This window comes from Anaerovibrio lipolyticus DSM 3074, assembly GCF_900141865.1.
GTDB classification, from domain to species: Bacteria; Bacillota; Negativicutes; order Selenomonadales; family Selenomonadaceae; genus Anaerovibrio; species Anaerovibrio lipolyticus.
Window position 1 is genome coordinate 1 of the sequence record NZ_FQYW01000013.1, and the last position, 57,671, is coordinate 57,671.

The 57,671-nt window shown below is 46.1% G+C and carries 55 protein-coding genes and 1 pseudogene (1 of these 56 running past the window's edge); 53 read left to right on the plus strand and 3 right to left on the minus strand.

The features are described from left to right. Positions 1 to 303 precede the first annotated feature (303 nt). From B6K08_RS08070 to pyrE, 20 genes and pseudogenes are all read left to right on the plus strand, one after another. On the plus strand, positions 304 to 684 hold the full coding sequence (locus tag B6K08_RS08070) for a hypothetical protein (protein ID WP_039209222.1): 381 nt from the start codon (positions 304 to 306) through the stop codon (positions 682 to 684). Between the two features lie 465 nt (positions 685 to 1,149). After that, entirely contained in the window at positions 1,150 to 1,767 is a 618-nt protein-coding gene (locus B6K08_RS08075) for a phosphoribosylanthranilate isomerase (protein WP_039209218.1), read from the plus strand. Then, on the plus strand, positions 1,764 to 2,534 hold the full coding sequence (gene trpC, locus B6K08_RS08080) for an indole-3-glycerol phosphate synthase TrpC (protein ID WP_039209215.1): 771 nt from the start codon (positions 1,764 to 1,766) through the stop codon (positions 2,532 to 2,534). The genes B6K08_RS08075 and trpC overlap by 4 nt, the downstream gene beginning before the upstream one ends. 60 nt (positions 2,535 to 2,594) lie before the next feature. Then, on the plus strand, positions 2,595 to 3,782 hold the full coding sequence (trpB, locus tag B6K08_RS08085; RefSeq protein ID WP_143254877.1) for a tryptophan synthase subunit beta: 1,188 nt from the start codon (positions 2,595 to 2,597) through the stop codon (positions 3,780 to 3,782). Then, positions 3,782 to 4,576: a tryptophan synthase subunit alpha gene (gene trpA / locus B6K08_RS08090; protein WP_143254881.1), complete on the plus strand. Its 795-nt coding sequence runs from the start codon at positions 3,782 to 3,784 to the stop codon at positions 4,574 to 4,576. The genes trpB and trpA overlap by 1 nt, the downstream gene beginning before the upstream one ends. 105 nt (positions 4,577 to 4,681) lie before the next feature. Beyond that, a pseudogene (locus B6K08_RS08095) lies at positions 4,682 to 6,072 on the plus strand (anthranilate synthase component I family protein). After that, entirely contained in the window at positions 6,053 to 6,628 is a 576-nt protein-coding gene (locus tag B6K08_RS08100; RefSeq protein ID WP_080325886.1) for an anthranilate synthase component II, read from the plus strand. Before B6K08_RS08095 ends, B6K08_RS08100 begins: the two are co-directional and overlap by 20 nt. Before the next feature lie 257 nt (positions 6,629 to 6,885). Beyond that, positions 6,886 to 7,929, plus strand: coding sequence for a helix-turn-helix transcriptional regulator (locus tag B6K08_RS08105; protein ID WP_080325887.1), 1,044 nt, complete (start codon positions 6,886 to 6,888; stop codon positions 7,927 to 7,929). 251 nt (positions 7,930 to 8,180) lie between these two features. Then, positions 8,181 to 9,779 carry a ribonuclease J gene (locus B6K08_RS08110; protein WP_234985313.1) on the plus strand — a complete coding sequence of 533 codons (1,599 nt, stop codon included), beginning with the start codon at positions 8,181 to 8,183 and terminating at the stop codon, positions 9,777 to 9,779. Positions 9,780 to 9,925: 146 nt separating this feature from the next. Continuing rightward, the gene (locus B6K08_RS08115) at positions 9,926 to 10,663 is read left to right on the plus strand and encodes a hypothetical protein (RefSeq protein ID WP_080325888.1); all 738 of its coding nucleotides are present in this window, start codon (positions 9,926 to 9,928) and stop codon (positions 10,661 to 10,663) included. A gap of 529 nt (positions 10,664 to 11,192) precedes the next feature. After that, positions 11,193 to 13,175, plus strand: coding sequence for a tetratricopeptide repeat protein (locus B6K08_RS08120; RefSeq protein WP_080325889.1), 1,983 nt, complete (start codon positions 11,193 to 11,195; stop codon positions 13,173 to 13,175). Between the two features lie 390 nt (positions 13,176 to 13,565). Beyond that, positions 13,566 to 13,871: a hypothetical protein gene (locus B6K08_RS08125; RefSeq protein WP_159446736.1), complete on the plus strand. Its 306-nt coding sequence runs from the start codon at positions 13,566 to 13,568 to the stop codon at positions 13,869 to 13,871. Continuing rightward, on the plus strand, positions 13,852 to 14,646 hold the full coding sequence (locus tag B6K08_RS08130; RefSeq protein WP_080325891.1) for a hypothetical protein: 795 nt from the start codon (positions 13,852 to 13,854) through the stop codon (positions 14,644 to 14,646). Before B6K08_RS08125 ends, B6K08_RS08130 begins: the two co-directional genes overlap by 20 nt. Before the next feature lie 271 nt (positions 14,647 to 14,917). Continuing rightward, positions 14,918 to 15,472 (plus strand): Uma2 family endonuclease, encoded by a 555-nt coding sequence (locus tag B6K08_RS08135; protein ID WP_039209170.1) that lies wholly within the window; start codon positions 14,918 to 14,920, stop codon positions 15,470 to 15,472. Positions 15,473 to 15,739: 267 nt separating this feature from the next. Continuing rightward, the gene (locus B6K08_RS08140; RefSeq protein WP_143254878.1) at positions 15,740 to 16,687 is read left to right on the plus strand and encodes an aspartate carbamoyltransferase catalytic subunit; all 948 of its coding nucleotides are present in this window, start codon (positions 15,740 to 15,742) and stop codon (positions 16,685 to 16,687) included. Beyond that, positions 16,684 to 17,976 (plus strand): dihydroorotase, encoded by a 1,293-nt coding sequence (locus B6K08_RS08145; RefSeq protein ID WP_039209162.1) that lies wholly within the window; start codon positions 16,684 to 16,686, stop codon positions 17,974 to 17,976. The genes B6K08_RS08140 and B6K08_RS08145 overlap by 4 nt, the downstream gene beginning before the upstream one ends. Before the next feature lie 2 nt (positions 17,977 to 17,978). Then, entirely contained in the window at positions 17,979 to 19,052 is a 1,074-nt protein-coding gene (carA, locus tag B6K08_RS08150; protein WP_039209160.1) for a glutamine-hydrolyzing carbamoyl-phosphate synthase small subunit, read from the plus strand. A gap of 3 nt (positions 19,053 to 19,055) precedes the next feature. Continuing rightward, positions 19,056 to 22,292 (plus strand): carbamoyl-phosphate synthase large subunit, encoded by a 3,237-nt coding sequence (carB, locus tag B6K08_RS08155; RefSeq protein WP_080325894.1) that lies wholly within the window; start codon positions 19,056 to 19,058, stop codon positions 22,290 to 22,292. Between the two features lie 9 nt (positions 22,293 to 22,301). Continuing rightward, on the plus strand, positions 22,302 to 23,018 hold the full coding sequence (gene pyrF, locus B6K08_RS08160) for an orotidine-5'-phosphate decarboxylase (protein WP_039209807.1): 717 nt from the start codon (positions 22,302 to 22,304) through the stop codon (positions 23,016 to 23,018). Continuing rightward, the gene (gene pyrE / locus B6K08_RS08165; protein WP_039209805.1) at positions 23,018 to 23,620 is read left to right on the plus strand and encodes an orotate phosphoribosyltransferase; all 603 of its coding nucleotides are present in this window, start codon (positions 23,018 to 23,020) and stop codon (positions 23,618 to 23,620) included. The genes pyrF and pyrE overlap by 1 nt, the downstream gene beginning before the upstream one ends. Before the next feature lie 85 nt (positions 23,621 to 23,705). Here pyrE and B6K08_RS08170 read toward each other — a convergent pair whose 3' ends face one another. The 3 genes from B6K08_RS08170 to B6K08_RS08180 all read right to left on the minus strand — a co-directional run bounded on the left by B6K08_RS08170 (position 23,706) and on the right by B6K08_RS08180 (position 27,176). Beyond that, the gene (locus B6K08_RS08170) at positions 23,706 to 25,091 is read right to left on the minus strand and encodes a recombinase family protein (RefSeq protein WP_039209801.1); all 1,386 of its coding nucleotides are present in this window, start codon (positions 25,089 to 25,091) and stop codon (positions 23,706 to 23,708) included. Between the two features lie 132 nt (positions 25,092 to 25,223). Beyond that, positions 25,224 to 25,898 (minus strand): NYN domain-containing protein, encoded by a 675-nt coding sequence (locus tag B6K08_RS08175; RefSeq protein ID WP_039209797.1) that lies wholly within the window; start codon positions 25,896 to 25,898, stop codon positions 25,224 to 25,226. A 441-nt stretch (positions 25,899 to 26,339) separates the two neighbouring features. Then, positions 26,340 to 27,176 (minus strand): helix-turn-helix transcriptional regulator, encoded by an 837-nt coding sequence (locus B6K08_RS08180; protein ID WP_080325895.1) that lies wholly within the window; start codon positions 27,174 to 27,176, stop codon positions 26,340 to 26,342. A gap of 205 nt (positions 27,177 to 27,381) precedes the next feature. Here B6K08_RS08180 and B6K08_RS08185 point away from each other — a divergent pair, with 205 nt between their 5' ends. The 33 genes from B6K08_RS08185 to B6K08_RS08335 form a co-directional block, all read left to right on the plus strand. Further along, the gene (locus B6K08_RS08185; protein ID WP_052212324.1) at positions 27,382 to 27,603 is read left to right on the plus strand and encodes a hypothetical protein; all 222 of its coding nucleotides are present in this window, start codon (positions 27,382 to 27,384) and stop codon (positions 27,601 to 27,603) included. A gap of 24 nt (positions 27,604 to 27,627) precedes the next feature. Further along, positions 27,628 to 27,789 (plus strand): hypothetical protein, encoded by a 162-nt coding sequence (locus B6K08_RS13765; RefSeq protein WP_159446737.1) that lies wholly within the window; start codon positions 27,628 to 27,630, stop codon positions 27,787 to 27,789. A gap of 187 nt (positions 27,790 to 27,976) precedes the next feature. Beyond that, entirely contained in the window at positions 27,977 to 28,144 is a 168-nt protein-coding gene (locus tag B6K08_RS13770) for a hypothetical protein (RefSeq protein ID WP_159446738.1), read from the plus strand. A 12-nt stretch (positions 28,145 to 28,156) separates the two neighbouring features. After that, positions 28,157 to 28,642: a class I SAM-dependent methyltransferase gene (locus B6K08_RS08195; protein WP_039209787.1), complete on the plus strand. Its 486-nt coding sequence runs from the start codon at positions 28,157 to 28,159 to the stop codon at positions 28,640 to 28,642. Continuing rightward, positions 28,642 to 28,806 (plus strand): hypothetical protein, encoded by a 165-nt coding sequence (locus B6K08_RS13775; RefSeq protein ID WP_159446739.1) that lies wholly within the window; start codon positions 28,642 to 28,644, stop codon positions 28,804 to 28,806. Before B6K08_RS08195 ends, B6K08_RS13775 begins: the two co-directional genes overlap by 1 nt. 66 nt (positions 28,807 to 28,872) lie before the next feature. Further along, the gene (locus B6K08_RS08200; RefSeq protein ID WP_039209784.1) at positions 28,873 to 29,301 is read left to right on the plus strand and encodes a hypothetical protein; all 429 of its coding nucleotides are present in this window, start codon (positions 28,873 to 28,875) and stop codon (positions 29,299 to 29,301) included. Beyond that, positions 29,294 to 30,442, plus strand: coding sequence for a DUF2800 domain-containing protein (locus tag B6K08_RS08205; RefSeq protein ID WP_039209780.1), 1,149 nt, complete (start codon positions 29,294 to 29,296; stop codon positions 30,440 to 30,442). The genes B6K08_RS08200 and B6K08_RS08205 overlap by 8 nt, the downstream gene beginning before the upstream one ends. A gap of 20 nt (positions 30,443 to 30,462) precedes the next feature. Beyond that, positions 30,463 to 31,002, plus strand: a complete 540-nt coding sequence (locus tag B6K08_RS08210; protein WP_039209777.1) for a DUF2815 family protein — start codon at positions 30,463 to 30,465, stop codon at positions 31,000 to 31,002. Between the two features lie 12 nt (positions 31,003 to 31,014). Then, positions 31,015 to 32,979 (plus strand): DNA polymerase, encoded by a 1,965-nt coding sequence (locus tag B6K08_RS08215; RefSeq protein ID WP_039209774.1) that lies wholly within the window; start codon positions 31,015 to 31,017, stop codon positions 32,977 to 32,979. Positions 32,980 to 33,056: 77 nt separating this feature from the next. Further along, a complete protein-coding gene (locus B6K08_RS08220) occupies positions 33,057 to 35,516 on the plus strand; it encodes a virulence-associated E family protein (RefSeq protein ID WP_152605369.1) in 2,460 nt (819 codons plus the stop codon). Positions 35,517 to 35,782: 266 nt separating this feature from the next. After that, positions 35,783 to 36,076: a VRR-NUC domain-containing protein gene (locus B6K08_RS08225; RefSeq protein ID WP_234985305.1), complete on the plus strand. Its 294-nt coding sequence runs from the start codon at positions 35,783 to 35,785 to the stop codon at positions 36,074 to 36,076. Then, on the plus strand, positions 36,073 to 37,443 hold the full coding sequence (locus B6K08_RS08230; protein ID WP_039209768.1) for an SNF2-related protein: 1,371 nt from the start codon (positions 36,073 to 36,075) through the stop codon (positions 37,441 to 37,443). The genes B6K08_RS08225 and B6K08_RS08230 overlap by 4 nt, the downstream gene beginning before the upstream one ends. Next, positions 37,424 to 37,630, plus strand: a complete 207-nt coding sequence (locus B6K08_RS08235) for a hypothetical protein (RefSeq protein ID WP_039209766.1) — start codon at positions 37,424 to 37,426, stop codon at positions 37,628 to 37,630. The genes B6K08_RS08230 and B6K08_RS08235 overlap by 20 nt, the downstream gene beginning before the upstream one ends. Before the next feature lie 80 nt (positions 37,631 to 37,710). Continuing rightward, positions 37,711 to 38,406 carry a DUF3310 domain-containing protein gene (locus B6K08_RS13990; protein ID WP_052212318.1) on the plus strand — a complete coding sequence of 232 codons (696 nt, stop codon included), beginning with the start codon at positions 37,711 to 37,713 and terminating at the stop codon, positions 38,404 to 38,406. Then, positions 38,403 to 38,696 carry a hypothetical protein gene (locus tag B6K08_RS08245; protein WP_039209763.1) on the plus strand — a complete coding sequence of 98 codons (294 nt, stop codon included), beginning with the start codon at positions 38,403 to 38,405 and terminating at the stop codon, positions 38,694 to 38,696. Before B6K08_RS13990 ends, B6K08_RS08245 begins: the two co-directional genes overlap by 4 nt. Before the next feature lies 1 nt (position 38,697). Further along, entirely contained in the window at positions 38,698 to 38,907 is a 210-nt protein-coding gene (locus B6K08_RS08250; protein ID WP_039209760.1) for a hypothetical protein, read from the plus strand. A gap of 97 nt (positions 38,908 to 39,004) precedes the next feature. Continuing rightward, positions 39,005 to 39,487: a sigma factor-like helix-turn-helix DNA-binding protein gene (locus B6K08_RS08255; protein ID WP_039209758.1), complete on the plus strand. Its 483-nt coding sequence runs from the start codon at positions 39,005 to 39,007 to the stop codon at positions 39,485 to 39,487. Positions 39,488 to 39,672: 185 nt separating this feature from the next. Further along, positions 39,673 to 40,260 (plus strand): DUF7338 family protein, encoded by a 588-nt coding sequence (locus B6K08_RS08260; RefSeq protein ID WP_039209756.1) that lies wholly within the window; start codon positions 39,673 to 39,675, stop codon positions 40,258 to 40,260. 94 nt (positions 40,261 to 40,354) lie between these two features. Continuing rightward, entirely contained in the window at positions 40,355 to 40,795 is a 441-nt protein-coding gene (locus B6K08_RS08265; RefSeq protein ID WP_052212315.1) for a terminase small subunit, read from the plus strand. Beyond that, a complete protein-coding gene (locus B6K08_RS08270; RefSeq protein ID WP_039209753.1) occupies positions 40,782 to 42,233 on the plus strand; it encodes a hypothetical protein in 1,452 nt (483 codons plus the stop codon). The genes B6K08_RS08265 and B6K08_RS08270 overlap by 14 nt, the downstream gene beginning before the upstream one ends. Positions 42,234 to 42,236: 3 nt before the next feature. After that, a complete protein-coding gene (locus B6K08_RS08275; RefSeq protein ID WP_039209751.1) occupies positions 42,237 to 42,575 on the plus strand; it encodes a hypothetical protein in 339 nt (112 codons plus the stop codon). Between the two features lie 4 nt (positions 42,576 to 42,579). Beyond that, positions 42,580 to 44,265: a portal protein gene (locus B6K08_RS08280; protein ID WP_039209748.1), complete on the plus strand. Its 1,686-nt coding sequence runs from the start codon at positions 42,580 to 42,582 to the stop codon at positions 44,263 to 44,265. Then, positions 44,252 to 44,611: a Bbp19 family protein gene (locus B6K08_RS08285; protein ID WP_039209744.1), complete on the plus strand. Its 360-nt coding sequence runs from the start codon at positions 44,252 to 44,254 to the stop codon at positions 44,609 to 44,611. Before B6K08_RS08280 ends, B6K08_RS08285 begins: the two co-directional genes overlap by 14 nt. After that, a complete protein-coding gene (locus tag B6K08_RS08290; RefSeq protein WP_039209742.1) occupies positions 44,604 to 45,269 on the plus strand; it encodes a hypothetical protein in 666 nt (221 codons plus the stop codon). Before B6K08_RS08285 ends, B6K08_RS08290 begins: the two co-directional genes overlap by 8 nt. A 20-nt stretch (positions 45,270 to 45,289) precedes the next feature. Beyond that, positions 45,290 to 46,291, plus strand: coding sequence for a major capsid protein (locus tag B6K08_RS08295; RefSeq protein ID WP_039209739.1), 1,002 nt, complete (start codon positions 45,290 to 45,292; stop codon positions 46,289 to 46,291). A gap of 17 nt (positions 46,292 to 46,308) precedes the next feature. After that, a complete protein-coding gene (locus B6K08_RS08300) occupies positions 46,309 to 46,698 on the plus strand; it encodes a Bbp16 family capsid cement protein (RefSeq protein WP_039209736.1) in 390 nt (129 codons plus the stop codon). Further along, positions 46,691 to 47,077 (plus strand): hypothetical protein, encoded by a 387-nt coding sequence (locus B6K08_RS13995; RefSeq protein ID WP_052212312.1) that lies wholly within the window; start codon positions 46,691 to 46,693, stop codon positions 47,075 to 47,077. The genes B6K08_RS08300 and B6K08_RS13995 overlap by 8 nt, the downstream gene beginning before the upstream one ends. Positions 47,078 to 47,095: 18 nt before the next feature. Further along, positions 47,096 to 47,707 carry a phage connector family protein gene (locus B6K08_RS08310; RefSeq protein ID WP_039209734.1) on the plus strand — a complete coding sequence of 204 codons (612 nt, stop codon included), beginning with the start codon at positions 47,096 to 47,098 and terminating at the stop codon, positions 47,705 to 47,707. A gap of 5 nt (positions 47,708 to 47,712) precedes the next feature. Continuing rightward, a complete protein-coding gene (locus B6K08_RS08315) occupies positions 47,713 to 50,016 on the plus strand; it encodes a phage nozzle protein (RefSeq protein ID WP_039209731.1) in 2,304 nt (767 codons plus the stop codon). Next, positions 50,009 to 50,476 carry a hypothetical protein gene (locus B6K08_RS08320; protein ID WP_039209728.1) on the plus strand — a complete coding sequence of 156 codons (468 nt, stop codon included), beginning with the start codon at positions 50,009 to 50,011 and terminating at the stop codon, positions 50,474 to 50,476. Before B6K08_RS08315 ends, B6K08_RS08320 begins: the two co-directional genes overlap by 8 nt. Before the next feature lie 5 nt (positions 50,477 to 50,481). Next, the gene (locus B6K08_RS08325; RefSeq protein ID WP_039209724.1) at positions 50,482 to 51,114 is read left to right on the plus strand and encodes a hypothetical protein; all 633 of its coding nucleotides are present in this window, start codon (positions 50,482 to 50,484) and stop codon (positions 51,112 to 51,114) included. Continuing rightward, positions 51,108 to 53,675, plus strand: coding sequence for a transglycosylase SLT domain-containing protein (locus B6K08_RS14335; protein ID WP_080325896.1), 2,568 nt, complete (start codon positions 51,108 to 51,110; stop codon positions 53,673 to 53,675). The genes B6K08_RS08325 and B6K08_RS14335 overlap by 7 nt, the downstream gene beginning before the upstream one ends. 15 nt (positions 53,676 to 53,690) lie before the next feature. Beyond that, a protein-coding gene (locus B6K08_RS08335) for a hypothetical protein (RefSeq protein ID WP_080325897.1) crosses the window boundary here: on the plus strand, positions 53,691 to 57,671 show its 5' portion. Its footprint extends 2,859 nt past the window's final position; only the first 3,981 of its 6,840 coding nucleotides appear in the window; its start codon is at positions 53,691 to 53,693; the stop codon falls past the right edge of the window.

Genomic DNA, 57,671 nt, shown 5'->3' on the forward strand with positions numbered 1-57,671 from the left:
CTGCACCCTCGCTAATTAGCAGTCACCTATGAGAGGTGTACTTGCTGGTAGTTCTCTCGCCTAGGGCTGCAACACCTGTGTAAGCAGATTTTGACGATTAAGGCAGGCGTCAAGCTATTTAAGCAGTCATCTGTTGATGCTGCTGGAGGGATAAGACGTAACCTTGCCACATAATCTCTGTGATTATTGTAGCATCAGGAAATCCAGTTTAGTAAATAATATTCAGTTGTAAAAGAAAAATAAGCTTTGTAGACAAGGCGGATATCTTGCTTACAAAACTTATTATACGAGGAGGGAATAGTTATGATTTGTCAGAAGTGTGGCAGCCAGCTTAATATGGATGGTACCTGCCCTAATTGTGGGCAGGGTAATGTGCGTATTATGGAAAAGTCTGAGATTAACGCTTACGACGGCATAACTATTGAAGAAAACAGCTATGGGCAGGAAAGCGCCCAGACTGGAAAAAATGATAACTCTTTTGGCGGATTTGGTGGTTTTGGGGGCTCCGATAGGGGGCCTCGCATCCTCCGTTTTTCCTCTGGAAGCGGTACACTCACCAAGGTTTTGTTTGCCATTGCCATAGCTCTGTTGGTGGCTGGCCTTGTTTTTGTTGCCTTGCCGCTGATGGTGTTGGCTGTACTTGTGGGGCTGGCAGTCTATATGATTTACAGTTTTTTAACATAAAATTAATAAAAATACAAAAGTTTACATTTTTTGTTGACAGCCAGTGAAATTTATATTATTATAGCGGTGTTGATAATTGAATATCCAAATCATTGATTGGGAAATAGTAGCTATTCCAACTTTTGCCAGCGAGCAGGTGTCGGATTTATCCGGAGGTGGAATGACCTGTGAAAAGCGTTTAGTGAATGGTCCCAAGAGAGTCCACCAAAAGCATTTTTTGTGATTAGGCTGGAACGGTTGCCACCGTTATTGGGCTGCGGTATCGGACATTGTTCCTGTACTTAAGAGGGTGATATTACCAGTGGCATAGACATTTTATCTCGGTAAGGGATAAAATGTTTTTTTATTACACGGTGTTATATCACTGAAAATGGGTGGCACAGCGGAACCATTTCGCCCCATGTATAACCATAAAGGGTTGTACTTGGAGCGAAGTGGTTTTTTTAGTTGGAAAAGGTGAGAAGCATGGCAAGAGTAAAGATATGTGGCATACGGGATATGGAAGCGGCCAGAGCTGCCAGATCAGCGGATTTTATGGGCTTTATTATGAGTGACAGGTTCAGACGCTACTGTCCACCGGATATAGTAAAGCATATCTGCAGCACGGTGCAGGGGCCAAGAAAAGTGGGTGTCTTTGTGGATCAGCCTATAAATGAGGTTAATGAAATCGCTGAATATTGTGGCTTTGATATGGTACAACTTCACGGACATGAAAGCGTCGAGTACGCTGAAAAAATAGAGAGGACTATTATCAAAGCATTCCGTTATGGAGAGGATTTCTCGCTGGAAGGGGCTGAGGCCTATCCTGCAGAGTATATCCTTATAGACAGCTATAGCAAAGCTACTGTGGGGGGCAGCGGTATCAGCTTCAAATGGCGGGAGGCCGCCAGTACCATAAAGCAATTGAAAAAGCCCTATATAATAGCTGGAGGAATATCTGCTGAAACATTACAGGAAGCAATAAAAATATTTGACCCCTATGGTATAGATGCCTCCGGGTCCATGGAAATAGAGGGAAGGAAGTCACCGGAGCTGATTAGGAAATTTTTGTCAGCGGCAGGAAAGAAAGTGGTGGAAACATGAGAGATTACTTAGCAGAAATTGTTACTAAAAAACGGGATATTGTGGAAGCCGCAAAGGCTCAGCTTCCCTTGAGGGAGTTAAAGGAACAAGTGGAAAAGGGCACCTTCGCCATGTGCTCCCAGTTCCAGAAAAGAGAGTGGAACCTCATAGCCGAGTGCAAGCTGCAGTCCCCTTCCAAGGGAAAATTCAATCATCCCTATTCAGTTTTGGACTTGGCCAGGATGTATGAAAAAAATGGAGCCAGCATGCTGTCGGTGCATACGGATCCACACTTTTTAGGAAAGAATGAGGATTTGGTGGAGGTAAGAAAGGCAGTGAAAATTCCTCTCTTGCGTAAGGATTTCATTATAGATGAATATCAGATTTACGAAGCCAGAATGCTGGGTGCTGATGCGGTTTTGCTTATAGCAAGAATACTTGAACAAAAGCAGCTGGAGGATTATCTGAATCTGACATGGAGCCTGGGAATGGATGCTCTTGTGGAGGTACATGACAGGGAGGATATGGAAAAGGCCATGAAAACACCAGCCAAGTTTATAGGTATCAACAACCGAAACTTGAAGCTGTTTAAAACCACCATTGAGAACACTTTGGAGCTTCTGCCGTTGGTGGAAGATAATCGAACCGTTATCAGTGAAAGTGGTATACATACCCTGGATGAGGTAAGGATGCTTCATGAAGCTGGAGTAGACGGCATATTGGTGGGTGAGGGCCTGTCCACAGCAGAGGATGTGGAAAAAGCCACCCGGGAATTTGCCCTATTATGATAAAAAGAAAATTTAAACAATGAAGTTATAGAATGTGAAAGTGATTGGTAGGAGGAAGAAATTATGTCAAAGGGAAGATTTGGAAAATATGGTGGTCAGTATGTGCCTGAAATTGTAATGCCTGTATTGACGGAGCTGGAGGCAGCCTATGAAAAATATAAAAACGATCCGGAATTTTTGGCGGAGCTAAGAAAGTATTATGTGGAGTATGCGGGACGTCCTACCCTTCTATATTATGCGGAGAAGCTCACCAAGCATTATGGTGGGGCAAAGATATTTTTAAAGAGAGAGGATTTGCTTCATACTGGCGCCCATAAAATTAACAACGCTTTGGGACAGGTGTTGCTGGCCAAGAGAATGGGCAAAAACAGGGTTATTGCAGAAACCGGTGCTGGCCAGCACGGTGTGGCCACAGCAACAGTGGCAGCTCTCTTTGGAATGGAGTGCAAGGTGTTTATGGGGGCAGTTGACATGGAGCGTCAGAAGCTGAATGTTTTCAGAATGAAGCTTCTGGGTGCTGAGGTGGTTCCCGTTACCACTGGAACATCTACTCTAAAGGATGCCACCAGCGAGGCAATTCGTTATTGGGCAGCACATATTGAGGATACTCATTATATTATCGGTTCTGCCGTGGGGCCTCATCCATATCCAACTATGGTTCGTGATTTCCAGTCTGTTATTGGCAGGGAAATCAGAGAGCAGATTAAAGAAGAGACTGGTGGGCGCCTTGATTATCTTATAGCCTGTGTAGGTGGCGGCTCTAATGCCATTGGTACCTTCTATGAATTCAGAAATGACCAGTCTGTAAAGAAGTTTGGCGTGGAGGCTGCTGGTCGTGGCCCGGCAGTAGGGGACAATGCCCAGACCCTTTCCAATCCAGCCAGCCGTCCAGGTGTCCTTCACGGTGCTTATAGCTATTTGGCCCAGGATGAGGATGGTCAGGTGATAGAGGTGTATTCCATTTCTGCAGGCCTGGATTATCCTGGTGTAGGTCCTGAGCATGCCATGTTCCATGAGGAAGGCATAGTAAAGTATGTGGGAATTAACGATAAAGAAGCAATTGATGCCTTCCAGCTCCTTTGCCGTGAGGAGGGGATTATCCCGGCTGTGGAAAGCTCCCACGCTTTGGCATATCTTGAAAAGCTCATGCCGAATACAAAGAAGGATGAAGTGGTGGTAGTTACCCTGTCCGGCCGTGGCGACAAGGACGTACAGCAGGTGGCAAAGGTATTGGGAGAGGAGATTTGATTATGAGTCGTTTACAGGATAAATTTAATGAGCTTCAGTCTGCACATAAAAAGGGATTGGTTATTTATCTTACTGCTGGCATTCCCGATGCTGATGGCACCCTTGAGGCAGTGAAAACAGCAGTTGATAATGGTGCTGATGTAATAGAGCTGGGGATTCCTTTTTCCGACCCTATGGCTGACGGCCCAGTTATTCAGGCAGCGTCCTATGAGGCAATTCAGAAGGGCATGACACTCAAAAAGGTGCTGGAGCTAGTCCGTGAGATCCGTAAGTTTACCCAGGTGCCTATATTGGGCATGGGCTATATAAATGTAATGTTTAATTATGGCTTTGAAAAGCTGGCGGTAGATGCTAAAACAGCTGGCCTTGATGGCTTTATTATTCCCGATGTGCCTCATGAGGAGTCAGGGGATATGAAAAAGGTATGCAAGGAGCAGGGACTTCATTTGGTGGAATTCGTAACACCGGGCACCACTGACCAGCGTATAAGTGAGACCTGCACTACAGCAGATGGCTTTATTTATTGCGTATCTGTAAACGGGGTAACGGGTGTCAGAAAAATTGATTACAGTCCAATTAATAAGGTCATTGAACACATAAAAAAGCAAACTGATACCCCTTGTGCTGTTGGCTTTGGTATTGGCTCCCCTGAGGCGGCAGTGGATGCTGCCCAGAGGGCAGATGCTGTTATTGTAGGTTCTGCTGTGGTAAAGCTGGTAATGGAGAATAAGCTGGATGAGGCTGGCAAATTAATTGGCGATATTCGTCACGCTCTGGATAAGAAGGTGAACTAAATGAAGCTGACACCATCATTGGAGGATTTTAAGGAAAAAGCGAAAAAAGCAAATATGGTGGCCCTCAGCATGCCAATTTCCACTGACCTCGATACTCCTGTATCCATGTTTTATAAGCTGGTAGGAGAAGAAAAGGGATTTTTGCTGGAATCTGTGGATGCCCATCAGAAATTTGGTCGCTTTTCCTTCATAGGGGCAGAGCCTTTTATAAAAATGCAGGTCTATAAAAATCGCCTTATGATTCAGGAGGAGGACGAAATGCGGGCGGTGGACGGCGACCCTGTAACAGCCATAAATAAGTATATGGCCGGTCTTAACAGTGCCATCGGCAATTTTGAGCTGCCTTTGGCCAATGGTGGCGCCGTAGGTTATTTTAATTACGAGATATCTGCTGTATTTGACCGAGTGCGCAATGTTCAGGTGGAAGATGAGGAGCTGTTGGGGCAGTTTATGATTTGCCGCATCCTTATGGTGTTTGATCAGCAGAAAAATGCCTCTCAGCTAATTTATCTGGCCAGTGTGAAGAATGGCCAGGATTTGGATGAGGTGTACGGAAAAGCACAGCAGCGGATGAAGGAACTGGAGGATAAGCTGTATGCCGCAGTAAAGACTCCAAAGGTAAAGGTGGCAAAGCGTAAGGAAAAGGTGGATTTTCTTGGGAAATACGGGAAGATGCCTGATGATTTTGCTGCAACCATTAAGAAATGCAAGGACTATATTATAGCTGGAGATATTTTTCAGGTGGTGCCTTCAAGACAGTTTCGTGAAAAGATTACCAAACCAGCTTTTCACTTCTATCGTCGCCTTCGTCAGGTAAATCCTTCCCCTATATGTTTTATTTGAATTTTGGCAAAAAGAAGTTTGTGGCGGCTTCTCCGGAGATGCTGGTAAAGGTAGCAGGGAAGCAGGTTTATACCTATCCGATTGCGGGAACCCGTCGTCGTGGGGCTTCTGAGGAGGAAGACCAGGCTCTTGAGAAGGAGCTGAAGGTAGATATAAAGGAGCGGGCAGAGCATTCCATGCTGGTGGATTTGGCCAGAAACGACATTGGCCGTATCAGTGAGCCAGGCAGTGTGGTGGTAACCAAGCTGCAGGAGGTGGAAAGATTCTCCCATGTTATGCACATGGTATCTGAGGTTATGGGAACCTTGAAGAAGGGATTTACGCCGATGGATGTTATTAAGGCCTGCTTCCCAGCGGGAACTGTCAGTGGTGCTCCTAAGCTGCGGGCCATGGAGATTATTCAGGAGCTGGAGCCAGTGAAACGGGGAGCCTATTCGGGAACTGTTGGTTATATGGATTTCAATGGCAATATGGATATGTGTATCACCCTGCGGACCATGGTTATTGATGGAGACAATGCCTTTATTCAGTCCGGGGCTGGTATAGTGTATGATTCCCAGGAGGTATTTGAGTACAATGAAATCCTGCAGAAATCCAAGGCTATGTTCAAAGTGGTAGAGGAGGTGGAGAATGATGTTGTTGCTTTTAGATAACTACGATTCCTTCACCTACAATGTGTATCAGCTGCTGTGTGATTTAGGGGCCAAGGTGGAGGTAATCCGCAATGATATGGCCACAGTGAAGGAAATTGCAAAAAAGGGCTATGAGGCCATAGTAATTTCTCCAGGCCCTGGTATTCCTAAGGAGGCTGGTATTACAGAGGAGCTTATTGACACCATGAAGGGCAAGGCTCCAATTCTTGGGATATGCCTTGGACATCAGGCCATAGGAGAGGTTTTCGGCGGCAAGGTAATAGGTGCCGGCGAAATCTGCCATGGCAAGACTTCTCCGATTACGCATAATGGAACAGAAATTTATAAGGAATTGCCCCAACAAATAGAGGTGGGCAGATATCACTCACTTATCGTGTCAAGGGATGGGTTGCCGGATTGTCTGGAGGTAACCTCGGAGCTGGTAGATGGTACTATTATGGGCTTAAAGCATAAAGAATACCCTATTTATGGGATGCAATTCCATCCCGAATCTATCCTGACCCCCCAGGGTAGAACCATGATGAAGAATTTTTTGTCATTGATAAATTTGAAATGAAAACTTTTAGATGGTGTTTCATACTTTATTTTTTTAGAAGATATTGTCATATCCCCCGACAATATCTTCTTTGTTTTCCTTGACGGCAGTGAAATAATGTGATAATACATAATAAATTGAAGTGTGGACGTTTTTTTGCTATGAAATCTTAGTGAATCAAATCCAAAGGATGCAGATGCGCTTTAGATTTCGTGTAAGGGCGTAGTGCAAAATATCATTTTGCACGGAGTTTACTATGCTGAATAGGAGGGATTTTCGTGGCATACGATTATATAAATGACGGAAACATTGATGCTGATGCCTTGCAAAAGGGAATAAAGGGCAATAAAAAGGCCCGTATGCTACAGCTTCTGAAAATGCTTAATGAAGAAACTGACGAAAATCACCCTCTTTCCACAAATGAAATTATTGCCAAAATGAAGGAGCTGGGGCTGGAGGTTAACCGCAAAACCGTAAAGGACGATGTGGATCTTCTCATTGCCTTTGGCTATGATGTGGTGATAATCAAATCCTCCAACAATTCCTTTTACATGGGGGAGAGAAATTTTGAGCTGTCAGAGCTGAAAATGATGGTGGATGCCATTTCTGCTTCTAAAATCATTTCCACCAAGGCCAGCAATTCCCTTATTGAAAAGCTGCAGCATCTGTGCAGTAAATATCAGGCGGAGGAGCTGCTTTGGAACAGGGATATAAATATAAGTATTAAGCCATACAGCAAGAATGTTAATCTGATTATTGACAAGCTCACCAAAGCCATCGGCAAGAAGCGGCGAGTAAATTTTAAGTATAATGAGTATAATATAAATAAGGAGCTTCAGCCACGCCACGATGGCAAGGTTTACGATATAAGTCCATATTTTCTGGTGTGGAATGAGGACCATTACTATTTGGTGGGCAATGAGTACAGCACCAAAACCACCAAGACCTTCCGTATTGACCGTATCGATGGTTCCTCACTGGTGGTTTCCAAGGAACAGGCTGTGAGAAAGCCGGAGCGGGATCTGCTTTCCAAGTATTCCCAGCGTACCTTCAGTATGATGGCTGATGAGAAAAATGAGCGTACGGTGGTGCTTCGTTGCAAAAATAATTTGATTACCATTATGGTGGACCGCTTTGGTGTAGATGTTGATACCAAAATTGTGGATAAAAATCACTTTGATTTGACGGCAAAGCTATATGTGACCAAGGGCTTTTTTAGCTGGCTCGCCAAGTTTGGGGATGATATCAAGGTAATTAGTCCCCCTCAGGTGGCCAATGACTATAAGGAATATCTTGAGAAAATACTCATGCAGTATAAATAGTTGAGAAGGGTGGCTGCTTTGGCAGTCACCTTTTAAAATTTATGACTTTACAAAAATGATATAAATATCCTATAATGGAGTGTAATGAGCTGTTCGGATAAATAATCTTACTAGATTTGTGTGACGGTTAATACGGTTCGGATTTAATCATAAATGTGTTTATATAATTAAATATGGAGGTGTGATTTTTGCCAAAAGAGAAAAAATTACAAATTATTCCTTTGGGCGGATTAGGTGAAATCGGCAAAAATATGACAGTGGTGCGGTACGGCGAAGAGATACTGCTTATTGATGCCGGCTTGATGTTCCCAGATGAGGAAATGCTGGGTATAGATCTGGTCATTCCTGATTTTACTTTTCTGGTGGAAAACCGGGAGCATGTCAAGGCGATTGTGTTGACCCATGGACATGAGGATCATATCGGTGCGTTGCCTTATGTGCTGAAAGAGATAAATGTGCCGGTTTATGGCACGAGACTTACCCTGGGCATCCTTGAGGGTCGTTTGAAGGAAAATGGAGTAAGCAATGATATGCTTCGTCCTGTTAAGCAGGGGGATAGTATCAAGGCGGGCTCCTTTAACGTGAATTTTATTCGCGTGAACCACAGTATTCCTGATGCTGTGGGTCTGGCTATTACTACCCCTATGGGTACCATCGTTCACACTGGTGACTTTAAGCTGGACTATACTCCGATTGACGGGAAGATGACTGACTTCAGGCGTTTTTCCGATTTGGGCAACAAGGGTGTACTGGTTATGATGGCAGACAGTACCAATGCTGAGCGCCTCGGTCATACTCCTAGTGAAAGCACTGTTGGTGCTTCCTTTGAAAAGGCCTTTCATAATGCAAATTCCCGCATTATAGTAGCTACCTTCTCATCCAATGTTCACAGAATACAGCAGATTATTAACACTGCTGTAACCTATAAGCGAAAGGTGGCTGTTTTGGGGCGCAGCATGGTAAATGTTGTGAATATTTCCCGTGAGCTGGGTTATATTACTGCTCCAGAGGGAACTATTATCGATATTGATGAGATTAATAATTATCCGGCTAATCAGGTTGTGGTTATTACCACCGGCAGTCAGGGCGAGCCTATGTCTGCACTGACCCGTATGTCCCAGTCTGATCACCGCAAGGTGGGAATTGTTCCGGGGGATACGATTATTATTTCTGCTACCCCTATTCCAGGCAATGAAAAGCTGGTTTCCAGAACTATTGATAATCTATTGAAGCTGGGTGCCCATGTGGTATATGGCCGTGAGAACGGTATCCATGTATCAGGCCATGCCAGTCAGGAAGAATTGAAGCTGATGCATAATTTGGTACGGCCGAAATTCTTTATTCCGGTTCATGGAGAGTACCGTCATCTGGTAAAGCATGCCAAGCTGGCCCAGGAGCTGGGGATGAAGAAGGAAAATATCTTCATTAGTGAAAACGGCCAGATTTTGGAATTTACCAAGAACAAGGGAGTAGTAGCCGGCAAGGTTACCTCCGGCCGCATACTGGTTGATGGCCTTGGTGTGGGTGATGTTGGTAATATCGTTCTTCGTGACCGTCGTCAGCTGTCCCAGGATGGTATTATTATCATCGTGGTTACCATGGACAAGGAGCAGGGTGTTGTGGTGGCTGGCCCTGATATTGTCAGCCGTGGTTTTGTTTATGTTCGTGAATCCGAAGAGCTCATGGACGATGTCCGTACCCGTGTTGAGGAAGCTCTGGCTCGTTGTGAGGACGAGGGTATCACTGAATGGTCCGGCCTTAAGTCAGCCATGCGTGATGCACTGGGACGCTATATCTTCGAGCGCACCCGCCGCCGTCCAATGATTCTGCCAATTATTATGGAAATTTAATACAAAGCTTTTAAAAGACGTATCTTATAGAGGTGCGTCTTTTTTCATCCCCACAAGATTGCGTCCTTGGTGTAAAATATATATACAAAAAGAAGAAATCGCAGATTGGATTCGAAGGGTTTTCGTTATTTGATAAGGAGGACAATATGGGAGAGCGTTTTTTCGTGGCAGGCTGTGTTTTTTCGGAGGGTGAACCGGAACTTAGCCGCAAGGTACAGGCGTATGTGAAGGACAGGTTTTCTTTGCCGGTCATTCGTTGCTGTGTGGCAAAGTACAAGGTGCAGGAGTTTGAAGAACGAATGCCGGAATGGTATCGGGACGAATGGAAATCTGTCAAGCATTATGAGGATTTTCCGTCAGGTAGCACGATGGTTTCCATTTGCCATAACTGCTCGGCGATTTTTGAGGAGCGGCATCCAGAAATCCAGCGGCAGTCTATTTGGGAGTTGATTTTGGAGGATGACAGCTTTCCTTATCCTAACTACCATGGTGAAAGCATGACTGTGCAGGATTGCTGGCGTTCCAAGGAAAACTGCGCCGAGCAGGATGCCGTGCGCGAACTCATGCGTCGTATGAACATCAACATTGTCGAACTGGCCGAAAACCGTGAGCACACCAAGTTTTGTGGCTATTCTCTCTATCAGCCTCAGCCACCGCGCAATGCCAAGCTTGCACCTAAACGCTTTGTAGATGGGGCGAAGGGCTTGTTTGCAGAGCATACTGAGGAAGAAAAAAAGCGTTTGATGGTAGAACATTGTTCACAAATTTCCACCGATAAAGTTGTCGCATATTGCCACTATTGTATTCGCGGCTTGAACTTGGGCGGCAAGCAGGGAATTCATCTTGCAAGGCTTTTATTTGAGCCGGAAAATGTACTAGATTGAAAACAAATTATTATGGAAATTTAATACAAAGCTTTTAAAAGACGTATCTGGTAGAGGTGCGTCTTTTTTATGTGCGCCCAGCATGGGCGCACTCTAATGGGTGAAAGTCCCTAACCAGCCCTAATAGCGGGAATGGTATGCACGGTGGTGTGAGAGGTCGGAGGGTTTATTTAAATCCTCCTCCTACTCGATTGTCCACGTATAGTGTACATGATAATGACCAACAATAGTGCGCATAAAACCTTATCGGAAGGTAGATTAGGAGAAAATTAGAGCAAAGTTATACTTCCATTAAAGCAGAGCATTTGTCTTGCGGGGGGGACAATTTTGCTATAATCTCTTTGTGTAGAGAATAATTATAATTAATATGAAGAAAAGAAATAAAAGCCATTAAGGGGAGTAGGGGGATGATTTTTATTATATAAGGGGAATGTTTTTTCTGAGTGGACATTTTAGGAAAAATTAGGGAGAGGTTATTAACAAATACAACCCTCTGAAAATAGAGGGCATTCAAAAAGGGGAAGAAGTTATGAAAGTAAAGAAAAAATTGGCAGGATTAGTATTAGTGACAGTATTGCTGACTGGTGGATCCTGTTATGCAGAAAACAAGGAAAATCCTATTATAGCTAACACAGAATACGGTTATATCCGTTTAAATATGCCATCTGTCGAGAAAATTGATTATTTCGGGCGTTATTTTATCCAGTGTTCTTATTCCCTGCATTTTAAGCAGTATCTGCCCTATGGTATTCCTATTACCAGCGACGAGGGGAACGAGTATATCTGGTTTGAGCCTTTAACCAACCGGGAAATTTATATTGGAAAGGTTAAAAACAGCCCTAATATCCTTAGTGTTGATATCAAGAAACTGACCAATATAAAGGGTGGAGAAAGCTCAAGAGTCTACAGTGCTCTGCAGCAAAATTTCCCTGAACTGCTTGCGGAGGTTCGGGCAGCTAACAAAACTGCCAATGAAAAATACGGTCAGGAACTGGATAAGGGCCTGGCTGCCTTGGCAAGCCATGACCTGGAAATGACATACACCCACTTCAAACGGGCCTATGACAAAGGCTGTACTTCTCTGCAAATGTTGCAGGAAATGTTCTTTGACTGTTGGTACCTGGGTGATTACGATAAGGCTTTGGAGTGGGACAGCAAAGCCATTGAGCTTTATCCATCCAGCAGAACCTACAACAGCCGGGCTTGGAACAATTATTTGCTTGGCAATAATGAGCAAGCACTGGCCGATGTGAATATGGCATTGTCCTTGGATGGCAATTACACTGCAGCTCTGGATACCAGAGGTTGTATATATTATGAATTAGGACAATACGATAAGGCCATTGCTGATTTTGACAAAGCCATCCAGATTAAGGGTGATGATGGGCACAATTATTTTTATCGCAGTAAATGCTACAAGGCTTTAGGAGAACAGGAAAAGGCCACCGCTGACTTCACCCAAGCCAAAAAGCTGTGGCCTGAGGCCAGCGATGAAAAATTAAACTTTTCCTTTGAGCAGTCAAAAGCTTTAGCTAGAAGAAGCGAATCCCGCAAGCTTCGTCGTAGCAGATATCAGCAGGATTTAAAGAAGCTCAACGATGCTATCTATGTAACCAATAACGCCAGCAATTTCTCAAAACTGGATATCTGTGAACAAAACAGAGTAATTATCAATGTTGCGGATGCCATCCGAAATAATGAACCAGAGGATTTCTATGAGGAAGTAATTCCACAGGCAGTACGCATAAACTACGAAAACGGCACCTACCAGCAGCAGTATGAGCAACTGCAAGCGGAAATTGAGGCTGAACAGGCAGCAGCACAGCAACAGGCCATTTTGCAGGCACAGCAACAGGCGGCAACCATCGGCGGAGAAGCATCTCCTCCAACCTTAGCGCATGAAGAAATAGCAGCCATTCAAACAAATCCTGCGGGGCGTCATCGCTTGTCTGACAAACTTTGGCTAGAATATCAACCAGATCGTATCCAGATAGAAGAGCCGTCCTTGGCAGCTTATTATGAAAACAATGTCATTCATTATGGATCATACTACAACTGGAGAGATAATTTGCCTGAGGGTTCCATGAAGTATGTTCACATGGATCTCAAGCGTAATAATGTAACTAATTATGGACAATACATTATTGTTATTAATGAAAATAATGATTGCACTTGTTTTGACTATGACGCTTCCAATGATACATTCATTATTTATGACAATAAGACTCAAAAACCCGATTATACATTACATTTCACTATAAAAAAACATGTTTCAAAATATAATCCTAACGATTCTACAACAAGTATGGTGGCTGAAGCCACAAACATTTCTGGAAACCCTATATATGATCGCAATGATGACGCAATTCCTTGGAAAACAATTGAGTATGGTGGAAACATCTGCGCAGATTTCTGGAGTAATGAGCATAACAATTGGTTAGGAATATATATCCCTAATTCTCGTATTGATGGCTATCGTTTATTCCTTCAATATCAATCATTGCTTAAATAGCATCGCTTAAGTATAACGGATTAGTTTTATGAGGTGAATTAAAGCAGGTTATTTGTCTTGCGGTGGGACATTAGTGCTATATTTAGGGCTGTAAGATTTTGAAAATAGAAAATAAAAAATAAAGGAGTGGATAGTTTGGAGATTGTTTGGTTTGAGTTTTTAATAAGTACTCTATTATTTCTTTTATTAGGCTTGACGGCATGTGAGGTAGTACGACGAGTTACCAAAATCAATTGCAAGAAAAGGCCTATAATTCTAGCAGACGAACGCACACGACTTATTAAGTACATAATATGTTTACTGTTGCCAATTTGGATATTTTATGAATTCTATCTATTCCATTGGTCAAGCATATCGTGGGTAGGAGAGTTGTTTACCAATTTCTTTACTGTGACCATAGTTTTGTTTGTGCAGGAGATGAAGCGGCTGGACAATAAAGATTGTGGCCTGTGGTTGTATGCCTTGATAGGAATTATTTTGTTGGTGATAAGCAATTACAGCAATGATGTAACCACTGCATACAAAAATTATGGCGTTCCCATGGGTGTTAGCTTACTCGTTTGGGTAGGACATGAGTGTTTGAAGAATTGTTTGGGCATAGGAAATTGTTATACGGCTCGTCTGAAGCGCTTATTTAGACGGGAAAAAACGAAAAAATTACAGGAGGAAAACAAAAATGAGAATATCATTAATTAGAGGAATGCTTTTGACTTGTTTGTTGACGCTGGTTATGGTGGTTTCGTCCACGGTGGCGGATGCAGCCATACATTTTACCGATAACTATGGATACAAATGTGTTCTTGACTACAATAATACTGGTGCTAAAGGGAAATATGTTATTGACGCTCGTGGTTCTAAATTATTATTTGATTATAATCCTAACACCCATGAATTCATTTGTTATGATGGTAATAGGGTGAAAGCTGTGAGAAAATTTAGAGGAAGAGATTCTATTATAAGTAAGAGCATCAACTCAAGTTTTCCTGATGGTGTATATGATAAAGGGCGTGATGGAGACTATTATCATGAAATAACGGGTGATGGTATTTATGGTTCTACCATTATGGGATTTCTTCATTTCCTCGATGCCGGTGGCAATCTGGGCAATAGCAAACCTAGCTCTCCAACCAACGGAAAAACTGGCGGTAATCAGGGCAACAATAAATCTATCACCATTGAAATCAACCGTGATATCGGGGCCACGGTTCGTAAAGGCTCAGCCGATGTGCCGGTGGTACTGATGAATAACAGCAACAGGCGGTATTACTTTGAATATGTTGATTGGACGCTTATTTTAAAGGATAGGAACGGTAATCCGATCGGCACTTTTACCAAAAGGGAAAATCTGAATGGCAATCTGAATGCTCACTCCACCGTAAAGCGCAATGTCCATTTCGAGGACAGCCGTATACCTAACCATTTTGATATGCCTATTACGCTTAGTTGGTCTTACCATGGTAAATGGAACTAAGAAACGGCTAATAGAATACAGCCTTCAATATGAAGGGGCGTTCAACTGAACACAATTTAAAGGGCTCCACATGGAGTCCTTTTACTATGCAAAAAAACAGGCAGGGAAACTTAAATGTTTATTTTGATATCAATTTTGGATTTTGGAGCAAATTTTCTATAACTGAATGGAAAATGATTGCTGCCTCTTTTTCCGATGTTCAATCACAGGGCAAATTATGGACGAGAAGGCCCGATATATTGTAAAATAGTGGTGGATGGGAGGTATTGGTATGGAAGCTTTAAAGGATTATAATAAGTCAGAACTTATAGATGGTGTTATCTACGATATGAGCCCGGCCAACATTCGTCACATAAGGATTCAGGGGCATTTGTTTACTATTATCAATAATTTTTTAGCGGGGAAAAAGTGCAAGGCTTTTTTTGAGGCCGAAGCGGTACTTAGTGAACGGGATCACCTTATTCCGGATATTAGCATTGTTTGTGATGATTCCAAGATCAAGGAAAGCTACATTGATGGGGCACCTGATTTTGTGGCTGAGATATTGTCTCCCAGCACCCGAAAGCGGGATATTACAGTAAAGAAAGATATTTATGAGCGTTCTGGTGTTAAAGAATATTGGGTAATCAGTCCGAAGGATGAGGCTATTGAGGTTTACCGATTAAATGAGCAGGGGGCTTTTTACCTTGACAATGTATATACGAGATTTACAGAAAGCGAGTGGGAACGCTTGCGGGAAGAGGAAAAGGCTGAACAAAATTTGTCTTTGAAAATTAGCCTGTATGATGATTTGGAAATACAGCTGGATGATATTTTTGCAGAATGATGTGATCATGTGGATATTTCCTTGCGAAAAATCCCATAATGTGATATAGTTCATTACAGTTGAATATGACCTTTGAAATTAGTCCTGTGAGGCTGATAAAGGAAGCTGGTAAGATAGTGCGCTATCAAAAATTATTGGGATAACTGTATCTAAAAGCATTTATAGCTTTCTTGTGCCTCGGCATGAGAGAGCTTTTTTAATTGCCCAAAGTTATCATGAAGTGTATTTCACAGCTGGTCTGGTCAAAATAATAAAGGAGTGATTGTCTTGGATAATTCTAAAGTAAACCTTCGGGGGAAAGATGTGCTTGCTTTGGCAGATTTTTCCAAGGAGGAAATCCAGGTGATTCTGGAAAGTGCCAAGGAGATGAAAAATATTATTCATCGTGACATCAAAAAAGTACCGGCTCTGCGGGGTAAGTCCATTGTGACCTTGTTCTATGAGCCAAGTACCCGTACCCGTTCATCCTTTGAACTGGCTGGCAAGTATTTGGGAGCCGATGTGGTAAATATTACCGCTGGTACCTCCAGTATTGTAAAGGGTGAGAGCCTTCGAGATACCCTTTATACCGTTGAAGCCATGGGTGTAGATGCTATCGTTATGCGCCACAAGGCTGAGGGTGCTGCTGAATACGCTTCCAAGGTGGCAAGCCCGGTAATCATAAACGCTGGTGATGGTGCCCATGCCCATCCATCCCAGGGGCTGTTGAACCTTTTTACTGTACAGGAGCACAAGGGGCATCTTGAGGGCCTGAAGTACGTTATCTTAGGTGATATTACCCATAGCCGCGTTGCCCGTTCGGACATTCAGGGCATGCGGAAGATGGGTGTTGAGGTCCATTTGGCTGGTCCTAGAACTCTTATGCCAAGATTCCTCTTTGAGGAGGAGGGCATTGTGATTCATGACAATGTGGAGGATGCTATTAAGGACGCGGATGTAATCAATGTTCTTCGCATTCAGCTTGAGCGCCAGAAGGCTGGCCTTTTCCCATCCCCAAGAGAATATGCCCGTATCTACGGTCTTAATGATAAGCGTTTGGCTCTGGCCAAGGATGATGTGCTTGTACTGCATCCGGGCCCAATGAACAAGGGACTGGAAATTTCTCCATTCGTAGCTTATGGCGATCATTCCGCCATTCAGGAGCAGGTTCAGAACGGTGTAGCAGTTCGTATGGCTATTCTGACCCACGCATTGATTGGAGGTAACAAGGCATGAAGACATTGATTAAGGGTGGCAGAGTAATCGATCCTGCCAATTCATTTGATAAGGTTGCTGATGTATTAATCGAGGATGGCAAAATCGCCAAGGTGGCAGGCAATATTAAGAGTGCCGCTGATGAGGTTATTGATGCTGAGGGCAAGATTGTGTGCCCTGGTTTTATTGATATGCACGTTCATCTTCGTGAGCCAGGCCAGGAGGCCAAGGAGGATTTTGAGTCCGGTTCCAAGGCTGCGGCAGCAGGTGGATATACTACTGTAGCCACCATGCCAAATACCAACCCTGTAGTGGATACTGCGGCTATGGTGCGTTCTTTGCAGAAGCGGGCTGAGGATGCGGCAGTGGTTCACATTGAGATTATCGGTGCCGTTACCAAGGGCCAGAAGGGTGAAGAAATGGCTGAGATGGGGGATATGACCCAGGCTGGCGCTGTGGCCTTTTCTGATGATGGTCATTTTACCAAGTCTGCCAAGGTAATGCTTAACTGCTATGATTATCTGAAGTCCTTTGATAAGGTAATCATCAACCATGAGGAGGAGCCAAGCCTCATCGAGGAAGGCGTTATGAATGAAAGCCACAGAAGTGCCATGCTGGGCATGAAGGGCCGTCCAACAGTAGCTGAGGATATTGCGGTGTACCGTGATATTGCTTTGGCTGAATATGCAGGGGCAAGGGTTCATGTGGCCCACATCAGCTCTGCCAATGCGGTAGATCTGGTTCGTCAGGCCAAGAAGCGTGGTGTAAAGGTTACTGCTGAGGCTACTCCACAGCATTTGACAATGACTGATGATATGGTAAATCTCTTTGACAGCTCTACCAAGGTTAATCCTCCCCTGCGTCAGCAGAAGGACGTGGAGGCAGTGCTGGAGGGGATTAAGGATGGTACTATTGACTGTATTGTGACTGATCATTCCCCACATGCCCAGGAGGAAAAGGACAGAGAGTATATTTATGCACCAAGCGGCTTCCCGGGATTGGAAACCTCCCTTGGCTGCCTTATGACTGATTTAGTGGCTCCCGGCAAGCTGGATTTGGTTACAATGATTTCCAAGCTTACTGCTGAGCCAGCCAAGATTTTCGATTTAAATGCTGGCAGCCTCTCCGTAGGTATGCCTGCTGATATAACTGTAATTGACCCTGAGCTGGAATGGACTGTGGATGAAAAGAAATTCTATACCAGGGGCTCCCATTCTCCGTTTATTGGCCGCAAGTTCAAGGGCAAGGCTGTTAAGACCTTGGTGGACGGCAAGCTGGTAATGGACGATGGCGTAGTTTTGGAGGTGTAATCTTGAAAGGAAAACTTATTCTTGAGGATGGCAGCGTCTTCACTGGAGATTTGTTAAATGAATACAAAGCCACTGGCGAGGTGGTGTTTAATACCGGTATGACCGGTTATCAGGAGATACTTACTGACCCATCCTACTGCAGTCAGATTGTTACCCTGACATTCCCACTCATTGGCAATTACGGCGTGGCAGATAAATTTATGCAGTCCAGAGAATCCTTTGTAAACGGATTTATTATCGGTGAGCTCTGTGATGAGGGCAGCAACTGGCAGAAGGAAAATGAGCTGGCAAAGTTTTTGAATGACCAGAAGATTCCTTGCCTTTATAATGTGGATACCCGTGCAGTTACAAGAACCATCCGTTCCCAGGGCTGCATGAAGGGCATTATCGTATCCGAGGATGCCAGCCAAGAGGAAATAGATAAGCTCATGGCTGTGCCAATCAAGCTGGATGTGGTGGCAGAGGTTACCACTCCTGAAACCTATGTAATGGATAATGATGGACCTCATGTGGTAGTGATGGATTTTGGCATTAAGCAGAATATATTGAATTCCCTCCATAATCTTGGCTGCAAGCTCACAGTAGTGCCTGCTGACACCAAGGCTGATGAGATTATGGCCATGAATCCGGATGGCATTTTCCTTTCCAATGGCCCTGGAGATCCTAAGGACGTTCCGGAGGTTATTGAAGAAGTTAAGAAGCTCATTGGCAAGAAGCCAATGTTTGGTATTTGCTTGGGACATCAGCTGATTTCTCTGGCTCTTGGGGCAAACACCTATAAATTGAAGTTTGGTCACCGTGGCTCTAACCAGCCAGTAAAGAATCTCCTTAACGGCCGGGTTCATATTTCTTCCCAGAATCATGGCTATGCTGTAGAGGAAGCATCTTTGAAGGAGCTTCCTTTGGAGATTACTCACATTAATGTTAATGATGGCACTGTGGAGGGGATGCGTCATACATCTCTGCCATTGTTCTCCGTCCAGTATCACCCTGAGGCTTCCCCGGGTCCTGACGACAATATGTATCTGTTCGATCAGTTCTGGACACTTTTAACCGGCGAGACAAAGGGGGAATAATCAGTGCCAAAGAAGGAAAATTTAAAGAAGGTTATCGTTATTGGTTCCGGCCCGATTATTATCGGCCAGGCGGCTGAGTTTGACTACGCAGGCTCCCAGGCTTGTCGAGCCCTTAAAGAGGAAGGCTTGGAGGTTGTATTGGTAAACAGCAATCCAGCCACCATTATGACAGATAAACACATGGCTGACCGCGTATATATTGAGCCATTAACTGTAGAGTTTATGGAGCATATTATCAGCAAGGAAAAGCCGGATGGACTTTTGGCTACATTGGGAGGCCAGGCTGGTCTGAATCTTGCTGTACAGCTTTCTGAACAGGGCATTTTGGAAAAGTACAATGTGGAGCTTTTGGGCACTTCCCTAAAGGCCATTGAACAGGCAGAGGACAGAGAGCTGTTTAAGGAAACCATGAACAAGCTGGGTGAGCCGATTCCTGAGTCCACCATTGTTGAGGACGTGGAGTCTGCCGTACAGTTTGCCAACGAAATCGGCTATCCTCTTATCGTTCGTCCTGCCTATACCATGGGTGGCACTGGCGGCGGTATTGCTGACAATGAGGAAGAGCTGGTGGACATCGTCATAAAGGGACTTAAGTATTCCATGATTGGTCAGGTTCTCATTGAGCGTAGTGTGGCCGGCTGGAAGGAAATTGAGTACGAGGTAATGCGTGACGGCAACGACAACTGTATTACCATCTGTAATATGGAAAACTTTGATCCTGTAGGTGTTCATACTGGTGATTCCATTGTTGTGGCACCATCCCAGACCCTTACAGACCATGAATATCAGATGCTGAGAAGCGCCAGCATTCGCATTATCCGCGAGCTGGGTATCGAGGGCGGCTGTAATGCCCAGTATGCTCTGGATCCTAATTCCAACCAATATTATGTAATAGAGGTAAATCCTCGTGTAAGCCGTTCTTCAGCATTGGCTTCCAAAGCAACTGGTTACCCCATTGCCAAGGTTTCTGCCAAGATTGCTATTGGCTACAGTTTGGATGAGATTACTAATGCCGTAACCCAAAAGACCAAGGCATGCTTTGAGCCAGCCCTTGACTACTGCGTGGTTAAGTTCCCACGCTGGCCTTTTGATAAGTTCGTATATGCGGACAAGACACTGGGAACCCAGATGAAGGCTACTGGAGAGGTTATGTCCATTGACAGAAACTTTGAGGGAGCTATCTTAAAGGCAGTCCGTTCCCTGGAAATCGGTGTACACCGTCTTCACATGGAGGATATGGATGCCTGGGATGATGAAAAGGTTATTAAAGCCTTGTCCAAGTGCAATGATGAGCGCCTCTTTGTAATAGCCGAGGCCATGCGCCGTGGCATTGTTGATGTGGATGGGATTCATAGCATTACTAAAATAGATAAATGGTTCCTGCGGAAAATCAAGAAGATTACCGATCTGGAGCTCAGAATTCAGAATGAGCAGATTACTCCTAGTCTTATGCTGGCTGCCAAGGACGTTGGACTGGCTGACCGCTCCATTGCCGAATTGGCCGGAAAGACCACTGATGAAATTCGTACTCTGAGAAAGACTATGAACATTCTGCCATGCTACAAGATGGTAGATACCTGTGCTGCTGAGTTTGAGGCTGCAACTCCATACTATTATTCCACCTTCCACGCCCAGGAGGATGAGGTGGATACCTCAAGTAAGCGTCGCAAGGTTCTGGTGTTGGGCTCTGGCCCAATCCGCATCGGTCAGGGTGTGGAATTCGATTATTGCTCTGTACATTCAGTATGGGCCCTGCGTCAGATGGGCATAGAGGCCATTATTGTCAACAATAACCCTGAAACCGTATCCACTGACTTTGATATTTCCGACAGACTTTACTTTGAGCCACTTACTTCTGAGGATGTTCTTAACATTATTGACAAGGAAAAGCCAGAGGGGGTTATCGTTCAGTTTGGCGGGCAGACGGCCATTAATTTGGCTGAGGACCTCAGCAAGGCCGGGGTTAAAATCTTCGGTACTTCTGTAAATGATATTGACCGGGCAGAGGACAGAGAGCGCTTTGATGAGGTGCTCACTCAGACCGGTATTCCTAGACCACAGGGCATCAGCGTAACCAATTTGGAGGATGCCATCAAGGGCGCAGCTGAAATCGGCTATCCTGTAATGGTTCGTCCTTCCTATGTATTGGGCGGACGTGCTATGGAAATCGTGTATAACGAGGAAGAGCTTATTGACTACATGGGCCGTGCAGTAAAGGTGACTCCGGAGCATCCGGTTCTGGTGGACCGCTATATGCAGGGCACTGAGGTTGAAGTGGATGCCATTTCCGATGGTGTGGATGTAATAATCCCGGGCATTATGGAGCATATCGAGCGGGCTGGTGTTCATTCTGGTGACTCCATTGCGGTGTACCCGCCACAGACTCTGCCACAAAAGGTAAAATATACCATTGTGGATTACACTAAGCGTCTGGCAGTAGGCCTCCATGTAAAGGGTCTTATGAATATCCAGTATGTAGTGGCCAATGATGAGGTTTTCGTAATTGAAGTAAATCCACGTTCCTCCCGTACAGTACCATTCCTCAGCAAGGTAACGGATGTACAGATGGTGGATATTGCCACCCAGATTGCCATGGGATCCACCATTAAGGAGCTGGGCTTCAAGCCAGGTCTGGTAAGCCCTAAGCATTATGTGGCTGTAAAGGCACCAGTATTCTCCTTCAATAAGATGGCCGATGTGGACATTTCCCTTGGCCCGGAGATGAAGTCCACTGGTGAGGTTATGGGTATAGACTATCATTATAACCGTGCGCTGTATAAGGCCATGACTGGTGCGGGCATGAATATTCCAGTAAATGGAACCATTCTGTTCACTGTGGCCAACAAGGATAAGGACGAAATGAAGCAACTGGCCAAGGCCTTCTCTGAGCTTGGCTTTAAGCTGGTGGCTACTGCCGGCAGTGCCAAGGCCATTAAGTCTATGGGCATTGATGTTGAGGTAGTGGGCAAGATGCATGAACGCAGCGTGGACATTATCCAGCAGATCAAGAAGGGCCGTATTCACATGGTAATCAACACCATGACCCAGAATCAGGGCAAGAGCGTAGTACACGATGGTTTTAAGATTCGTCGTGCTACGGTGGAGCATGCTATTCCATGTCTCACTTCACTGGATACCGCCTGGGAGGTACTGAATGTACTGGAGTTCATGCGGGAGCGCCGCCTTGTATATAGCCTCGCTATTCAAGACTATGTTGGTGGAGGTTATGATTTAGCTTAAGGAGGAAAAATGGCAGATAATCGTTTGATTGTAGCCCTTGATTTTCATAAATTTGAGGATGTGGAGAAGCTGGTGGATACTCTTGGTGACAGTGTCAGCTACTACAAGGTAGGCATGGAGCTTTTCTACAGCGAGGGAGCCAAGGTCATTTCTTACCTTAAAGAGAAGGGCAAGAATATCTTTTTGGACCTGAAGCTCCACGATATTCCAAACACTGTGGCTGAGGGACTTTGCTCTCTCATGGTACAGGGGGCGGATATTATGAATGTTCATGCCTCCGGCGGTTTTACCATGATGAAGACAGCGGCAGAAAGAGTTCACAAAAAGGCTGAGGAAATGGGGATTCCATGCCCCAAGCTGATTGCTGTGACCATACTGACCAGCATTAATCAGGAGGATTGGCAGGGCCTTGGTATGCAGTGTGAGATTCGCAAGCAGGTGGTTCGTCTGGCCAAGCTCACCAAGGAAGCTGGCCTTGATGGAGTGGTGGCTTCTCCTCAGGAAGCCGCAGCAATTCGTGAGGCCTGTGGCCCGGATTTTCTCATTATCACTCCTGGGGTGCGCCCATCGGGAGCCAGCATTGACGACCAGAGCCGAATTGCAACTCCCGAAGCAGCACTGAAAAATGGTGCTACCCATCTGGTGGTTGGCCGTCCTATTCGGGCAGCTCAGGATCCAAAGGAAGCTGCAGAAGCTATAATTAAAGAAATGGAGAGTGTAAAATAATGGCAGAATTAAAAGCTCTTACAGAAAAAGAAGTAGAGGATATGCTTCTGGAAACCGGTGCAATTATGGAAGGGCATTTCCTTTTGACCTCCGGCCTTCACAGTCCGCGCTATGTGGAGAAGTTCAACGTACTTCAGAAGCCTGAATACACAGAAAAGCTGTGTCAGGCCATGGCAGCTAAGTTTGTTGATGCCAATATTGAGACAGTGGTGGGCCCTGTAACTGGCGGTATTCTGCTGGCTCACGAAACTGGCAAGGCACTGGGCACCAGAGCTATATTCACCGAGCGTGAAAACGGCAAGATGACCTTCCGTCGTGGCTTTACTCTCCATGAAGGTGAGCGTGTTCTCATCGTTGAGGATATTGTTACCACTGGCGGTTCCATTCGTGAGGTTATCGATGTGGTTAAGGAGCATGGCGGTATTCCAGTGGCTGTGAGCATGCTGGTAGACCGCAGCGGTGGCAGGGCAACCTTTGGTGATGTGCCAAGCACTGCATTGCTTCATATGGATGTGCAGACCTATGAACCAGATAACTGCCCACTTTGCAAGCAGGGTGTGCCAATGACCAAGAGAGGGCGTACTGGAAAGACAGAGGGATAAGTTTTTAAATTTAGCAAAACAGCCACCTGGCGGGTTATAGAAAACCTGTCATGTGGCTGTTTTTCTTTATTTGAATAAATATGCATCACATAAATTCTACCTGGAAATCCGTATACCTTTTTCCCTTGTCCTCCGGGCGGCGGTCAATGCGTATGCGCTTTATGACGGACTGCCAGAGTTCCCGCTGCTGTTCCCGCGGCATTTCACTGTAGGTCTTTTCAAAATCGGTATCAGAGAGAATGCTGTCCATGGCGGGCGGCAGGCGGACCTGTTTCTTTGAGGCAATGGCCAGCTTTGCCAGTTCGTCCTGGAGCTTCCGGTAGTCTGCCTTGTAGGTGTCTTTGTCAATGAGCTCATCCAGATACAGGTCCTTCAGCCTGGCCAGCTTGTTGTTTATGGTCTTCATCTTGGACCGGTAATCCATAGATTTAGGCTGTGAGCTCCTGAGGTGCGCCTCATAGTCTTTTAATAACGGGAAGATATTTGCTATCAGCCATCTTTCAATAACACGCTCAGAGACGCCTCCGCCAAACTGACAGCCTCCTGCTATGGTAGGCTTGCCCGTGGTGTACTTCTTGCCACACAAATAGATAGGGCGGGAATATTTTCCTGTCTTCTTCGATCTGCCGCAGTTGACCACAAGGATGCTGCCGCAGGACGGGCAGATAATCTTGCCATTAAACAGATATACCAGCCCCGTTCTTGACGGCTGATTATTCCGGCTGAGTATCTTCTGTACCTTATCAAATTCTTCCGGAGGGATAATAGCCGGACAGAAATCGGGAATACCGTACCGTTCGCCTTTATAGGTAGGGTTGCGGACTATCCTCCATATTCTCCTTGCATCAATAGCAAAATGGAACTCCTGCCATATCTTGGTAGCAATGGAGTGGGTAGAGGATCCGGCCAGAAGCTGGGCAAAAGCAAACTCCACTATAGGCCGTTCTTCCTCAATGATAACCAGCTTCTTATTAACAGATTTGTAGGCAAATGGGTGCTTGCCAGTACATTCTTCCTTGCGGCGTTTCTTGCCCTCGTTGATATACTTTATGCGGTCACTGGTCTGGTCGGACTCATTCTGGGCAATGGACAGCTTCAGGTTAAGCATAAGCCGCCCATTGGTCGTGGTGGTGTTATAGTCTTCCTGGGTGCATTCCCATTCAACACCATACTCGTCCAGCACCTCCTGCACCTTGTAATAGTCCCGGACATTCCGGAACCATCTGTCCAGACACTTCAGCAGGATAACATCAATATGGCCCGCCCGGACATCGTCCAGGAGCCTCTGGAGTTCTTTTCTTTTGCTGATGGCCTTGCGGGCGGTATTGCCCTCATCAGCGTAAACATCCACTACAGCATAGTGGTGGGCTGCAGCATACTGCTCCAGATCATGGCGCTGCTCTCCCAGGGAGAAGCCGTGCTTGGCCTGTTCATCCGTAGACACACGGATATAAAGTGCTGCTTTTTTCATAATAAAAACACCTCTTTCATTGTATGGCAATCAGCCCCAAGAGGTGTTATAATCATACTGGGTAGTGTGATTGGCCCTCTCGGGGTTAATTGCATCCAGGCCGTTCCTGTTGGCGCAGGGGCGGCCTTTTTTTTATTTTTGTACTTCTTCAGTCTTGCTATGTTTCCAAGGAGTTTCTAATCCATCGATATGCTCAAATAAGTCCTCTTTTATATCTGCTCCCATAGGGTCAAGTATAAAGTCGATTCCCTCACGCCTTGCGAGTTTTGCAGCAGGTACAAAGTCACTGTCGCCTGCGATAAGTATTATCTGATCAACCTGATGTTTGTATGCAAGGGAAGCTATATCAATACCTATCCGCATATCAACACCTTTCTGCTTGGCATGGAATTCAAAATCGTTTTCTGTCAAGCTATCAAGGGTGCGTTTGTTGTTCAATAAATCTTTTGTTACTAATGGTTTCAGGTTATAATTTGGCCTTTCAGCCAGAACACCCAGACGAATTGCAAATTTACGCCTCTTTTTCATTTCCTCGATAAATGCCAGTGTCCAAGTATAAGTATCGGATTTATCAAGTTCAACATTTTGTTTTGTTAAAGGGTGATAAACACTGCGTTTGGAAGGCTCACAATCGTAGTAAAAAATCCGGTAAAGCTGTCTGGCGTTTGGCCCATCTTTCTTTTTTATGTGCGCCATACAATAGGCGCCAAGCTCTTTCGCCCGTTCTTCAGCAGTTTTCGTTCCCCACTGATATCTGGCACGTTTGCGGTAAAATCCGCCATCAACAAGTATTGCGGTTTTAATCATGTTCGTTACTCCTTAAAAATAAAAGAGGCCCAGGGATTCTGCTACTCCCGTATCATCGGAGAGCGTACTACCAAGGGCCTGTTAAGCTATTTACATGACCTAATTGTATATACAACTAGGTACTATAATAATAATACATTTAAAAAGGCCCTATGTCAATAATTACTTTCCATACCGCGTCATCCTGGGCGGCTTTTTTATTTGTTTATCTATTCATTTATCTAATCAGTGACAAGTTAAATGAAAAGTTAAATAACAAGTCAAATCTAAAATCAACAACTCAAATGCGTTTGAGATTCGTTTGAAATGCGTTTGATTTAAGAGAATTAAATCAAGATTCCAACAAGATTTCCAACAAGCTAAATAGCATAAAGCCTTATATATCAATGGTTTGCTAACTTGATGGTAACTTTCTTAAATGCGTGCGAAATGCGTTTGAGATTATTCCCTACCACCGAAAATTTTAAAATATATTCTTACAGCTATATCTAATTTTTCTTCGTCAGGTTTATCCTGATTTTCTTTTAACTTGCGATTCAGTTCATTAATTAAATCCTTAGAACCATATTGCTGGATAACTAGAATGTATTCATCTAAGCATGCTTCTAAATCACCCGGACGGTTTTCATTCCAAAACCAGACCCCTTTTGGATTCCCGTAAATTCTTTCTACAGCAAAATCCAAATCAAATTTATATGATCTCCTGGCTGGTGTACCCTCAACTACATACATGCCTTTTTCTACTATATCTTTAAGTTCCGGATATTTCATCGAACCTTCTTTCATCGCATCGGCCCGTTCTGCTTTTTTAAAGGATTCATAGGCTTCTACATCTCCATTAAAAACTTCCGGGATATATTCATCGTAAAGGTCATATTTTACCATGAATTCTAAAATAGTCGTGCTGAAATAATCACATATTTTCCCTAAAAGAAATTCACTGACTTCCTCATCTCCCTGCTCATATTTCAAAATAATGAGTTCAGGTATTTTAGTTTCTTCTGAAAGTTCTTTAGAAGAAATATTCATAGAATCGCGCTCTTCTTTTATACAAGGTCCAATATCAAGATTGATGGTATCATTACCAACTAAATAATCTAAAGTACAGTCCAGAACGCTTGCGATTTTCTGGGCTTTTGTTATGTCCAATTTTGAGGTTTTTCCGTTTAGAAAATCGGTAAAGGCTGAAGGTGACATCTCTATTTTCTCAGCCAACTTTTTCTTATTATAGCCTTTAATCGCCATAGCGATATCAACTGCTTCATTTAGTGGTAGCATTACCAACACCCCCGGTAAATCTTTTTCTTGATTATACCATCATAACGAAAAACCGTAAATATTTTACAGATAAAAATCGAAAAAATCGGAAAATAGTATTGACAGTATCGGAAAATCGAAATACAATACAGATATCGAAACGGAAAACAGAAAAATTATAGTTTATCTGTTACGAAAAACACAAAAGAATGGAGGAAATCGAATAATGTTCCCAAATTTAAAAGCCGAAATGGCCCGTTACGGTTTTACAAATGCTCAAGTCTCGGCAGCTGTAGGAAGACCTTCGACTTGGTTAGACAACAGGCTAAGAGGGAAAGCAACTTTATCAATCCAGGAAGCTATTATTATCCATGATAAGTTCTTTCCTGAGCTTGACTTTGATTATCTGTATGCCGGAGAGCCTCTTAATGCGACTAAAAATTTATAAGGTTAGGGAAGGGAGGCCAACAAAATGAAACAAATTCACAGGGACGGCCTGGATGCGACACTACCTAGTATTACCGGTTTTAACCCAGTGAACTTTATCGAGCTACTACTGAAGCTGGCTGGTCGCGCCAACGGTCAGACAGTGGAGGTAACTGTTAAGAAGAAAGGGGAGGCAAAGCCGGCATGAAAAAAACGTGTAAAGGTTGCTATGCAGCAGTAACAGGGGGGCATCCGATGTGTGGTGACCCATACGGATGTGATTTTAAATTCAAAACGGATGGAAAGGGACACCCTCTGGAAGAATGCCCTAAACCTAAATCTTGGAGGCAATACGCCATACAGAGGAAGCAATATGTCATAGGGAGAGAAAAAGCATGAAGAGAAATACAATCACAATGCCAAGATGCCATTTTGCAATGATTCGTCATGCGGCTTTAAATTGGGTACTCTTCGTAAAAATCATAAAAATCTGGGTTATTACACCGATAGTAGTGATTCTTGTCATGCTGCTTTGCGGCTGGTGTGACGGCCAGGGGAGGTGAAGTGTTGGCATAATGGATAACCAGAAACCAATTTTAGACCCATGTTGCGGAAGTAAAATGTTTTGGTTCGACAAAAATAATCCTTTAGTTACTTTCTGTGATAACCGAGAAGTGGAAAAACATGAATATTACCCTAACTGTTACCTGGAAATAAAACCCGATATTTTGTGTGACTTTAGGCATTTACCATTCGCCGATGAAACTTTCTGGCACATTGTTTTCGACCCACCGCATTTAAAGTGGGCGGGTAAAAAATCAATTATGAGAGAGAAATATGGGGCGTTGGATGCGACCTGGCCAGAACTGATTCATGAAGGGTTTAACGAGTGCTGGCGTGTTTTAAAAACAAACGGTACTTTGATTTTCAAATGGAGTAGCATACAAATTCCTTTATCTGAACTTCTAAAACACATTGACAAAAAACCATTGTATGGACATAGAAGTGGGAAAGGTATGAACACTCATTGGTTAGCATTCTTTAAAGGGGAGGGGAAATAATGAAAACTGCTGGGGACCTTTTAAAGGAAATCCATCAGAACGAAAACCAGCTGCCATTCTTCACAAGGAAAGGATGGATGTTGCTGGTGGTAGCTCTCTTAGCGATTGGCGGAATCATAGGAGCTACCATGCATTTCACAATAATCTCGCCATTCTTAAAATAAAAAAGGCCCGCATAGCGGACCAATGTGTGACTAATTAATTCTAACACGATTTACGGAGGTATGTAAATGGAAATAAATGTGAATGTCCGCATCAGCGCAGACGAAGGACTTACTCAGATTCTTACTGACATTGCAGCCGTTCTGGCCTGCAGAGAAATAAAGAAGGTTAATCCACCAGCTACAACTGTAGCCAAGCCATCTGACAAGGTGGTGGAGCTGCCAAAGCCTGAAGCAAAAAAGGAATCCAAGGCAGAAGCAAAAGCAGAAGCCAAGGCTCCGGAACATAATCCGGATGACATTCTGGATAAGAAGCTGCTGCCAAAGATCCGTGAGACAGTTGGCGCCTACTGCAAAAAGGTAGGTGCCGAAGAGGGCAAGGCTGCAGTAAAGAAGTGGCTGGAGGACAATGGTTTTGACGGCCTCAGCAAGCTCACCTATGCAGGGGCTGATTCTTTTGTAGCTTTTTTGGAAAAGGAGGCAACTACTGATGCCTGAGATTCATGCAATACTATCTGCCTCGGCTTCCCACCGTTGGCTGGAGTGTACTCCTTCCGCAAGACTGGAGGCAGATCTGCCTGATAAGACCAGCGAGTATGCAGAGGAAGGCACCAAGGCCCATGCTCTGGCCGAGAAACGCCTTAATAAGTATCTTGCAGGGAAAAACCTTAAGACCAAGCCTAAGGACGTTGACGGCGAAATGTGGGAAGCCACAGGGCAGTACGTAGATATCTGTATTGAAAAAATCAATGAAGCAAAGAGTGCTTCCCCGGATGCTGAAGTACACGTTGAGGAACGGCTTGATTTTTCGCCGTGGGTTCCGGAAGGATTTGGCACCGGAGATATGGTGCTGGTGTCCGATGCCTACATTGAGGTAATTGATTTAAAGTACGGCAAGGGTGTCAAGGTATCTGCCGAGAACAACAGCCAGATGATGCTCTACGCTCTGGGGCTCTATAACTCTTACGGCCTTCTGTATGGGGCCGAAAAGGTTCGGATGACTATTGTTCAGCCAAGAATAGACAATCTGTCCACCGCTGAAATAAGTGTGAAGGACCTTCTCGCATGGGGCGAAAGCATCAAGCCTGTTGCCCAGAAAGCCTTTAAGGGTGAAGGTGAACGGTGCGCCGGGGAGCACTGTAAATTCTGCAAGGGCAAAGCCACCTGCCGGAAGCTGGCAGAGTGGGAACTGGAGAAGGTACAGGAAGACCTGGAGCCTGATGACCTTACTGATATTGATGTAGTGGATATCCTGCTGCGTGCTGACTCCATTAAGAAATGGCTGACAGCCCTTGAGGAATATGCCCTTGATAAAGCAATTAATGATGGTATTGAGTGGCCAGGCATGAAGGTGGTAGAGGGCAGGAGCAACCGTAAGATTTCAGATCCGGATGCTGCCAGATCCATTCTTGCCCAGGAGGGCTATTCGGAAGATGACTTCCTCAAACCTCGGGAGCTCAAGACCATAACCGACCTTGAAAAACTCATGGGCAAGAAGCAGTTTGCCCAGGTTATGAAGGATATTATTGTAAAGCCTCAGGACAAACCTACCCTGGTTGCCAACAGTGACAAGCGGGAACCAATGAAGCTGGAGACCGCCGGCGCTGATGATTTGGATGATAGTTTATTAAATGATTAATTTTTAGGAGGAATTTATCTATGTCTACAAAGTTTACTACCGGTTTAGTTCGTCTGTCTTATCCACACCTTTTCAAGCCTGCTGAGACCCTTAACGGGGATATGAAGTTCAGTGCTTCCTTTATTATTCCCAAGAACTCCAAGACCGCCAAGCGGGCCCAGGAGGTTGTTGACAAGATGATGAAGGACTCTGAGGTTAAGCAGGTTCTCGGCAAGACCAAGATTAAGTATGAGCTGCTTCGGGACGGCGACGAGAAGGAAGACCCTGCCTATGAGAACAGCTTCTTCATTAACGCCAAGAGCAATGAGGACCACAAGCCAAAGCTCTACACCAAGGACCGTGAAGAAATTGTTGACCCTAATGAATTGTACGCCGGCTGCTATGTACAGGCCGTGCTCAGCTTCTACCCTTACAACAAGAATGGAAACTCCGGTATTGGTGCTTCCCTTCTGGCTGTACGCTTCATCAAGGACGGTGAGCCACTGACCGGTGGTACTGTGACCGATGATGACTGGGATGACGACCTTCTTGAAGGTGACGGCCTGGACGACCTCATGTAAGAGGGCACGGCTATGCGTACACTTTACATTGATATTGAGACGTATAGCGATAAAGACATAAAGTGTGGAGTCCACAAGTACGTGGGCTCCAATAATTTTGAAATCTTATTGTTCGCATACGCCTTTGATAATGAAGAACCAACGGTCATTGATTTGACCAAATATAAAACCCTGCCATGGGTAGTAGTGGATGCGCTGGAAAGCCCTGATGTATTAAAGACAGCTTTCAATGCCAATTTTGAGCTGACCTGTCTGGCCAAAGCGTTCCCTAATATAAAGCTGGATGACAGCCAGTGGGAATGTGACAGTATTCTTTCTCTCTACCATAGCTATCCGCCTGGGTTGGGTGTAGTAGCTCAGTGCCTCGGACTGGAAGAGGATAAGCAGAAAGACATAAGAGGTAAGACACTCATAAAGTATTTCTGCGTACCTTGTAAGCCGACCAAGAAGAATGGCGGCAGAACAAGAAACCTTCCGGAACATGACCCTGAAGGTTGGGAAGTTTTTAAGGAATATAATGCCCAGGACGTTGTGGCAGAACGTGCCATCCGTGAAGCCCTGCTGTGGCTGAAACCCACCGAAGCAGAACATGAACTGTGGTTGGTAGACAGAGCCATCAACAGCCGGGGCATAGCAATTGATAAAGCCCTTGTCAAAAATGCCATCAAGCTGAATGAGGAATACTCAGAGGAGCTTACTGAGAGAGCTCAGAAGCTCACTGCACTGGATAACCCTAACTCTATTGCCCAGCTCAAGGAATGGTTCAAAATGAACGGGCACCCGGTCAGCTCACTGACCAAGGACGTTGTTGATGAAATGCTCCAGGATGAAAATATTCATCCGGTACTGAAAGAGGTATTGAATATCCGGCAGAAGCTGGGCAAGACCTCCGTAAAGAAATACGAGGCAATGAAAAGCAGTATCTGCAAGGACGGCAAGGTTCGTGATTTGTTTCAATTCTATGGTGCCAGCCGTACCGGAAGATGGGCTGGGCGCAATATCCAGCTGCAGAACCTTACCAAGAATTATCTCGATGACCTTGATACCGCAAGGGACACGGTAAAGAGTGGAGACCTTGCCTGGACTGAGATGCTGTACGGCAATGTCACTGACCTTCTCAGCCAGCTGGTCCGCACTTCCTTTATACCAAGTCTCGGCAACAAGTTTATCGTTGCTGACTTCAGTGCTATTGAGGCCCGTGTAATTGCCTGGCTGGCAAATGAGAAGTGGCGCATGGATGCCTTTGCCAATGGTGAGGATATCTACTGTGCTTCTGCTTCCCAGATGTTTGGGGTTCCCGTGGTAAAGCATGGCATTAACGGGGAACTCCGGCAGCGGGGCAAGGTAGCTGAACTGGCACTTGGCTATGGCGGTGGAGTTCAGGCAATGAAGGCCATGGGCGGCGACAAGCTGGACATGACCGATGAGGAGCTGCAGGAAATCGTCAACAAGTGGCGGGCTGCCTCTCCGAAAATCCCGGCACTCTGGCGGGCCATTGAGTTTGCTGCCATGAGGACCATCAAGTATGGCGGCACCCATTATGTAATTCGGGAACACAATATTTTCTTTGATAAGCACGACAATGATCTGATACTGCATCTGCCTAATGGCCGGTGCCTGGTATACCTCAACGCCGGTATCGGAGAGAACCGTTTCGGTAATGAGTCCATTGAGTATGACGGTCTGGTGCAGACCACACACAAGATGGGGCGGCTGGAAACCTATGGCGGAAAGCTGACAGAGAACCTTGTCCAGGCTGTTGCAAGGGACTGCCTCGGGGCGGCCATGGTCAGACTGGAGAAGGCCGGATACAAGATTGTTGGTCATGTTCATGATGAGGTTATCTGCGATGTGCCGGACAACGGGCAGTACACTCTGTCCGAGGCTGTCCGGATCATGTCCGAAAACACCGATTGGAATCAGGGCTTGCTGCTTAATGCGGATGGCTTTGAATCCTACTACTATATGAAGGATTAGGTGGTATTTTGGAAGGGTTAAAATTTCGGGTGGCCACGGCCGCCAGCAGGACACAGAAGGTATGGAAAAATATCTCGATGTCCTGGAAAGATATCATCAATAAAATAGAAAATCCAATACGCACAAACGAGACCGTTGCCGAATACCGGGCCATGTCAAAGGCCGACAGGGATATAAAGAAGGACGTCGGCGGCTTTGTTGGTGGATATCTCAAGGACGGTATCCGCAAGAAGGGGCATTTGGAAGCCCGCCAGCTGGTCTGCCTTGATGCGGATAATATCCCCAGCGGGGTGGATTTCCCTGGGATAGTGAAGGAAAAGATGAAGCTCATGGGCACTTATGCTCTTTACTCAACACACAGCCATACGCCGGGCAAGCCACGGTTCCGGCTGGTTATCCCGTTGATGCGTGAGGTAACAGCAGAAGAGTATGAGCCTTTGGCCAGATTTATTGCCAATGATATCGGCATTGATATGTTCGACCCGACCACTTATCAGGATATACGCCTTATGTACTGGCCTTCTGTATCAAGTGACGGTGAATATATCAGCGACCATGCTGAGCCACTGAAGGCCGACGGCTCAGGACTTCATCTTTACAGCCCTGATGTCCGCTTTACTTGCAACCCCAACTGGCAGGACGCCACCACTTGGCCTACTGCCAGCACGGAAGCAGCCGCCCACAAGAAGGTTGCCAAGAAGCTGGGTGATCCGAGGGAAAAGCCGGGCCTTATCGGTCTTTTTTGCCAGGCTTACACAGTGGAGGAAGCCATGGAAACCTTCCTGCCCGAGGTCTACACCAGGGTAGATGGCTGTGAGAATCGCTGGACATTTGCCGGAGGCTCTACCACGGGCGGCGTTATCGTCTATGACGAAGGGCTGCACGTTTACAGCCACCATGCTACTGACCCTATCTCCGGGCAGGACGTAAATGCTTTCGACCTGGTGCGCCTGAACCTCTTTGGCATTAAGGATGAGGACACGGAGCCGACGGTGCCCGTCAACAAGCGGCCGTCCTACGTGGCCATGACGGACCTCTGCCAGAAGGACAAGCGGGTACAGGCGCTTAGAAATAAGGAAATCGCTGACCAGATGCGCGATGACCTTCTGGAGGAAGGAGAGGAACTGGACCTTGACTGGATGAGCAAGCTGGAACGCATGAAGAACACCGGCAAGATTGTCAGCAATGCCAAGAACCTTCTCCTTATTATGGCCAATGATCCGAGACTCAAGGACCGTATCGGCCTTGAACTCTTTGCCAGTCGGATTGCCGTACTGGGTGACCTGCCTTGGCGCAGGCACACAAAAGAGGGTGCAGCGGATATATGGACCGATGCCGACGACAGCCAGCTCCGGAACTTTATCAGCACCAGCTACGAGGGCCTTACGGGCAAGCAGGTTATTGATGATGCTTTTACTGAGGTTACTCAGAAGAACGCTTTCCACCCGGTCCGCGACTGGCTGGAAAGCCTTGCATGGGACGGTGTGCCAAGAGTGCGCCGGCTGTTAATTGATTATCTGGGGGCGGATGACACGGCCTACACCGAGGAAATTACGGAGAAATTCTTCAAGGCCGCGGTGGCCAGGGTGTACCGCCCTGGAACCAAGTTTGACTTCTGCCTGACTATCTCCGGGCCCCAGGGTATTGGCAAGTCCACCCTGCTGGCCCTTATGGGCGGGCGGTGGTTCAACGATACCGTTACTTCCATTCACGGCAAGGATGCCATGGAGCAGCTGCAGGGCTACTGGCTTGTGGAGCTGGGCGAAATGCAGGCTGCCACCAAGGCTGAGAACAATGAGCTCAAGGCCTTTATCAGCCGGCAGAACGACAAGTACAGGGCACCTTATGGCCGTCGGACGGAGGAGCACCCAAGGCAGTGCGTGTTCGCTGCAACTACCAACGAGAGGATATTTCTGAAGGACCGTACTGGCGGGCGGCGTTTCTGGATCGTGATGTGCTCAGGCAATGGCCAGAAGAACATTACGGAGTTTACCAAAGAAGAAGCTGCGCAGTGCTGGGCGGAGGTCTTGGAACTTTACAGGAAGGACAAGAAGCTGCTGCCTAGCAAGGAGGTACTGGATACAGCCAAGGAGCTGCAGGAGGCCCATACTGAAGGCGCGGAGAAGCTGGGGCTTATTCAGAACTACCTTGATACGGATCTGCCGGACGGCTGGGACAATATGCCGCTTAATGAACGTCAGGCATGGCTGGAAGGTGACCACTCGATTAATGGTCCGGGAATTAACCGGCGGGAGCGGGTATGTGCCATGGAGATCTGGTGTGAGTGTTTCGGGAATCTGCCAAAGAACCTCAAGAACATTGACGCCAGGGAAATCAATAACATGATGCAGCTGCTTCCGGAGTGGAAACCACATGAAAGTAAAGGCGGTTTACTGAGATTCAAGCTGTATGGAAGACAAAGAGCTTACATCAGAAAGTCCACAGATGAAACACAAAATAGTGTCAACAAAGGTGTCAACAATTATGAATTAAGTGTCAACAATTCTGAAACTGTTGACATCGAAGATTTAATGTAAGTGTCAACAGTGTCAACAAAAAAATGGTAATTGTTGACACCAATTGTTGACACCTTGAACCGCAGATTACTTGAATTTTGGTTAGGGTGTCAACAATGTCAACAGATATTCATTTAAAAATACAAAATAGGTTATTTAGATGCGCACACACGCGCGCGTATACGCGCGTAACCCCTCTAATTCGTATATATATAGTTTTAGTGGAAAATCGTTGACATTGTTGACACTTTGTAAAATATCGGAGGTGTCCGCACACGAAGGACATTTTGGAAAAAGACATTGAGCAAAAACTGAAGGTAAGCCTGGAACGGATGGGATGTTTGGTGATGAAGTTTGTCAGTCCCGGAAATTCAGGTGTGCCAGACAGGCTCGTATTCATTCCCGGTGGCAGGCTCCTGCTGGTGGAGCTTAAAAGACCGGGCAAGAAACTGAGGCCGCTGCAGAAGGTGTGGAAAAGGAAGTTTGAAGCACTGGGCTTTATGCATTTTGTGGTGGACTGCGATGAGGATATTCTGGCACTGACCAGAGTGGTTCAGAAGATTAGAGGTGATAATGCTTGAAGTTCATACCGCATGATTATCAGATGGAGGCAATGGAACGCCTTTTGGATAATGACCATTATGGTTTATTCCTTGATATGGGCCTTGGCAAGACCATAATTACCGAGACTGCCGTCCAGGAGCTTATTGAGGATTTTGCCGTATCAAAGGTTTTGATTATTGCGCCAAAGACTGTGGCTGAGTCCACATGGCAGGATGAGGCAATGAAGTGGGACCACCTGAGCCTTACATTTTCCACTGTTATGGGCACCGCCGCCCAGCGTGCAGCGGCACTTAAGAAAAGGGCTGACTGCTATGTGATAAACCGGGAGAACGTGGTCTGGCTGTGTGAGCATTACAAGTTTCGGCTGCCGTTTGACATGGTGATTATTGATGAATCATCGAGCTTTAAGAACCACCAGGCCAAAAGGTTCCGGGCACTTAAGAAATGTATCACGGGCTTTAAGCGGGTGGTTATCCTGACCGGAACACCGGCGCCCAATACCCTGATGGATATATGGAGCCAGCTGTACCTTCTGGATCAGGGGGCTTCTTTGGGCAAAACCATATCCTGTTATCGTGAGAAATACTTCAAGCTCGGGCAGACCAATGGCTATGTTGTCTATAATTACCGGCTGAAGCCGGGGGCAGATGAGGAAATCTACAAGGCCATAGAGCCAAGTGTCATGAGCCTTAAGGCAGCGGATTATATAAAGCTACCGGAGCGTATGGACAATGTAGTACATGTGGATCTTCCGGAGGGAGCCCTGAAGAAGTATAAGCAGATGCGGCAGGACTACTGCCTGTCACTTGATGCCGATGACATTACAGCAACCAGTGCAGCTGCACTTTCAAACAAACTGCTGCAGATGGCCAACGGCTGTGTGTATGACGATGACGGCGGGGTAATAGAAATCCATGAGGCCAAGTTGGACAAGCTGGCCGAGATTATAGAAATGAATGAGGGACAGCCGGTTCTGGTGTTTTATGCATACCGGCACGACCTCACGAAGTTAAAGAAAAAATTCGCGAACGCAAAGATTCTTTCGTGTTCGCAGGATATGAAGGACTGGAATGACGGAAAGACGGAATTGCTTCTGGCCCATCCTGCCAGTACGGCCTACGGGCTGAACCTGCAGGCAGGCGGGCATATCATCGTATGGTACGGGCTGACATGGAGCCTGGAGCTTTACCAGCAGGCCAATGCAAGACTGTACCGCCAGGGGCAGAACCGCCCGGTTATTATTCACCACCTTGTGGCCAAGGGTACCATGGACGAACAGGTCATGGATGCCCTGCAGAAAAAGACGGCGGGTCAGGACGCACTGCTGGAGGCCGTAAAGGCGGAGATAAGGAGAATGAAAAAAGATGAGTGTAAAAGTAATTAATACAATAACGACTTACTGGGAGGACTGTTTTAAGGTGTGCGTCAGGGAGTGTGGAGATTGTCTTATCAAAGTTGGTTATGAAAGGTATCTATATACGGCGCATCTCAGCCTCGAGGAGCTGAAAAGCCTGATAAGTGTTCTGCAGACAGCCCAGTACACGATGGAGCAGGGGAAGAAAAATGTCTGAGTATGTGGTTTTTATGCTGGCAGCATACACAATATTGGCAGTAATGCTGGCAGGTACAGAACGATAGGAGGTATTTGACAGTGATTAAGATCGATAAGCGGGAAGGCAGAAAAGTCTATAAATGCGATTCCGGTGGTAAAATTCTTAAGGTTTATGATTCGCTGCAGGACGTGGCGAAGGATCTGGATGTGAGTATGCAGACAGCTTATTATCGGGTTAAGTCCAGCAGATCCGGAAGGACTGCATCCGGTTTACTGCTTCTGTATGAGGATGACTGGGAGGCAAAATTTCCGGTACTGGCTGAAAAGCGGTACGGGGATGAAGTGGATAATGAGTTGGAGCTTTTGAATAAACCGATTACAGCTGTAAAAGAAAATAAAAAGGCCGTCGATAAGGCAAAGGCCAAGGAGGATAAGAAATTGGAACCTATGGAAAAGCAGCCTGCAAGCGAACAAGCAGACAAGCAGACAAGCAAACTGCAGCAGCTGATAGACGAACAGGCGCGGGCTGATGAAAGGGAACGAATGGAACTGGAAGCAGTATCTGTAGATCCGGTGAACCACCCGTCACATTACTGCACCGGTGATATTGAGTGCTGGGATGCCATGATGTCTGCTTTCGGTCCGGAATGGATGATGGCATATGCCAATGTTGCAGCCTTCAAATACGCCTGGAGGGCAAAGCATAAAGGCCGTTTTGCCGAGGACATGAAGAAGGCTGCATGGTATAACATGAAGGCTGCAGAGCTGGCAGAAAGAATGGAGGCTAAAGCATGATTATTGATTTGGACGTTTGCCGCCCCGAGGTTACCATTGAGGAGCAGATTCGTAAGCTGGAAGAGGAAGTGGTGGAAGTCTGGGACGCTATAAAGGCATACAGAAAATGTGAAAAGGGTAAAAAGGATAAGGCCCGGGCTGAGATTCTTTTTGAGCTGCTGGACGTCATGAATGCCGCCCAGACGGGGATTTATTCCATGTTTAATGAGGATGAAATAGTTGCCGGATGTCAGTACACCAACGCCAAGAACTTTATCCGGCGTTACCTTGTTGATGAAAAGGATGAGTGACATGAGAAAAAGCAATAAAATCTATGCTTTATATGTCGGTGAACAGAATGTTTGTGACGGTACCCTGGAAGAGATCTGCAAGCGGACGGGCATGACAATGGATACCCTTAAATGGATGACCCGCCCGTCGGCCATGAAAAGGATACTTAAGCGTAAGAAGGTGCCGAAGTGTCTGGTGTATATAGGGGAGGATGAGCTGTGTATGAATTAGCAACCTTTTTTGCAGGCATGATCTGCGGTGCAGCTTGTACCACCCTGGTAATAATGTTTTTTGTGGGAGCGAATATGGACAGGAGGTAGAGGGGAAGTTGAATGATTACGTACGACTTACAAAGGACTATATCAAGGAGATGGACCTTTATGAAGTCCATGAAAAAATCATTGTGGCGCGCAAGAAGGACCTGGAGGAGAGCATAAAGGACGTGTCCACAAAGATAGTCAAGTACGAACAGAACCCGGGCGGTAGTTCCGAGCTTACGACTGTGGAAGCTGAGACTGCAAAACGCCTGGAATGGGAAAAGAAACTGAAGCAGTGCGACAATGAACTTAAGACCCTTCGTCAGCATATTAACCGGATGAAGAAGTGTATGGAGGGGCTTACCCAGGAGGAACAGGAGATGCTGCGGCTGCATTACTGTGTGGGCGCAACCTATGATGAGATGTCGGATCTGATGGGCTGGAGTTCCAGAACCTGCAAGAGAAGGATTCATGATATCCGGGACAAGGTGTCCCTGATGCTGTTCGGGGACAAGATGAAAGCCAGCTATAGGTTCATCGAAGTGGACTCATGACATTTTGGCCCTTTTTTGGCCCGAATTTAAGTGTCAAGTGTGATATAATATATCATGTCAAGAGTGTGAGAAAAACTCTGACACCTCGAAAGACTTTTCCATAAAGAACCCAAAAAGAACCCATTCCCCGAAGAAGCGGTGGCCAAAAGGCCTCCGCTTTTTTGGTGCAACGAAGGAGGCTTGTCATGATCTGGTTCCTGTATGCGCCGGTTGCGGTGCTGACTTACATACTGTGTTTGATTACCAACCCATTGGTTATCCTTTTCTGTGATGAGAACGGGGAGCTGCATGGGTTTTTACATTTATGGCAGACCTGGGATGATTCCTGTGACTCCTTGTTCTTCATGAGAGAGGTGTGTCCATCATTTCTGGACTATGACTATGACAAGCATTATGAGTGCAGGGAACAGCAGATAGAGGGTAATAGGACACGGTTGGTGTCTATATCCAAGGGCGTGCCTTTTTCCTTTGTTGGGCGGATACAGAGATACTTCTGTAGACTCTGGTGGTTGACCCGTAACTGCGGTTACGGGTTTGCCTATGAATGGCTGAGTAAGGATGTAGTCATTAAGAATGTAAGAACTCTTTATAAGGACGATTACACCGTTGCCTATTATGATCCGGAGAGTCACGCCTGGACATTATCAAGCGACCAACCTATTATCCAGGGCTTTCTTAGATGGGAAGTTTACCTTGGTTGGAAAATACCGGTGTGGGCTAGTGGAAAGTGCAGGGCTATGATAGCCATAAGGGCTGTTTTTAGATTTGAATAGCTACTGGATTCCCAGTAGAGGAATTTCGCGATGGCAGGACTTAACCAAGGGCATGGTGGTCCTGCCAATATAAAACATGAAAGGTGGTGGAACCATGGCCAAAGATGAATATGGACTGACACCAAAGCAGCGTGCCTTTTGCGACTATTACATTGCGAACCATGGCAACGCTACCCAGGCTGCAAAGGATGCGGGTTACAACTGCAAGAGTGATTTAGCTTTCCGCTCTCAGGGTACTGAAAACCTCACAAAACCCAACATTGTGGCTTATCTTGACCTTGTATCTAAGGAAGCTGCAGCCAAAAGACTTGTGGGCAAGGATGAGGCGCTGGAGATCCTCTCCGGCATAGCTAGGGGCCAAAAGGATCCGAACTCAGAGGATGAGGTGCCATATTCGGTACGCGCCAAGGCGGCGGAGTTGCTCTTGAAAGTGTACGGTGCGTTCATAGACAAGGTTGAAATATCCGGCAATGTGGGTATTGCCGCAGAACTTGATGAGGCTTGGAGGCGGGTGAAAGAACATGACAAGGACTGACATGCTGGCGCTGGTAGATGCGCTGGCCCAGTTCCGGCATGACCCGCTGGGCTTTGTGCTCTTTGCCTTCCCATGGGGCAAGGGCGAACTCAAAGGCAAGAAGGGCCCGGAAGAATGGCAGCGGAAACTGCTCATTGATATCCGGGATGGATTAAAGACACCGAACGAGGTAATCCGGGAGGCGGTTACCAGTGGCCACGGTATTGGTAAGTCAACCGTGGTGGCTTGGATCGTCCTCTGGGGCATTTCTACTTTTCCGGATACGCGTGGTGTAGTAACTGCCAATACAGATACCCAGCTTAAGACCAAGACCTGGCCGGAGCTGATGAAGTGGTATAACCGGTTTATTGGCAAGGAACTGTTTGTATGTACGGCAACAGCAATATTCTCCGCTGAGGAGTCACACCAAAAGAACTGGCGTATAGACGCCATTCCGTGGAGTGAATCTAATCCGGAGGCTTTTGCCGGTCTGCATAATCAGGGCAAAAGAATAATTCTGATATTCGATGAGGCGTCCGCTATTCCAAATATCATTTGGGAAGTATCAGAGGGCGCTATGACTGATGCCGATACGGAGATTATCTGGGCGGTATTCGGTAACCCTACAAGAAATACGGGCCGCTTCTTTGACTGCTTCCACAGGGACCGGGCATTTTGGAACACGCACCGGGTGGACAGCCGGGAAGTGTCCGTTTCAAATAAGTCTTTGATTAAACAATGGATAGAGAGCCGGGGGCTGGACAGTGACTTTGTGAAAGTCAGAGTGCTGGGAGAGTTTCCTTCCACATCAGAATTGCAGTTTATTCCCCGGCATTATGTTGATAGGGCAAGAGGGCGTAAAATACACCCTTCACAATATGATTTTGCTCCAGTGATTATCGGAGTAGACCCTGCCTGGACCGGAGGAGACGAAATAGCTATTGTAAAGCGTCAAGGATTGGCAGGGTCTATTCTTGCTACATTTTCAAAAAACGATGATGATTTTCAGATGGCCAACCGCATTGCCCAGCTGGAGGATGAACACCAGGCGGATGCGGTCATAATAGATATGGGTTACGGTACCGGTATTTACTCGGCAGGCAAGCACCTTGGAAGGGATTGGCTGCTGGTGAACTTCGCGGAAAAGTCGCCAAATGTCGGGTATTATAATCTCCGCGCCTATGGTTGGGGGCGGATGAAGAACTGGCTCTTTGAGGGCGGGTGCATTCCGGACGATCAGCAGTTATGTGATGATCTTATCGGGCCTGAGACTAAACCGCGGGATGATGGCAAGATACAGCTTGAATCCAAGGAGTCCATGAAAAAGCGTGGGCTGGCATCGCCTAACCGGGCGGATGCATTTGCCATAACCTTTATGCGTGAGGTCAGGAAGAAAGAAGATAAATGCCAGCTCCAATGGGCAAACGGGCAGGCTTATGACTTATTCGGAGGTGTTTAAGATATGTGTGATGTTGTATCGGCAGTAATTGGTTCTGCAATACTGGGATATGGTGCCAGTAGACAGCAGGCAGCTGCAGCAGAGGAATCAGCAAGGGCCCAGAGAGAAGCAGCGCAGGCACAGGTTCAGGCCGCAAAGGAAGCAGCGGCAAAGCCAGCAAGTGCTACTGAGGCGGCTCGCAATGTTTCCGCAGCGGTTCAGCAGAACAGGAGAAGAATTGCAGGGGCGCAGGGTATGGGCTCCACTATCACTGGTGCAGGCCAGCAGTACAGCAGTGGCCTTGGCTCAGGTGCTGTTGCAGCTTCTTCCGGCACTCAGTTAAAGAGTGGCTTGGGAGCGTGATAGTATGCCGGAATTTACAAAAAGAAAAAAGATAGAGGCCAGATATAAGCAGATGAAGCAGGATGCAGATAATTGGCTTCCTGTATGGAAAGATCTGAAACAATGGGGAAATCCTACCAGAGGCTTCTTCGATGGTGATGACCCGCGTCAGGCGAGGAAAATAGATCATAAACGCATTCTGAATAACAAGTTTATTCGCGCCCTGAGAACATCATCAGCGGGTCTTCATAGCGGGCTGACTTCTCCAAGCCGTCCATGGTTCCAGCTGACAGTTGGTGACCCAGAGCTTGCCAAGGATGCAAGGGTGATGGCGTGGCTGGATGATGTGGAGACCCGCATATATGCGGTATTCAACACCAGCAACATCTATAAAATCCTGCCAATGATGTATGCAGAACTGCTCCTATTTGGTACTGCAGCCGCCCCAATAGAAGAAAACTATGACAGGGTGTTTAACTGCAAGTCATTGACCTGTGGGCAGTATTTCCTTGATGTGGATGATAACGGTATGGTAAACACCTTTGCCCGCCGTATCAATATGAGTGTGGCTCAGCTGGTAAATGTATTCGGGCTGGATAATGTTACTGAATCTATACGTAATGAGTACAAGGAAGACAAGCTGAATGTGATGCACACCATAGCGCACATTATTGAGCCAAATGATGACCGCATCAAAGGCCAGAGGGATTTTGCCAACAAACCATTCCGCTCAGTGTACTGGGTACCGGGGAATGATAACGAGCATGTTCTGAGGCTGGGCGGCTATGATGAGTTCCCTATTATTGCTCCACGTTGGGAGGTAACCAAGACCACAGATATTTATGGTGTATCACCTGCCATGTATGCCATGGGTGACCAGAAGTCGCTGCAGGAAATGGAGCGCAGGGGCCTTATGGGACTTGCCAAGATGGTTGACCCACCAGTAAATGTCAGTGGTAACGCCAAGGCTGTTAATACCATGCCGGGCGGCGTGAATCCATTTGATCCGGTAACAGCCGGAAGTGATACTGGGGCAAGGGCAACATACCAGGTAGCTATAGACTTCAATGCACTGGCGACTTATGTACAGCGTACGGAACAGCGCATTGATGAAATGATGTATGTTGACCTCTTCAAGATGATTCTCAACAGTGAACAGACGCAGCCTATTACGGCCCGCGAAGTTGTTGAGAAGCATGAGGAAAAGATGATGAACCTTGGCCCGGTGCTGGAGTCCATGAATCAGGAGCTTCATGCACCGCTTATCAAGAGAGTATTCAAAATCATGATGCGCGGAGGGCTCATTCCAGAGCCGCCACCTGAACTGAATCAGCAGATGCTGAAGGTAAATTTCATATCCGTTCTGGCTCAGGCACAGCAGATGGTAGCAACGACTTCCATCCAGCAGAGCCTCGGCTTTATCGGATCCGTGGCTGGTTTGTTCCCTGATGTAATTGATGTTGTGGATATTGATGAGGCGGCCATTGACTACATGCAGGCCAACGGTATGCCAGCTAAGTGCATCAGATCCAAAGAGGATATTGAGAATATTCGTCAGCAGAAGCAGCAGGCAATGCAGCAACAGCAGATGGCACAGGATATGGGCGCTATGGTACAGGGTGCCAAGACATTGTCAGAGGCCAAGCTGGATGATAATAATGCTCTTGCTGCCATAACCGGCTTGGGAGGTGCTGGCAGTGGAGTTGTTTGATTATGACATGGATAGGGCTGAACAGCATGCCCGAAATAATCAGGAAAGACAAAGACAAGAGAATCTTATGCACGACCTTAAGAACCTGCTGAATGATGAAACATTCCGCAGGTTCTTGTGGTATGTACTTAGTCTTTGCAAGGTAATGGATAAATCTATGGATGTTAACCCCGTTATCATGGCGTTCCGGGAAGGACAGCGTGACATAGGCATACATATTATGCAGGAGGTTATGACCGCCGCCCCGGAGGCTTATGAGATTATGCGGGCTGAACATACGAAGCAGGCCGAAGAAGAGGCCGAAACATTAAAGATGATGATAAAGGAGGCAATTTTGCATGAGTGATGAAGCGAACACAACTACCAATGAAACTGAGGATAAGGGTTTACTGTCTGCTGGTAGTGAGGAGAATCAGGACAAGACTTCTGAGGATAAGGGTTTACTGTCTGGGGATGGTGATGGCGGCGAGGATAAAGCTGCTGAGGATAACCAGAACACTGAGTCCAAGGAAGACCAGAAGGAGAAAGAGGGCACCGAGGAAGAGAAAAAGGAGTCTTCCAATGCTCCTGAAAAGTATGAGGATTTCAAGGTTCCAGAAGGCTTTACCTTCAATGAGGAGGCCTTAGGTGAATATAAGGATCTGGCCAAGGAACTGGATCTTAGTCAGGAAAAGGCTCAGAAACTGGTGGACTATCAGGTCAAGCTGATGCAGAAGCAACGGGATAATCTTGATGAGTTTGCCAAGAAGGAAGCTGCAACTTGGAAGGCTGAGACCAAAAAAGCATTCAGTGATAAAGAAATTGCTGATGCAGTAAGGGGGTTCAAGTCTGCACCGCAGGATGTACAGGATATGCTGGCAGCCTGTGGTTTTGAAAATCACAAGTCTTTTGTGGAGTTCTTTATGCACGTAGGGAGGTCCATTAAAGAAGATAAATTTGAAGAGGGTAAGCCAGGTGGCAAAGTTGAAAAGTCCGCCGCCAGTGTGCTTTACCCAGAACTTTAATTAAGAGGAGGAGATAATCAATGTCTAACGTAGTAGTTACTTTACAGGACATTGCCCGCCGTGAAGACCCCCAGGGTAAGATCGACAAGATTGCAGAAATCCTGACTGACACCAATGATGTGCTTCTGGATATGCACTGGCAGGAGGGCAATCTGCCAACTGGTCATAAGACCACCGTCCGCACTGGTCTTCCAGATGTAACCTGGAGACTTCTGAACTATGGTGTTCAGGACAGCAAGTCCGCAACCCAGCAGATTACTGATACCTGTGGTATGCTGGAGGCTTATTCTGAGGTGGATAAGGCTTTGGCTGACCTCAATGGTAATACCGCAGAGTTCCGTCTTTCCGAGGACCGTGCATTTATTGAGGCTATGAATCAGGAGTTCTGCCGTGCTCTTATCTACGGTGATAAGTCCAAGCCAGAACAGTTTGTAGGTTTCGCGCCTCGCTATAATGCCACTTCCGGTGCTCCAAGTACCGCTAATGTACTTGACGCAGGTGGTACTGGTTCCGACAATACTTCCATGTATCTGGTAGGTTGGGGCCCTAATACCGTATTTGGTATCTATCCAAAGGGTATGAAGGCAGGTCTTGACCATAGTGACCTGACCAAGGGTATGCCTGATGGTGTTACCTTGTTTGATGCCAATGGCGGTAAGTACCAGGGTTACCGCACTCACTACAAGTGGTATGGCGGTCTGTGTGTACGTGACTGGAGATATGTAGTGCGTATTGCTAACATTGATGTCAGCGATCTGAGCAAGAATGCTTCCACTGGTGCTGACCTCATCGACCTGATGGTACAGGCTGAGGAGCTTATGCCAAACAACGCAGAGGGTATTACCCGCATGAGTTTCCTGTGCAATAAGACTATCCGCAGCTTCCTGCGCCGCCAGATCATGAACAAGACCGTATATCAGCTCACTCAGGAGACTGTTGGTGGCAAGCGCGTTACCTATTTCGATGGTATTCCAGTTCGCCGCACAGATGCAATCCTGAACACTGAGGCTCAGGTAGTATAAGAAGGAGGTACAAACAGATGATTCTCGATAAGGCTTTACAGCTTTCCAAGGAACAGGCCGTCACTGCTTCGGCGGCCTCTACTAATTATGTTGATTTGAAGACTGCAGGTGCAGCTTATGAACCGGTATTTGTCATTGCTATGGTAGACACTTCTTTTGCAACGCTTACCTCTCTGACAATTACCATTCAGACAGCAACTGATTCTGCGTTTACTTCTCCTGAAACTCTTATCAGTTCCGGGGCTATTCCTGTTGCATCTCTTACAGCTGGAGCAGAAGTATTCAAGGAGCGTCTGCCAATCAAGACTAAGCGTTATGTCCGTGCTTACTACACTGTAACCGGTAGCAACGCAACTGCGGGTAAGATTACCTTGAACATGGCTAAGGATGTGAATATCGATGGATGAGTTTATTGCTGTACGTGATAACTTTGGTTATGCTGGATCTTACTGGAAAGAGGGCGATGTTATCCAGGCATTTAAATGCCCTAATGAACATTTCATGCCATTAAAACAGTATCTTCAGAAAAAGAAGGTTGAGGCAGAAGCTAAGGCTAAAGCATTGGCTGAGATTGAAGCAGAAGCAGAAGCAAAAGCTAGGGTTGAGGCTGAGACTGAAGCAGAAGCAGAAGCAAAAGCTAGGGTTGAGGCTGAGACTGAAGCAGAAGCAGAAGCAAAAGCTAGGGTTGAGGCTGAGACTGAGACTGAAGCAGAAGCAGAAGCGGTCAAGGAAGAAGCTCCAGTAAAGACCAATAAGGGCAAGGATTCCACCAGGAAAAAGAAGTAGGATAAGGAGGGGCACGTTATGCCAAATACCCTGGGCAAAACTGAGATATGTAATATTGCGCTGCGCCGTATTGGCGTACGGCCCGTAAATAATGTGGAGACTGATGTCAGCACTCCTGCAACTGAATTAAAAGCCGTTTGGTCTCTCGCGGTACACAGCGTACTGCGAGGGGCTGAATGGAATTTTGCAAGAAAGATTATCCCACTCGCAGAGCTTAATGAAGAAAAGGTTCTGGGGTGGGATTACTTATACCGCTATCCAAATGACTGTGCCGCCCTTTGGGCTATTGAGGACGAAAACAGTATCCGTAGCGGTGATCTGAAACACAAGTGGGAAAGCGTGCTTTCTCCAGAAACCAACCAGCAGGCCATAGCTACGGACTGTCCGCAGGCGTATGGTCGTTATACAGCTTTGGTAGAGGATCCTACAAAGTGGGACAGCCAGTTTGTGGACTGCCTTGGCTGGAGGCTGGCTATGGATGTCTGTCAGGCGTTGGCATCTGATACGGGATTATTCAATAAGTGCAGTCAGATGTATGCTGCCTGCCTGAGTGCTGCCCAGACTGCCAACAAGACAGAGAAGTACAACGATGAGGAAATATATGGGTTCTTCGTCAATGCCAGGGGGTGAGGTAAATGGCTACTACATACTACATGCAGCCGTCATTTGCCGGTGGAAAGTTTGACCCAAAGGTGTGGGGCCGAATTGATAATGAGCGGTATGCAAGCGGGCTGAGAGAGTGTAAGAACTTCTTTATACATAAGTTTGGCTCAGTATCTAACAGAACAGGATTCCTTTATCTGGGAGATGCTAAGGAAGCAAGTAAGAAATGTCGCCTGCTTCCATTTGTGTATTCCGACTCACAGGCCTATGTTATGGAGTTTGGTCACAATTATGTGCGCTTCTGGAACTCGGACGGTACAAGGGTACTTGATGGTAACGGTGATATAGTGGAGATTGTTACCCCTTATGAATCTTCAATGTTATTCAAGCTGCGCTTCGTGCAGAGTGCAGATAAGATTTTTATTGCCTGCCAGAATGTAGCCCCTTATGTATTAAGCCGTGACAGTCTGACTTCATGGAGCCTTACGGCCTATGCCTATAAACGAGGTCCATTTCTTTCCCAGAATCTTGACGAGGCCAGCACGATAACACCGTCAGCTGCTACTGGTAATATTACTCTTACTGCATCAAAGGATATCTTCAAGAATGGTCATGTAAATTCAGTATGGCGTATTGACCAGCACATGAGCGGCGGCAGTGTAAGCGGTAGTGGTGGGTCTGCGTTTACTACATCCACACTTACTTGCGGAACAAATTGTACCTGGCGTTTTGTCACCCATGGTTCTGACTGGGTGGGAACTGTTGTAGTTGAGCGTTCCTACGACAATGGAAACACATGGATGCAGTTACGGTCATTTACTCATAAGAATTCTGAGGCTAACTTCAATGTGTATGCCGAGGAAGGTGAGCAGTGTATACTTCGCGCAAGACTGACTACCATATCCTCCGGAACATGCACAGTGGATCTGAGTGTTGACCCTTATGTGAATGTTGGCTATGTTACTATTACAGGCATTACGGATAGTAAACATGCATCTGCCACTGTCTCAACTGAAAAACCACTGGCCAATACAACAGCCACTGACATGTGGTTTGAGGCAGCATGGAGCGGTGAGCAGGGCTATCCTTCAGCTGTATGTTTTTATGAAGACCGTCTTTGCTTTGCAGGTACTACGGGAAGTCCCCGCGGTGTCTGGATGAGCAAGCCGGCAGATTATTATAATTTTGAAACCTCGTCCCCAAAGGTTGAGGATGATGATTCAATTCAGATTATTTTGACCAGCAGAAAGATGAGTATTATCCATACCCTCATAGCTATGAGACAGAGCCTTATAGCATTTTCCGAGGACGGTGTTAATACTATTTCCTTCTCCGGCAATTCACTCACACCTACAAGCATTACCCAGCGTGCTGAGTCCTATTACGGGGCGAAGAACATGGATATACTTGCGGTAGGTGCTCAGTGTATTTATGTGCAGGAGACAGGCGGCGCAGTAAGGAATATCGGTTATGATTATGTGCATGACTCCTATTCCGGTGATGAGATTTCCCTGTTCTCAGCCTGCCTGATCAATGAGCATCCTCCGGTGGATATGACCTATCAGCTGGAGCCGGATTCCATTCTTTGGCTGGTAAGGGAAGATGGTGTCCTGCTGTCATGCACCTACATGCCTGAACAGAAAATGGTTGCTTGGGCGGAGCATGATACACAGGGAGAATTTGAAAGCGTATGCTGCATTCCGTACAGCAATGAGACACGGATCTGGGCGGTGGTCAAACGCGAGATTAATGGGCAGACAGTCCGCTATGTGGAGCGAATGAGTAAGAGACTTCCTACCACGGATCCGGCAGATCAGCTGTATATGGATGCTGCCAGCGTGTATGATGGTAACAGCGATGTTAATACTATTTCCTGTCCTCAGCTTGCAGGATGTACTGTAGGCGTATTAATTGATGGCAATGTTATGCCAATGGCTGAGGTTCCTTTAGATGGTACCTTGACCTTGGAGCGGGCGGGAAAGAAAATAGCCGTAGGGCTGACCTATACAGCCAAACTTGAAACCATGAACATTGAGATGCAGGGACTTGTTAGAGGTGTCCTGCAGGGGCACAACATCAAGATAGGTGCTGTTATTCTTCGTCTGCTTAATAGTCGTGGTGGCAAGGTTGGCCAGGTTGAGGAATATTTGGATGAGTGGCAGAGAAGAAGCAAGTCGGATTACCTTGGAAACAAGCTCGCGCTTTATACCGGGGATACATTCATTTATGGCAACTTCTCCTGCAGCGAGGGTGGCCGTGTTATGGTGGTGCAGGACATCCCAATGCCGATTACTATACTTGGAATAATAATGGGGTTGACGGTATCCGATGATTAAACGACATGAGCATATAACATTTGCCAAACCCAATGATGAGATGGTTCGCTATATTGCGGACAACATGAGAGAGATTGACAAGTTTGAGTGCATGGCTGTGAACCATACCCCTCTTGAAGGGCTGGAAACTTCTATAGCTGTGTGCCCTGATTCAAGAGTGTTTTTAGCAGATGGGGAGCCTATAGGTGCTATGGGCTCCAAATCTCTGCCAGATGGTGGCGGAGTGTTCTGGCTGTTAGGCACAGACAAGATTAACAGTTATCCGAAGGAGTTCATGATAAAGTCCTTTGATATTCTGAAGAATGATCTTATGGTCAGGTATTCATATCTGACTAACTGTATTTGTATGGAGCATAAGGAATCTGTCCGCTGGTTGAAGAAGCTGGGGGCGGAGTTTATGGATAAGAAATATACACTGCTGGGACGGGAGTTTCGGCAGTTTTTTATTTATAGGGGGTGAAAGATATGTGTACTACAGCGGCAGCTTCTATCGCTGGTATGGGTATGCAGCTGTTCGGTGGAATCGGTGCTGCAAAGGCCCAGCGGGATTATCATAATGCCAATGCTGAATATCTGGAGACAATGGACCAGGTAAACAGGCAAATGAACGAGAATGCCGTTGACAGTGTACAGAGGACGGCTGGTATGCAGGCCTCCGAGGTACGCATAAAGGGACAGTCCATGACCAAGAGCCAGAAGGCGGCTATGGCTTCCCGTGGCTTATCTAACGGCTATACTTATCAGAATATTCTTGATGATAGTATTGCCAGATCTGAAATGGATGCTATGGCTATCCAGTATAACGCTGATGTTCAGTCCCAGAATATCAGGACAAGTGGTAAGATACAGTCTGCACAGTATAGGGCGCAGGCGGCAGGGGAAAGAGCAGCGGGGAAGATTGCATATTCTTCTGGCTTGCTTTCCGCCGGTTCTCAGTTTGCCAATAACTTTCTGAGCTTCGGTCAGACATCTATGGGAATGAGCGGTGGTAATAAAACACCTGCCAATACTACAGCCGGCAATACTAAATTCAGCTTCCAGATGCCTACTTACACGGAGTGGTATAACAATAGAAACAGAGGTGGCTTCACATGGTAAATAACGGCAATATTCCTACATATCAGCAACAGGCGGGATATACAGCTACTATTAACCCTACTGTTCCACAAGGATCCCCTGCTGCGTTTGGAACCACAGTAGCCAAAGAGCAGGCTGGATTCAATGAGAACCTTGCCAAACTGGGTGATACTATCGCCCAGCACGCCATCAAGATGCAACAGCAGGAAGATGATAACGCAGTAGTAAGGCAGGAGAATCTTCTTCGTTCATACATGAATGAAGTTTTGTATGATCCTAATAATGGGCTGGCTGTTCAAAAGGGGCACAAGGCTAATGGGGCCACCGTTAAATTTGATGAAGTTGTTGATAAGACCATGCAAGACGCAATGTCTAACATGGGTAGCGACATTATGAGAACAAAATTAGCTGAGAGAACTTCTTCTTGGCTTGGACAGTACCGAAATATCATATCCCGTAATGAGGGTGAAGAAGTCCGCACAGCTTATATTCAGGATATAAAAACAAATTATACCAATGCTGCAGAAGTCGCTATGAAAAATCCCGGGGCAAATTCTTTTTTGACCTTGGTTATGCAGGCGCAGACCAATAAAGCTGATTATATGCATTGGGAGGGTTGGTCATCGGAAACAACAGACCAGGTAATTCAGGAGATGCTTTCCAAATCGTATGAGGAAATGGCAGAGATACTTTATAGCAGTGGTGATACTCAAGGTCTGTTTGACTTGTTTGAGGCGGGCCACGGAAAGGTTACCACGGATGCTGAAGTTAAGGTATCCAAAATGAGCAATGAGATTAAAACCAAGCAGGTTGGTTTTCAGATAGCTTCTAAATATGCTAATGATCCGGAATGCAGGAACGCTGACGGAACATTTAACGCGGTCAAGGCCCGCGAAAAATTAGAAGCTGAAAAGGGGCCTAATGCAAAGAAAACTGTAAGAAAGTTTGTAGGTGGCGGTAGCGGAGGCTATTCCGGAGACTCCTCTACGGATAGCATGATTAACAGCGCGGCTGCGGCAAATAGTGTAGACCCTTTATTAGTGGCTGCGATAGCTTCTGTTGAAACCGGTTATAACCAGAATATAAAACCAAGTTCTGCCGGAGCAATTGGAATGATGCAGCTTATGCCGGATACAGCTGCAGGCTTGGGTGTAGATCCGAATGATAAAGCCGGAAATATTAACGGCGGTGCCAAGTACATTAAAGAATTGCTGGACACTTTTGGCGGAGATACTACCAAAGCTATTGCCGCTTATAATGCTGGTCCGCAAGCTGTTAAGGATTATGGTGGGACACCTCCGTATCCGGAAACGCAGGCTTATGTGCAGAAAGTTCAGGCTGCATATAATGAACTGAAAGCGAAGGGCGGAACTTCCCAGCCAGTAGACTTGTCTGATATTCCTATGCAGAATTTTGAAGACAAGGGACTTGCCAAAACAAACAACACTCTTAAAGCGCAGTTTAGGGGCCTCTATGACTGGGCTGTGCAGGAGTTTGGTAAGAAAGTTGAGATTAGTGGTGGCTGGCGAAGTGAGGAGAATAACCGGGCCAACAATGGCGCACCAAATTCTCACCATTTATACGGCAGCGCTATTGATGTCAATGTTTCAATGCTGACCGATGCCGAACGCGAGGCCTTTATAAATAAGGCCCGTGAGATGGGCTTTAATAAAGGTGGCGATGATTTTTACCATGATAAGGGGACCGGCTATCATGCTCATCTGGTATATGAAGATACTGGAAGCGGAGAGCAGGGGCACTGGGAAGAAGTGGAAGTTTCTGCATATAATGCTAAAGAATACGAAGCCACATTGGCCGAGATTCTTCGTCTGGAAAGGGAATCCAGGACTTCCCATGATGAAAGTATTAAGAACGCAATAAACGCAGTCATTCCGAATGTTAAAGGAATGGGCTCTATGGAAGAGGTAAAGTCTTTCGTTCAGAGTCAGTATCCTAATATGACTCAAATGGATATAGATACTATAGCCAAGAGCGTATTTAGTGCGACAGTTGCAGAGGATAGGCAGGATGCGTCTTATGCAAGACAGCAGAAGTATTGGGCAAGACAGGATGCCGAAGATGCTTTCTATTCTTGGAAGGTTGATAATCCAGGTGCTACTGATGCAGAGGTACTGGCGCAAGCACAGAAATTTGGGTTGGATCCTAAGACTCAGGCCAGTATCCAGGCTTCAATGGGAATTGGCGGTAACCTGGAGAAAGCCTATGCATGGGGTAAGGATGGTGACCTCGAAAAAACATTTAATGATGTATGTTCTGAGTTAAAGATTACCGGAATTGCAAAATCAAATGTACGCGAGAAATTAAACGAGGAAGCCAGACGAAGAATGACAGCTAACCCACCGGAACCACCTATGGCTATTGCTGATATTCGTTCATTTGTTCAGGATGAGGGCGCGGCAAAAAATGTTAATGACAGTTGGCTCCCATTTAGTGGAACCTCTATAAGACCAGCGGATCTTCCTTCAGGATTCAGAATAGAGGGAAATAAAATATTGGATTCCAATAATTTTGAATATGAATACGATGAATCAACTAAAGATTTGGTGGTAAAAGATAGTTAAAAGGAGAAATGCTTTATGCCGATTATAGCTAGACAAACAGGGCAAGGAACAATCTATATAGATAAAGATACTGGTGCCCAGGTATCAGCTGATGAGGTAAAGAGCCGTGTAGAAGCTAATAAAAGCGGTGGAATCTTTGATACCATAAGCAATTTATTTACCCAAAATTCTTATTCTCCTGAGCTCGCTGATGCATACAGAAATAACAAGGCCACCAAAGACAGGGTTTCTGCTTTATATGCAAGCAATATCATTCAGAATACAGATACGGAGAAGGCGGCAAGGCTGGAAGAGGCCACCAACATTCTTGGTATTAAAGATGATTATGCCAAGCGCAATGTTATCCAGAGCGGTATGGCCAATAAACAGATTATGGATGCAGCTTTCCAAGCTGCAAAGTCCAAGGCTAACAGCCCAGAGGACTGGGATGCATTTGTTGAGGATAACCCTGCAACAGCTAAATATCTTACAGATCAGAAAAATATGGCGGTATCACTGGATGATATTAACCCGTTGGCTGGGCTGGAGAATACCATTACCAGTATCAAGGATCATCTGGAACTGTCAGACTTGGAACTGAGAAGTTCTGAGATAGGTCGAGATATGATGCACAATGGGCTGGATATGACCACCATAAGCGCGGATCAGCGGGTGGAGTTGGAGAATATCAACAAACGTAAGGAAGAACTGTCCAAGAAATATTACAATCCTGAAAGCAAATGGTATAATCCGTTTACTTGGGATATGGCTTCTATTGTTGGCGGTATTGCCGGCATGAAAAATGATTTTATTATGGGCCTTGAAGGCGGCGCGGCTGGTGCTGCCATTGGTGGAGGTGTTGGTTTAGCTGCAGCTGGTGTGGGAGCTATCCCCGGTGCTATTGGTGGATTTGGTAAAGGCTTCACCGCTGGTATGGCGTACAGCATGGGTACTCGCGCTATGGGTAACCAGTACCTGGAGAGTATCAGTCAAAAATCTGTAGATGGTAAGTACATGACCGCTGATGATGCGTATTATGGCGCATTAGGTAGCGGTATTTTTAATGCCGCCTTGGGCGCAGGTGGTGTGAGTCGCCTCCTGTCCCGCTCTCCTGTATCCGGTGCGGTTATTGCGGATGCATTTAAGGGCGCGGTACCAGATGCAGTGCTTAATAATCCTGAAACCAAGCAGGCGGCATGGCAGGTATTTATAAAGAACTTGGCGGCATCCACAGTGGAACAGTCTGCCATTTTCGGTGGTGGTACCAAGGCCATTGAACTTGCAGCGCGTAAAACCTCTGAGGAATTGAGCGGGTTGGAGTTTGACCATAGCAACGAACCAGGAGCATTTGAGCAGATCTATTCTGCTACTACTGAGTTTGTGCCTACTGCTGTCACCTTATCTGGCGTTACTATTGGTGGCGGTCATGTTGTAGGTTCTGCTCTGCCTAAGCCTGCTGAGAGTGCAAGACCAAGGACTACTACAGCTGAGGCGTTGGCTGCTATTGACAAGGCTGTGCAGGACACCAAGACAGCCAAGCGCAGTAAGGACTCCATTGGCGCATTAATTGATGGTGTGGTCGAGGGTTCCAAACTGGAAACGGTTGGCATTCCTGCCAAGGAATTTGTGGCCTACTTCCAGCAGATAGATCCGGAGAACACAAGCCGTGCTGTAGAGGAAGCAAAGAAGCTGGGTGTGTCTGAGGAAGAATTACAGACAGCCCTGCAGCAGGGACAGGATATCAATATAAAGACCTCTGACTTTGTGAAAGAGTATTCCGGTACTGAGCATATCAATGGCCTTGCCAAGGATGTTCGTTTGGGCGAGTATACTGACCGTGAGATCGAGGATACTACAGCCTATTTCCAGGAGCTCCAGAAGCAGGCGGAAGAAATGTCTAGGGGTGAGGGGATTGATAAAGAGTCACCAGTATACCAGAAGGCAGTTGATTTTGTACGCACTGCTTACCCAGAAGCCTCCGAGCGAATTATAGAGAGCCAGGCCAATATGATTCATTCCATGTTCGCCCGTGCTGAGGAAAGAGGAATCCTTAAGATTCTGGGCTATAAGGATGCAGCAGAGGCCATGGACGATATGATTGTGGCCCGTAAGGAAATGTACGATGCGCAGCGCATTACCGAGGAACGCGCTGCCGCCCAGACATTGATGCAATCAGCCTCAATGAGACAAGAAAACCGGCGTTATGTTTTAACCAAAGCTGGATCAATGGATTACGGGCATATAACGAGGGACTTAACTGCAGACGATGGTACCGTAATAAAAAAAGCCCCTATTCGCTTATCTGTTGGTTTCCATATTGGAGACCAAGAAAGCAATCGGGGGTCCGGTCTTGCACATATTCAAAAGCATCGTGATTTTTTAGAGAAGGTCGGTGGATATGATAGTACAGAATCATCTATTCGAGATATTGTTGGTAACTATGATTTCATTTATGTAAATATTTCAAGAGATGGTAGACAAAGAGTCCACTTTGTAAAACGGCTAAACGATAAATGGTCAGCCGATGTTATGATGGATTTAGAAAGAGATGAATCTCTAGGTGAAGATTACTATTCTGTAAATACTATTACTCCTAGAAGCAACAAGCAGTACACTAACTGCATGCAAAAAGCACTTTCCTTTGACGGGCGGCGAACTCCGCCAACCGAATCCAGCTCCGGCGCCACAGGAGCCCCAGTCGAAACAACGGCTGGAATCTCTGGGGTCTTGGTTCCTGGCAAGGAAAGTGCTTTTGGTACTATCAGTATTACAGATGCACAAGATTTTGTCAATAGATTTACTTATGCTGATGAGCAATCTCGGAGGATGGTTGTTGACCATGTTTTTCAGAAAAATGAAAGCAATATTGAAAATCCTGCTGATCTAGAAAAAATACAAGGCGCATATATCCCACCAGAGCAGGGCAAGGCTATCATTGAATTGTATAAGAATGCTGATTACAGCACTCTTTCTCATGAGATGATGCATCACTTTGTGAACCTCTACAAGCAGGCCGTTGAAAGAGGCATGGCTTCTGAGGAAGTTATCAGGGACTTCGGAATTCTCAATAAGTTTGTTGAATCCAAAGAGGGGGAGGTGTGGACAGCCGCTCAGCATGAGAAAATTACTTCCGCTTACGAGACTTATCTTTCCGAAGGTAAGGCCCCTTCACTGGAGCTTGTGGGTGTTTTTGAGAAGTTCACTAACTGGATGAAGAACATCTACAAGAAGATGACCAGACAGGCTATCCCGATAAATGACGATGTACGTGGAGTCTTTGACCGTATGCTTGCCAGTGAGGAACAGATTAATGCTGCCGAACTTTTCTATAACTCAGAGAGGTTGTTTGGTGGCAAGGAACTGGGGCTTAAGGAACTGCATGAATACACTAAGCTGCTGGAGGATGCTCACAAGGAAGCACAGGCCAAAATGCGGGCAAGAGTTCTGAAAGAAATCAGTCCGGAGTTCAAAAAGCTGGAAAAGGAAGCTGCCCAAAAGGCTTCTGCTCTCATAGAGGAAGCAATGCATCAGGAACCACTTTATGCTGCAAGGCTTCTCATGGAAGCCAAGAAAAAAGGCGGTACTGTGCCAGATGATGTGTTGGGGGCGGATTTTGTTAAAGAAAACGGGGGCGGCTTAAAGCTTGATAGAGCAAAAGCCGTAGAACAGTACGGTGAAAAGGCTGTATCTGAAATGCCTCAAAGCTGGTTCGCCAAAGACGGTCAATGGACCCTTGATGACATTGCGGATATTGTAGGATTCAAATCCGGGGACGAACTTCGGCAGGCTGTGCTTAATAGTAAAAGTTATACTGCAGAATTCAATAAACGCCTTAATGAACGCATGGCTAAGTGGAAGGACCAAGAGCTGGGTAATATTCAGGATATGGCCATACAGATGGTAACGTCGGCTAAATCCCTCGAGGCTATTGGTATTGAGGCCGAGGTTCTTAAGAATGCTGCAGCTGAACTTAAGGCCAAGAATGAAAGGGAAACTGCTGAGGCTATGGCTGAAGGC

What these genes read in the sequence shown, in the direction of transcription:
- B6K08_RS08070 (WP_039209222.1), top strand. Translation starts at nt 304, where the DNA reads ATGATTTGTCAGAAGTGTGGCAGCCAGCTTAATATGGATGGTACCTGC.
- B6K08_RS08075 (WP_039209218.1), top strand. Translation starts at nt 1,150, where the DNA reads ATGGCAAGAGTAAAGATATGTGGCATACGGGATATGGAAGCGGCCAGA.
- trpC (WP_039209215.1), top strand. Translation starts at nt 1,764, where the DNA reads ATGAGAGATTACTTAGCAGAAATTGTTACTAAAAAACGGGATATTGTG.
- B6K08_RS08100 (WP_080325886.1), top strand. Translation starts at nt 6,053, where the DNA reads ATGTTGTTGCTTTTAGATAACTACGATTCCTTCACCTACAATGTGTAT.
- B6K08_RS08110 (WP_234985313.1), top strand. Translation starts at nt 8,181, where the DNA reads ATGACAGTGGTGCGGTACGGCGAAGAGATACTGCTTATTGATGCCGGC.
- B6K08_RS08115 (WP_080325888.1), top strand. Translation starts at nt 9,926, where the DNA reads ATGGGAGAGCGTTTTTTCGTGGCAGGCTGTGTTTTTTCGGAGGGTGAA.
- B6K08_RS08120 (WP_080325889.1), top strand. Translation starts at nt 11,193, where the DNA reads ATGAAAGTAAAGAAAAAATTGGCAGGATTAGTATTAGTGACAGTATTG.
- B6K08_RS08130 (WP_080325891.1), top strand. Translation starts at nt 13,852, where the DNA reads ATGAGAATATCATTAATTAGAGGAATGCTTTTGACTTGTTTGTTGACG.
- B6K08_RS08135 (WP_039209170.1), top strand. Translation starts at nt 14,918, where the DNA reads ATGGAAGCTTTAAAGGATTATAATAAGTCAGAACTTATAGATGGTGTT.
- B6K08_RS08145 (WP_039209162.1), top strand. Translation starts at nt 16,684, where the DNA reads ATGAAGACATTGATTAAGGGTGGCAGAGTAATCGATCCTGCCAATTCA.
- pyrF (WP_039209807.1), top strand. Translation starts at nt 22,302, where the DNA reads ATGGCAGATAATCGTTTGATTGTAGCCCTTGATTTTCATAAATTTGAG.
- pyrE (WP_039209805.1), top strand. Translation starts at nt 23,018, where the DNA reads ATGGCAGAATTAAAAGCTCTTACAGAAAAAGAAGTAGAGGATATGCTT.
- B6K08_RS08170 (WP_039209801.1), bottom strand. Translation starts at nt 25,091, where the DNA reads ATGAAAAAAGCAGCACTTTATATCCGTGTGTCTACGGATGAACAGGCC.
- B6K08_RS08175 (WP_039209797.1), bottom strand. Translation starts at nt 25,898, where the DNA reads ATGATTAAAACCGCAATACTTGTTGATGGCGGATTTTACCGCAAACGT.
- B6K08_RS08180 (WP_080325895.1), bottom strand. Translation starts at nt 27,176, where the DNA reads ATGCTACCACTAAATGAAGCAGTTGATATCGCTATGGCGATTAAAGGC.
- B6K08_RS08185 (WP_052212324.1), top strand. Translation starts at nt 27,382, where the DNA reads ATGTTCCCAAATTTAAAAGCCGAAATGGCCCGTTACGGTTTTACAAAT.
- B6K08_RS13765 (WP_159446737.1), top strand. Translation starts at nt 27,628, where the DNA reads ATGAAACAAATTCACAGGGACGGCCTGGATGCGACACTACCTAGTATT.
- B6K08_RS13770 (WP_159446738.1), top strand. Translation starts at nt 27,977, where the DNA reads ATGAAGAGAAATACAATCACAATGCCAAGATGCCATTTTGCAATGATT.
- B6K08_RS08195 (WP_039209787.1), top strand. Translation starts at nt 28,157, where the DNA reads ATGGATAACCAGAAACCAATTTTAGACCCATGTTGCGGAAGTAAAATG.
- B6K08_RS13775 (WP_159446739.1), top strand. Translation starts at nt 28,642, where the DNA reads ATGAAAACTGCTGGGGACCTTTTAAAGGAAATCCATCAGAACGAAAAC.
- B6K08_RS08200 (WP_039209784.1), top strand. Translation starts at nt 28,873, where the DNA reads ATGGAAATAAATGTGAATGTCCGCATCAGCGCAGACGAAGGACTTACT.
- B6K08_RS08205 (WP_039209780.1), top strand. Translation starts at nt 29,294, where the DNA reads ATGCCTGAGATTCATGCAATACTATCTGCCTCGGCTTCCCACCGTTGG.
- B6K08_RS08210 (WP_039209777.1), top strand. Translation starts at nt 30,463, where the DNA reads ATGTCTACAAAGTTTACTACCGGTTTAGTTCGTCTGTCTTATCCACAC.
- B6K08_RS08215 (WP_039209774.1), top strand. Translation starts at nt 31,015, where the DNA reads ATGCGTACACTTTACATTGATATTGAGACGTATAGCGATAAAGACATA.
- B6K08_RS08220 (WP_152605369.1), top strand. Translation starts at nt 33,057, where the DNA reads ATGTCCTGGAAAGATATCATCAATAAAATAGAAAATCCAATACGCACA.
- B6K08_RS08235 (WP_039209766.1), top strand. Translation starts at nt 37,424, where the DNA reads ATGAGTGTAAAAGTAATTAATACAATAACGACTTACTGGGAGGACTGT.
- B6K08_RS08245 (WP_039209763.1), top strand. Translation starts at nt 38,403, where the DNA reads ATGATTATTGATTTGGACGTTTGCCGCCCCGAGGTTACCATTGAGGAG.
- B6K08_RS08250 (WP_039209760.1), top strand. Translation starts at nt 38,698, where the DNA reads ATGAGAAAAAGCAATAAAATCTATGCTTTATATGTCGGTGAACAGAAT.
- B6K08_RS08260 (WP_039209756.1), top strand. Translation starts at nt 39,673, where the DNA reads ATGATCTGGTTCCTGTATGCGCCGGTTGCGGTGCTGACTTACATACTG.
- B6K08_RS08265 (WP_052212315.1), top strand. Translation starts at nt 40,355, where the DNA reads ATGGCCAAAGATGAATATGGACTGACACCAAAGCAGCGTGCCTTTTGC.
- B6K08_RS08270 (WP_039209753.1), top strand. Translation starts at nt 40,782, where the DNA reads ATGACAAGGACTGACATGCTGGCGCTGGTAGATGCGCTGGCCCAGTTC.
- B6K08_RS08275 (WP_039209751.1), top strand. Translation starts at nt 42,237, where the DNA reads ATGTGTGATGTTGTATCGGCAGTAATTGGTTCTGCAATACTGGGATAT.
- B6K08_RS08280 (WP_039209748.1), top strand. Translation starts at nt 42,580, where the DNA reads ATGCCGGAATTTACAAAAAGAAAAAAGATAGAGGCCAGATATAAGCAG.
- B6K08_RS08290 (WP_039209742.1), top strand. Translation starts at nt 44,604, where the DNA reads ATGAGTGATGAAGCGAACACAACTACCAATGAAACTGAGGATAAGGGT.
- B6K08_RS08295 (WP_039209739.1), top strand. Translation starts at nt 45,290, where the DNA reads ATGTCTAACGTAGTAGTTACTTTACAGGACATTGCCCGCCGTGAAGAC.
- B6K08_RS08300 (WP_039209736.1), top strand. Translation starts at nt 46,309, where the DNA reads ATGATTCTCGATAAGGCTTTACAGCTTTCCAAGGAACAGGCCGTCACT.
- B6K08_RS13995 (WP_052212312.1), top strand. Translation starts at nt 46,691, where the DNA reads ATGGATGAGTTTATTGCTGTACGTGATAACTTTGGTTATGCTGGATCT.
- B6K08_RS08310 (WP_039209734.1), top strand. Translation starts at nt 47,096, where the DNA reads ATGCCAAATACCCTGGGCAAAACTGAGATATGTAATATTGCGCTGCGC.
- B6K08_RS08315 (WP_039209731.1), top strand. Translation starts at nt 47,713, where the DNA reads ATGGCTACTACATACTACATGCAGCCGTCATTTGCCGGTGGAAAGTTT.
- B6K08_RS08320 (WP_039209728.1), top strand. Translation starts at nt 50,009, where the DNA reads ATGATTAAACGACATGAGCATATAACATTTGCCAAACCCAATGATGAG.
- B6K08_RS08325 (WP_039209724.1), top strand. Translation starts at nt 50,482, where the DNA reads ATGTGTACTACAGCGGCAGCTTCTATCGCTGGTATGGGTATGCAGCTG.
- B6K08_RS14335 (WP_080325896.1), top strand. Translation starts at nt 51,108, where the DNA reads ATGGTAAATAACGGCAATATTCCTACATATCAGCAACAGGCGGGATAT.